Genomic DNA, 40,808 nt, shown 5'->3' on the forward strand with positions numbered 1-40,808 from the left:
GCTGTGGCTGTGGCTGTGGCTGTGGCTGTGGCTGTGGCTGTGGCTGTGGCTGTGGCTGTGGCTGTGGCTGTGGCTGTAAAGCATTCTTTAGGGCTTTGATGTCATTTTTTATCTCAGAAGAAATATGATGGCTAGTAGTTGATGAGTGATGGCTACTAGTTAAGTTTTTTTTTTGGAAGGCTATTAGTCTAAGTATGGCCATTGTTACACCAGTCTCAAAGCTAGGAGCTAGAGATATATCTTTTTTAGCAGTAATTGTAAGTTGGTATAAAAAATGTGCTTGTTCAACAGAAATTTTATCAAGAATCTTATTAACAATATCTATATCAATATCATTAATCGCATCTAGAGACTGTGTGAAACTATAAATACAACAAGCAAACCATATCTCAGCGATTCTATCTAGCACAGCATCAGCATTACTTTCTGTAAGAGTTAAATTTTTTACAGCAGGTAACACCGCACTTGGGTTATTTTCGATAATAGCTTCGATAATATTATAGACTTCCTCACTATCTATAATCCCAAGCATTTGTTTGATTTGAGTTTGCTTAAGTTCACCACTACAAAAGCTTATGGCTTGATCAAGTAAACTTAGAGCATCTCTAAGGCTACCTTTTGCATGGTATGCGATATAGTCTAGTGATTGTTCATCAGAGCTTATATTTTCTTTATTAAGAACTACTTTTAGCTGATCCTTGATATCTGATTGTGAGATATGCTTTAGATGTAGTTGAATACAACGTGAAAGTATTGTGACGGGTATTTTATGATAATCTGTGGTTGCCAATATAAACTTGACATATTCAGGAGGCTCTTCTAATGTTTTCAGTAAAGCGTTAAAGCTCTGTTTGGATAACATGTGAACTTCATCTATCAGATATACTTTATAGCGACCTTGAGAGGGCATGTATTGGATATTATCTAGAATCTCTTTTGTCTCTTCGACTCCAGTACGTGATGCAGCATCAATCTCAATCAAATCTATAAAACTATTATTATTAATCGCCAGACAGTTTTCACACTTATTACATGGCTCTGCTGTAACACCAGTTTTACAATTTAGACATTTTGCTAGTAATCTACCAAGTGTTGTTTTGCCTACACCACGAGTGCCTGTAAATAAATAGGCATGATGGACTTTTTGTGTTTCCAGAGCATGTACTAGACTATTAAGCGCATGCCGTTGTCCTGCAACTTCTGAGAATGATTGTGGTCTATATTTACGAGCTAACGCTTGATATGACATCTGTAAATTTTTTATTAGAAATCTTATAATAAATGATAACAAACTTAAGCCAAAAGAATAAGAGAGTATTTAAATAACTTTCAATACTCTTTGTTTGTAAAATTCAGCACAAAAATATAAAATCTATACACAAAATTTAACCAATAAATATCAATAAAATGGAATCTATAAATTATAAGATTGTATTAAAAGATCTAACGGCCCGTATTGAATCTTTACGGGACTATCTTTGACTATGATGTTAAAAAAGAAAAGCTAACAGAAGTTTTGATGGAGCTAGAAGATGGCTCAATTTGGGATAATCCAGAGTATGCACAAAACTTGGGCAGACAAAAAGTAGAGCTTGAGAATGTTGTACATAATTGTGAGTATATTTCAGAAACTCTAGAAACTTTGACAGAGCTACTAGAGCTTGCTGAAGAAGATGAATCTTTGATGCAAGAAATTGCTAAAGATACTCAAGATGTCACAGCTGAAATTGAGAAACTAGAGTTTCGTAGAATGTTTTCAGGTCAGATGGATCCTAATAACGCCTTTTTGGATATTCAATCAGGTTCAGGTGGTACAGAAGCACAGGATTGGGCAGAGATGCTAATGCGTATGTATATGCGTTGGGCAGATAGTCATGGCTTCAAGGTAACCGTTGATGATGTATCAGATGGTGATGTCGCAGGTATCAAAGGATGTACTCTAAAAATAGAAGGCGAATATGCTTATGGCTGGCTGAGAACTGAGACAGGGATTCATCGATTAGTGAGAAAATCGCCATTTGACTCAAATAGCAAGCGTCATACATCTTTTGCATCAGTTTTTATATCACCTGAAGTTGATGATGATATTGATATAGAAATTAACCCATCAGATCTGCGTGTTGACACATATAGAGCATCAGGAGCTGGTGGACAGCATGTCAACAAAACTGATTCTGCAGTGAGAATAACTCACATTCCTACAAACATAGTTGTACAAAGTCAAAGCGATAGATCACAGCATAAAAACCGTGATAGTGCAATGAAACAGCTTAAGTCAAAACTGTATGAGATGGAGCTACAAAAACGTAATGCTGAAAAGAATGCTCTTGAAGACTCAAAAGCTGATATAGGTTGGGGTAGTCAGATTCGCTCGTATGTGCTGGATCAATCTCGAATCAAAGATTTAAGAACGGGTGTTGAGAATACAAATACTCAAGCAGTTTTAGATGGTGATTTAGATAAGTTTATTGAGGCTAGCTTGAAAAGTGGGTTATAATAATTAGTTCTTATGAATAAGAATTAGCTACTTACTGCGTAAGTTTTAGCGATATGCTTTTTTATGGCAGAAAAGTATGCACAACTACCTAGCACTTGCTACTGCTTATTTGCATTATCATTAGCAAAAGCTAACCATAAAAGTGTAAAAAATATAGGGTGAAAAAATGAGTAGTAAATTAAAAGATTTAATAAAAAATTCGATTAAAGAATATTTAGATGCAAATGAGATAACAGTAAAAGATGCTGTTAGAGGTAAGATTAGAGAGCAGATTAGCGAGTCTCTTGATCAAGTGGGTGAAATAAATGATGATGTTGTAGAGCAAATAAAAACTCTTGTTAAAAAGCATATAACAGATATGCAAGAAAACTCACAAATAACATTAAGAAAAGAAAAATTACAAACACTAGCTGAACAAAATAAAGGTATTAGTCATCCAAATAGCTTTAGGAGAAATGTTGTTGCTCATGCTTTACAAAATCAATATGCACAATATTCAAAACAAGAACTTGAGGAGCTTGAGGATAAAAAGCAATACAATATCACAGGTAGGGTAGTTCTTCGTCGTGTGATGGGTAAGGCTTCTTTTATTACGTTACAGGATTATTCAGGTAGAATACAGGTTTATCTAAAAAAGAGTGATTTACCAGAAGGGCAATATGAAACTTTTAAGAATCTATGTGATTTAGGTGATATTGTTGGTATCACTGGGACTATGTTTAAAACTAATACAGGTGAGCTTTCTGTAGAGGCTAGTCACTTTGAGATTTTGACAAAAGCTATCAGACCTTTACCTGATAAGTTCCACGGATTAGCAGATCAAGAGATGAGATATCGTCAAAGATATGTTGATTTAATCACAAATGAAAAAGCTCGTGAAGTTTTTAAAGTTCGTTCAAAAGTTGTCAGCTTTATCCGTAACTATTTTGATAAATTGGATTTTATGGAAGTAGAGACTCCTATGATGCATGTTTTACAAGGTGGTGCAGCGGCTAAGCCATTTAAAACACATCATAACGCTTTGGATATGCCATTATACTTGCGTATAGCTCCGGAGCTTTATCTAAAAAGACTAGTTGTTGGTGGCTTTGAGAGAGTGTATGAGATAAACCGTAACTTCAGAAATGAGGGCGTATCTTCACGTCATAATCCAGAATTTACAATGCTAGAGTTCTATATGGCGTATGCTGATTATAATGATCTTATGGATCTAACAGAGGATATGCTATCTAAGCTTGTACAAGAGGTTATAGGTAGTGAAATACTTGAGTATGGTGAATATAAGATTAACTTTGGTGGTAAGTATGAGCGTATTTCAATGGTTGATTCAATCGTCAAATATAATGATGATATTACCAAAGAAGATTTAGCAACATTTGAATCTGCAAAAGTTTTTGCTGAGAAGTTGAAGATAAAAGTAGAAGCTTATCACGAGCTTGGTCACCTAATAAATGAAATATTTGAAGAAACTGTTGAGCATCAACTGATTCAGCCAACATTTATAACAGATTATCCAGCTGTAGTTTCACCTCTAGCACGTAGACAAGATGGTAATCCTGAGTTTACTGATAGATTTGAATTCTTTGTTGGTGCACGTGAGATTGCTAATGGTTTCTCTGAGCTAAATGATGCTGAAGATCAGGCAGAACGTTTCAGAAAGCAGGTTGAAGCAGCGGCATCTGGTGATGATGAAGCTATGCCTTATGACAAAGACTATATCCGTGCTCTAGAGTATGGTATGCCTCCTACAGCAGGGCAGGGTATCGGTATTGATAGACTAGTAATGTATCTTACAAATTCGCAATCTATCAGAGATGTAATACTATTTCCTCACATGAAGCCAGAGTAAAAAGTGTCTAAAAAAGCTTATTAAAATCTTTATTTGAAAATATCTATAATCTAGATATTGATCCTGAAAAATTTATTCAAAAATTTGTACGCTTAGATCTATAAGCAAGTTGTCGATGGTGATGAGATTGATTACGAAGGCTTTATTAAACATTTCAAAAAACAACGTGGAGTTGTTGAAAGTGTTAGATTTGAGTTTATCTACTAGTTTGTCTATTTAGTAGAAGAGGGTGATATGGTAACCTCTTTGCATAGAATATATGCCAGTATGAAACTAGATAATCGTAAACTAATAGAGCTGTTGTTGCTGCTTTCTTTAAGTTTGATGAAGATATGTTAGTTTTTTATGATGAGCGTACTAGAATAATCCAAAGCAAGCCTAAGGATGAGGATTTAGGGCGTAGAAAGTAAAATATTTAGAATAGAAGATGTTAGCTAGTGATCATCATCATAGCTGGCTTTATGAGATTTACCTTCGATAAATGAAGTAAACGCAATTAGTAATGCTGATACCACAAATACTAAGTGGATAGCTGCTGACCATGCTAAGTCTCTGTCAGATGAATGAGATACTTCTAGGAACTTCTTTAAAAGAGAAATAGAGGATATACCTATGATAGAGCCAGCAATCTTTAATTTAACTGCATTTGGAGATAACTTTTTAATCCAAACAGGTTGACCACCACCTTTTTTATCAAGGTTCATTTTACTTACGAAGTTCTCATAACCACTTATAACTACGATGACTACAAGGTTTGCTACTAGTACGACATCACATAGTGTCAGAGCTAATATAATAAGCTGATCTTCATCAATACTGCTATAAGCAGTGAATAAATGGTGAAGTTCATGATATATCTCATAGATAAAGCCAAATAAAACTAGCGATAAAAGCAAATAGATTGGTGCTTGAAGCCAACGAATCCCAAATATAAACATTTCTATTACTGATAGTATTTTATTTATGAATCTATTCATGAGCTGAATCCTTATTTAGAGGTTTTAAATTAATTATTCCGTAAGTAAAGATATATTAGACAAAACTTAAAAGCAACTAGCAACTATCAAATAATATGATAAGTAATATAAGTAAATATGATATGAAAAATTAAGTATCTGATTATGAAGAGACTTTTTCTAATAACCTTACTATATGAGAATGGTTATTAGCTTTGGCATCCTCAAGAGGAGTTTTACCCCATCTATCTTTTGCATCAGGATCAGCACCTTTGCGTATAAGGTATTTGACTACTTCTTCATGGCCTTCTGCTGATGCTAAGTGTAGAGCGGTTCTTTTGTCGTAGTCTCCTTTACTAATATCTACACCCAACGCTACAGCTCTTTTGATTTCTGATAAGTCACCATTGCTCGCTGCCCAAATTAGTTCAAGAGTTAGATTTGAATCTATAGTTCCTCTACCTTCAACCGGATTGATTTTATCGCAATGAGCAATATGATCATAGTTGTGAAAACTAAATTTTTCTACTAATCTTTTACTAAACTCAACTCCTCTGACAGAGTTATGATTATTATCTAAACGTGGAGAAAAAATCGCGAATCCTCCAACATTAGGTATAGCTATAGCTAGTGCTCCTGAGACACCGGATTTAGCTGGTAATCCAACTGAGAATGCATATTCACCAGAAAAATCATACATTCCGCATGAATACATCATTGATAAGCAGTTACGAATCGTTGTTGGAGAGAATATTTTCTTGTGTGTGAAAGGACATATACCTCCATTGGCAATTGAGCTCATGATCTTTGACATTTTTTTCGCATTTACTTGTATAGAACATGTTTGGAAATAAAAATCCAGCGAAGTGTCAATATTTGTATTCTGTGGAAATGCTCCGACCTCTTTCATAAAGTATGCTAAGGCATAGTTTCTGTTAGCTGTTTCTTTTTCAGAATGATACACAGCGTTATCAAAACCTATAGTTTCACCACCAGCTAGATTCTCCCAAACATTAGTTATATATTCAAATCTATCAGCAAGGTTCCACTCTGGTTTAATCAATGAGCACATCATTATTGCACCAGAGTTTATCATCGGGTTGTGAGGGCGGTCATATTTGTTTAGTGCTATTGCATTAAACGTAATACCACTAGGTTCTCTACCAACATGCTTATGAACCTTATCTTCGCCATTCTCCTCTGTTGCGATACAATATGTGATAGGCTTAGCTGTTGATTGAACACAATATGGATGTTCAAAGTCACCAAGTGTAATCATCTGACCATCTACACTACAAAAAGCAACAGCAAAAAGTTCGGAGTCTACTCTTGCTAATTGAGGAATATATGTAGCATTTTTGCCAGTATTATTTTTTTTAGTTTCTTCAAATATTTGTTCAATCTCTTTACGGAAATCTTTAAAATTTGGAATTGTAAATCCTTTGTTGACAGATTTCTCAATTATACCACTACTATCAGAAGTTATTTCTTTGAATTTTTTAAAGTCAATTTTGTCTATAATAGTTAATTTATCTAACTCAGCTCTTAACTTCTTAGTGCGTGGATCATCATTAGTTATACCGGCATCATCTAGAATAGCTATGATGTCGAACTTGGTTAAAAAACCATCATTGTTACAGATAGCATTGAAAATATTTTTATAATACTCATCACCAGAAGATCTAGTTCTAATTGGTTTATTTTTCATTTAGAGGATTTAATCTAGAATTACGTAGATTGTATTTTACCGAAAAAAAGAAAGATTTGATATAAAGATAATATTAGTTAATAGCGGCATTTGCTAGAGCCATAGCAACTACATAAGGATCTGCATTTGCACCAGGTCTTCTATCTTCAAGGTAACCATAACCTTTAAGTGCAACAGGTCTAGGAATTCTAATAGAACATCCTCTATCAGCGTCGCCGACACTGAAAGTGTTCATGTCAGAAGTCTCTAACTTGCCTGTTAATCTTTCATGAAGATTGTAACCATAGTTCAAGATATCTTTTTTATGATTTTCCTCTAATGAAGCACATATTTTCTTAATAGCGTCTCTTCCTGTCTCAGGGTTTCTTGTTTTGCTTGTAGAGAAGTTAGTGTGAAGACCTGCACCATTCCAATCACCTTTAATAGGTTTGTTGTCGAAAGATATATCTATACCGTACTCTTCACCTAGTCTTTCTAGAAGCCATCTTGCTAAGTGAGTATGATCAGATATGTTTAGTATCCCAGCATCTTCACCTTCAACACCTCTGTAGCCGATTTGGAATTCCCACTGTCCAGGCATAACCTCTGCATTTATACCATAAAACAGTATTCCAGCATCTAAACAAGCTTGCATATGAGCTTCTACCAAATCACGACCGTAGGTTTTGCTATTTCCAGCACTACAATAATAAGGGCCCTGTGGACCTGGGAATCCTGTAGTAGGCCATCCAAGTGGTCTACCATCTTTGAACATTGTATACTCCTGTTCAAATCCCGCCCACATATCTTGGCAGTCAGCGCTCGCTAAGAGAGCTCTTAATTTAGCTCTATTGTTTGTTGCATGTGGAGTCTCTCCGTCTGGGTTATAAACTTCACACATAACAAGATATCCACATTCTCTTAATGGATCGATTACAAAATTGATAGGCTTTAGAATACAGTCTGAATTATCACCTGTAGCTTGATTCGTAGAAGAACCATCAAAGCTCCATTCAGGAAAGTCATCAGCAGTCTCAAAATCTTTAAATGGTAAAACTCTTCCTTTAGACCTAAGTCCAGGTACAGGATCTGAACCATCAATCCATATATATTCAGCGGTCACTACTTTCATATCTTTACTTATATTCCTTAACATTGATTGATTAATCCTGATTAATGATATCAATTGTCTAAAAAAAGTAAATAATACTTATAGCTTCGCAATAAAAAATCTCAAAACTGAGTTAGAAAACTTCAAAGACTATTTCATTAAGCAAGAGCTTAATATTGCCTTTTTCTGCGCCTTTAATATATAAATCAGTCTGTAGGCATTTCTCAAGACCTATTGATATTTTTTCAGCACTAATCTTATTTGCTAAACTGATATAGAATTTCTGTTTTGAAGGCCAGATATTATTGTCTTTAAATATCTTTTGGTGATATGTTTGTTGTGTATTTTTGAGCTGTGAGATTATTCTTAATTCTCTTTTGATAGCCCATAGCACTAGAGGAGGTTTGTCATTTTCAATTAGAATACTATTGAGAATTTTTAGCGCTTTAGTTTTTTGTTGAGAGAGAAGGGCTTCAGAAAGATCAAATACATCAAAGTTCGCATGTTCATGTATAAATGGACGAATTGTGTTTTCATCATAAGTTTGAGTACTTTGGCGTGATAATAGCTTGATAATTTGTTTAGAAGCAATGAGATTTCCCTCTGTTTTTTGGACTAGTAGCTGAATTGCTGGTTTAGTCAGAGTTAGTCCAAGTTGTTTAGCTTCATAGTCTATTATGTTTATAGCGTTATCAGTATTAGGGTCGAATATTCTGATATGTATAGCTCGATGCTCTAAACTTTGGAACCATTTAGCTGAGAGGTTTTGTTTTTTCATACCACTGAAAACTAGCAAGTAAATATTATCATCTTCATTTGTTAATTTATCAGCTAATGCTTGCTGGAGTTTTTTCTGAGGAGGTTTATCGAAGTTGAATTGAATAAGTTTATCCATAGCAAATAGGCTTAAGCTATCAACCTCACCATACAACACGTCTAAGTTTTGCTCATTTAAATCGTGGTATGAAATCTCATAGTTTTTTGCTTTAAACTGATCTATGATTTTTTCTATAATATTATGCTTCTGTAACGGTTCATCACCTGTGATTATGAAAAGCTTATATTCTGTTAAATCATTTTTTTTGAGTAGATCAAAATAACTTAGTTGCATAATATTAAAAAAGTTTAATTATAGTTGGATATCATATTTAGTTTACTATACTGATTAATAGATAAAAAACTAAAAGGGCACAATATGAAAAAAATATTATCAATAACTTTTGTTTTGCTTACAGTGCTACTAATAGGCTGTGTAACAAAGCCGGATAATATTAAGCCAGTTGAGAATTTTCAAGCACAAAAGTATCTAGGTAAATGGTATGAGATAGCTAGATTTGATAATAGTTTTGAGAAGGATATGATAGAAGTATATGCTGAGTATAGCCTAAATCCAGATGGTTCGATAAAAGTTGTAAATAGTGGTGTTACTCCAGCGACTGGTGATAGAAGTTATGCAACGGGTATCGCTAAATTTGTAGATGGAGATGACCAAGGATATCTTAAAGTATCATTCTTTAGACCATTTTATGGCGCTTATGTAGTATTTAAACTTGATGATTATAAGTATGCGTATGTCGCAGGAGCAAATGAAAATTACTTATGGCTACTATCTAGAACCAAAACTGTACCACCAAGCGTTAAAGATGATTTTATCAAAAAAGCTAAATCACTAGGTTTTGATACTAATAATCTAGTATGGGTTAAGCAATAGTTATTCTCAAAACAAGTAGTCTTTATAAAATTTTTACTCCCTCATTTTAAATGTTGGGTCTTGAGAAATGTTGAGCTAAAAGTATCCATTTTGTTATTTTTGTTGAAGTGATATTGCCATTGTCTTGGATCTAATGATTTTTGACAAGCTAAAGTTATCTAGACCATTGATTTATATGAATTAGCGATAGATTAATCCCTATCTGGATGGTAGTATTCTGACTACTAATTATTAAACGGTTATAAAATATAATGAGAATAAAGATTTTTTGTCTAATATTTCTGTCTATCCTGTTTGGTCAGAGCTATGCGTCATGTATAACTGCAAGTCAAGAAGCTAACTTTTCTTATGGTGTAGTCATTGCTAAAGTTGATGAGGGGTATGAGCCTAATTTAACTAATATGAGTATTACTCCTAAAAGTATAGGAAATGATACTCCTTTTGGGAATGCTCAACAGATACAATATGATGATAGTTTTGGTTTCATGAGCGGGCATTGGGAAACGACAAAATGGGGTAGGGGAGAGAACCTAATAGATAAGGATGGTAATAAAATAGCTGGATTATTGCTTTGGCGTGATTGGGGAAGTAACAACGCTAATGTAATTATTAATAACGGTCAGAGATTGAATTTGCAGTTAGCTTGTATAAATATGGATTTTTCATATTACGATTATGGTGAGAGTAGCCTTTTCAAGATTAAAGATGTTGAGTTGATATCATCTACAGGTAATGGTGAAGTAGCTCAACCAGGTGCGAGTTGGCAGGTTGCATTAGAGTATATAGATAATGATGCTATAGCGATTAATAATAATGCAAAATATGTGCTACTAGCAACAGGAGTGTATGCATATAACAGCTCTGATAACTCATATACTCCTATCACAGCAATAGCTGATCCGACGCCAATTAATAATATTACAAATTATTTTATGGCACAGAAGCCTATGACAGCTACCGTTGGGCATGTTGGAAGTAATAATGTTTTTATTCCTGATGGTGAGCCACAAGCATATCTTAATTTGGCAGATGCAATGAAGGTTATGCCTGTATTAAAAGTTCAGGATATTGGTATAGAACTTCCAAGTGGTTATAGTCTACAGAAAGCAGAGGGTTTATCTGATGTACAAGATGTTACAAATTATGATGTTCCTGTGGATTCTTCTAAAAAATGGGCGATAGGTGGTGAGATTATATCTCCAAATAATATGGTTGCGGGGACTGTAATCATCACAAATGAATCAGCAGATAGTTTGGATCATCAAGAAACAATATCAAATAGTAATATTACTCTAAATTGGAATGTTAATTCAGGATTTAAATTTTCTCCAATACTCATAAAAAAAGAGAATAGCTCTTTACAAAATCCTGGCTATGATGTTCATATTGATATAGATAACATAGCTAATACTAATGATAAAGTTAAGACAGTTAAGCTTAATTTTTTAAGTGAGGAAGGGGTTAAACTACCTATTGTTGTAGATCCGATATTTGGGATGGATATATCAGCATATACTTCCGAAGGCTATACAATTCCAGAATCTGAATATGGGTGGGGCGTAGGTGGAGATTTTGCCATATTAGGTGATGATATTGGGACGATTGTTCTTGCATCATCTAATTGGCAAAATGGAATTATTGAAGCGCAACAAAATAATAAAGTGCCAGTGGGAGGAGAGTGGCTTGATAATTTGATTGTGTCTTACACTCTAGCAGATAACTTTGACTATAATTTTACTGCTGTAAATGATGAAGATGGAGTATTGTTAATAAATGTTCAAATGACTTCGCAAGAGTCATTTGGTTTAGATACTGTGAAAAATCTCACTTTGAACTTTACCGAGAATGGTCCAATATGTATACAAAGCATAAATTTAAAGAATGCTTCGATAGTTGGTACTCCTACATACGTTACATCTACTGATGGTAACCATACTAAGTGTATTCAAAGTGTTAGCTTGAATGTTACTAATGTCGGCCAGCCATGGAGTGTTAGTGGGAATGTTGATATTAATACTAATGTCATTTTGTATGTGCCTAATAGTAGTATGGTAGACTATGGGAACTTGGTAAGTTTTGATTATTCTCCTTTTGGTAGTGATATGACAAAATCTTTTGAAATATCAAGTACCGATTTAGCAGCATCAAATAAGACTAGCCAACGACTACAATTTGATCAAATTGAATTATATTATAATCCTATTGAATTAATCTATGGAGAAGAGGTACATTCTTTTTTGAGAGATATGAATCTGTATTATCAATATAATGCTAAATTTAATTGGGTTATTGATGAGTTGCTAGAAAATGGGGCATTAAGTATATCTCTTAAGGAGATTTCAAAATCTCCAGTATCATAATTGTGATAACAAATTAATGTTTTAATTATTATTTTTTAAAGGTATGAAATGAAAAAATTTTTAATTACGTGTTTTATTTTTGGTATTTTTTGTTCGGCATTTTCAGAACCGCGAGACAGATACACAGAGTTGACATATAATGGTCAAAAAACAGGAACTAATACCAATGCAATTAGTTTAGCACAAGAGAAGTTGTTTTCTGATGCAGAGATGCAGATTATAGATGATGTGTTCACTGTTAAGGATGCGTACAGCGGGATAAGTCCTATTATAAAAGATGGGATATCTGGAATTTCATTTACATCATCAGCGAATATTGCGGCTTTGGCAACAGGTTTAACTAAAATAATATTACAAAATACAGGTGGTTGGAATAATACATCTGCAACTATAACGGATGATGTTGGTGATAGTCTTATGTTAGTGACAACCTTCAGTAACCCATTTTTTTTCAGTGTAGCTTCTTTATATGATTTAAGTACTTTGATACCAACTATAGATTCTCTGACTATCAGCTATATGATAATACCACCGAATGATACCGTTATTAGTGTTTCTGGGTATTCTGGGGTATCTATGACAGATTCACAGCAAATAAAACTAACAAAGGATACAGCTGCTGGAGTAAGTAATCCATCGCCAGATAAATGGGCTATGGGGAATAAAATAAATGATGCAAAAGGCAATAATATTGGAGGATTTATATTATGGAGCAACTTTGCCTTTGATGATGATACATTAGAATTCGTGAATGCTAAAACAACGGCTAGAGCAGCGTTAAACATACCTTCAGCATTTACGGTTGATCTGTCTTATGCAAATGCAGATAACAGTGACACTGACTATAGAATTCAAAATATTTCAATCTTGCAATATAATAAAAATGAAATCAAATATATAATTAGTTTAGGTTATAAGAGTAATGATCAGGTTGCAGCTCTAGCTGGTGGTGAGTGGGTCGTGACGCCAACTGGTTTATATTTACTAAATCTAAAAACAGATTCTCTTGCTTCAGCGTTAGATGTACCTGGGTTTAATCCAGTAGGTGAGTTTGTTGTTCATGCTTATGATCCGGAAACAAAAACTATAGCGACAGAAGAAGATGTATATTCAAGCTATGAGCAAGTAATGCAGAATCTTCCTGTTATAAAAACTACAGATTATGATATAAATAAAATAGGTTTTAATGTTATTGGTATAGATGGGGATTCTGTCAAGTTTCGTGTTGCCCCTTCAAGGATTACAAATTTACCTGCAGTTAGTGAATATTCTATCTCTAAGGGTAATAGTCAAGCTTTTGGGGGAGATCTTTTTTCTGCAGATAATAGCAAAATTGGAACTGTGGTGGTTTATGCTTCAGGAGAGAATAGTCAGTCGATACTCCCAACAAATATTAATGATGAAGGTGTCAAGAATCTTATTATAACGCAGAAAAATTTTTATAGTCAAACTATTAATAATGGGGATAATGCGGTAGCAATAAATGTAGCATATACGCCAGCAGAGGGTTATGATTTTAATATTGCTAAAAGTCCTGAAGGTGTTAAAGATCAGGAAGCAACTCTGGACTTACAATTAACCAAAACACCAGCATCTACTGTAGATAAAATAATTAAAAATGTAAAAGTCAATTTTTATGATCGCCACACAGGTACGTTATTGAGTCCACAGATTGAGCCAATAGCATTACCGAATCCTCAAGCAAGATTAGGTAGTGGATTTATTACCTCTGTAGAAAACTGTTATAACCCAATACCTTCTACAGTTGATGCTACAAATATAGAACCAACATTAGTATATACAACACCTCCAAAATCTCCATATCGTTGGGCTTTTGGAGGACAGGTTTATATGGATAATAACTATATAGGGACTATGTTGGTTACAAATGGAGGTGTTGGAAATAAATTTAGCCAATTAGATAATATTTATGAGGTAATGGTTGGAGATAGCAAAATTATAATTTACTGGAATAATGCGTCAGTAAGTAGTAAAAAAATAAGTAGAATTATGTATGCAGGCTTTGATGGTGGTACTTTAATTCTTAATGCAGTTGTTACTACAGCACAGCCATCAGTTGAAAATAACAGTAATACCTCTAAAACTGTAAATATAGCAGTAAATAATAAATATACTATTGATAGTGTTATTAATTCTATAAAGACATCTGCCGGGAAGTCTTTGAAGGATGTTGAGGTTGTAAATATAAAAGAAGATGCTAATAAACTATACGCTACTTTAAAATTATATTTTGATGATATTGATGACAGTGAAGTTATGCAAGAATTTACAACAATTAAAAATACGTTAGAGAATGATTTTGATTCTTTTGGATGCCAGCTTATAAGTGATGTAGGAAATGGTGTCTCTTATCTAGAAAATTGGATATAAAAACAATGATTATCTAGTCTATTGCTAAATAGTTATTAAGACTATTTATTGAAAAGGCAGTTGAGTTGATCTAAGGACTTTCTCATGTCTTTTAATCTTGAGTATTTTTAGAAAAATCTGACTTTAATATTCTTATTTTATGTTTCATATTAATCTATGAATAGATATATCTTAGTTAAGCCATTTGACAGCTTTTAAAGCATTAAAACATATAGCTTTTAATAGGGCTTGAGCATTTACTTTTACTGTATAAAAGTAACTAGCTCTAGCAAAGTTAAATTTTCTAACATTGTTTCTAATCTATGAGTCTCATAGACATCTGCTAACTTTATATGTATTGTTTGTATGAACTTAATTTACTTTTTCTTATCAAAACTGTCCTAACATAACTTAGTTATCTAGGACAGTCCTTGGATTTCTATTATGATATATTTTGTAACAAATTAACTATATATGGTTTTATTAGTGTCTAAAATGTCTCATACCTGTGAAGGCCATAGTTATGCCAGCTTTGTTAGCAGCGTCAATAACTTCTTGGTCATTCTTTGAGCCACCTGGTTGGATTACAGCAGTTGCTCCAGCCTTGATACACTCTTCTAAACCATCAGCAAATGGGAAGAAAGCATCTGAAGCTACAGCAGAACCTTTAGCACTCTCATGAGCTTGTGCTTTTTCTGCTCCGATTCGAGCAGAGTCAACACGTGACATTTGCCCAGCACCGATACCAACTGTTTGAGTATCTCTAGCATAGACGATAGCATTAGATTTGACATATTTAACAGCTTTCCAAGCAAACATCATATCAGCCCATTCTTTGTCCGTTGGGGCTCTGTCAGTTACAACTTTACAATCATTTATTTCAACACCACCGTTGTCATAAGATTGTGATAGTATTCCACCATGAATATTTTTGCTAATCATGCGTGATGATTTTGTATCAAATGCTTTGCCTGTCTCTAATACTCTAAGGTTCTTTTTAGCAGCTAAGATTTCAAGAGCTTCTTGAGTATAGCTTGGTGCAATTATTACTTCTAGGAACATCTTGCCTAGAGATTCTGCAAATTCTTTGTCAACCTCGCAGTTAAATGCAACAATACCACCAAATGCTGAAATTGGATCACAAGCTAGAGCCTTTGTCCAAGCTTCAAAAGCATTTTTACCAGATGCGATACCACAAGGGTTTGCATGTTTGATAATCGCACATGAGGGCTCTGAGTACTCACAAACCATTTCAAATGCACCATCAGCATCGTTTAGGTTGTTGTATGATAGTTCTTTACCTTGTAGTTGCTTAGCATTTGTAATGCTTATACAAACAGTGTCAGTAGAGTATAAGGCTGCTTTTTGATGAGGGTTTTCACCGTACCTTAGCACTTGCTTTAGAGTACCTACTGAGAATAATTTTTCTGGATATTCTTCATCTAATTCTTTGCTGAACCAATTTGCGATGTGGCTATCATACTCAGCAGTATGAGCAAACGCTTCTTTAGCAAATTTACGGCGAGTAGCTAGAGTTGTTTGACCATCATTGTCTGCCATTTCCTTTGCAACTATTTCATACTGGTTAGGATTTGTTACAATAGTTGTATGTTTGTGGTTTTTTGCACATGAACGCACCATTGATGGCCCACCTATATCGATATTTTCGATACAAGTGTCAAAGTCAGCCCCTGATTTAACAGTATTAACAAAAGGGTATAGATTAACTACAACCATATCAATTTGACCAATATTGTTGTCTGTCATTGCTTGTAGATGCTCAGAGTTATCTCTATCTGCTAAGATGCCACCATGAATTAGAGGATGAAGAGTCTTTACGCGACCATTCATAATTTCTGGGAATTGGGTATGATCAGATACATCTTTTACATTTATACCAGCTTCTTTAAGGGTTTTTGATGTTCCACCTGTTGAAAGTATTTCGACATTATATTTGCTTAATGCTTTGGCAAATTCAACAATACCTGTTTTATCAGATATGGATATTAGAACCCTTTTTATTTTTGACATGATTTTTCCTTGTTAATAGTGTGTTAAAACTTAAAATTAAAATCTTATTATAACAATTTTAATCACAAAATCTTAGTCAAAACGCTTTTGTTTATAGGATATTTTACTAGTAAAATACTCACTAATATATTAGTATATTTAGTATCAGAACTTTAATCTTTAGATATTCAATTTAATATGTCAAATATTGTAATCGTTGGTGCACAGTGGGGTGATGAAGGCAAAGGAAAAATAGCCGATACATTAGCTGAAAAGTCAGATTTAGTTGTTCGCTATCAGGGCGGTAATAATGCTGGTCATACTTTAGTAGTAAATGGTCAAAAAACATTTCTTCATTTGATTCCTTCAGGTGTTTTGCATAAGCATACAAAGTGTGTAATAGGTCATGGTGTAGTTGTTGATCCTATAGCTCTAGATACAGAAATTACACGTCTGCAAGATACAGGTATTGAGATATCTGCAGATAATCTGTTTGTCTCAGAATCTTGTACAGTTATTACTTCATATCACAAACTTTTGGACGCTGTTAGAGAAAATAGTACTACTGAAAAGATTGGTACAACTGGTAAAGGTATCGGGCCTGCTTATGAAGACAAAGTGTCACGTAAAGGTATCAAATTTAAGCATTTATTTGATAAGGATGTTCTAAGATCAAGATTAGTACTTTCATTATCAGAAAAAGAGACTCTATTTAGAGATCTATACAAAGTAGAATATCCATCTTTGGAAGAAGAGTTTGAGAGATTGTATACTCTAGGACAAAAGCTTCAGCAGTATTCGGCTGATACTTTCTCTATCATCGATCAAGCAGTTTCTGCAGGTAAAAATGTTGTATATGAAGGGGCGCAAGGTGTGCTTTTAGATATTGATTATGGTACATATCCATTTGTAACATCTTCAAATACATCCGTAGCTGGAGTGTACTCAGGTGCAACAACAGCAGGGTACAATCTTGATCATGTGATAGGTATCACAAAAGCTTACACTACTAGAGTAGGTGAAGGTCCTTTCCCTACTGAACTATTTGATGATACGGGATTATTTATACAGAAAAAAGGTGGTGAAATTGGTGTAACAACAGGTCGTATTCGTAGATGTGGTTGGCTAGATTTACCATTGCTTAAGTATTCTGCTAAGTGTTCAAATCTAACGTCTATAGCATTGACAAAAGTTGATGTTCTTTCTGATTTAGATACCCTAAAGATATGTATAGGCTATAAGTATGAAGGCAAAGAAATATTCTGTGCTTATCCAGGCATAGATCTATACAAGGTTGAGCCTATATTGGTAGATATGGAGCCATTCTCTCTTGATGAGGTTGTAACAAAAGAAAATATGCCAACAGCTCTTAAAACATATTTAAGAACTATAGAAAATCATATTGGTATTCCAATATCTTCATTGGCTTATGGCCCATCAAGAGAACAGATTTTATTCTTTGAAGATTATTTCAAAAAGGGTTAATTATGAGTTTTGCTAAAGATAATACAGAAGTATATATAAATGCCCAACAGCTAGAAACTGAGATCACAAAGCTAGCTGATAAAATAAATAAAGATTATGCAGGTCAAGAAATTGTATTGATTTGTGTATTGAAAGGTTCTTTTATGTTTTTTGCAGACCTAACTAGGAAGTTAGATGTTGATCTTAGGACTCACTTTGTGACGGCTTCATCTTATGGTTCTGGTACTGTTAGCTCAGGTAAAGTAATTTCTACAATAGGTTCTTTGAAAAAGGAGTATATTCAGGGTAAAAACGTAATTATAGTCGAAGATATTGTCGATACTGGTCATACTTACCATAAGCTTATGGATGGTATAAATGAGCTAGAGCCAAAGAGCTTAAAATTTGCGACTTTGCTATTTAAACCAGCTAGGCTAGAAAGAGAAGTAAACCTCGACTATATATGTTTTGAAATCGAGGATAAGTTTATAGTCGGCTATGGTTTAGACTATAATGATAGATATCGTCAGTTACCTTATATTGGTATCATGAAGGATAATAAGTAAATTTTCTTAAAAGATATATTCACGAAATGTCATTATTAGTTATTTTATAACTTTGAAGTATTTAATAGACAGTCTTTAATACTGTGAAACTGCTACATGTCAACTACAATTTATGATAATTAATTGTTGGTTATTATACAATTTTTTATCTTAAGGAAGAGTATTTTAAATCTCAACTAAGTTTTGAGTTGCTACATTTGAGAAAAATATTATTAAATCTGATATTTGCATTTTAGAAATAACTACTAACAAAAGTCTCTCTTAGAAAATCTTCCGCTAATTTCCATGCCCTTTTATTAGACTCTTTGCTAAATACAGTACCAAATTCAGGATCATTTGCATTAGGGTTAGTAAAAGCGTGATATGTATTACCAAAAGTATGTAGTTGCCAGTCAGCTTTACGCATATTCATTTCTTGTTGAAACCTATTAACTTGCTCTGGTGGTACCATAGGGTCATTATAACCATGTAGCACAAGTATTTTTGTGTCTATTTTTTGTTCTTTTATAATATTAGATTCTAGTAAGCCGTGGAAGCTAATAGCTGCTTTTAATTCAAAGTTTGACCTAGCCATATCTAGAACACATTTACCACCGAAGCAAAAGCCTATCGCAGAAACACTTGACTTATCTACGCGAGGCATCTTTCTAACAATATTGTATGCAGACCTAAGTCTAGTCATAAGAGCATGTTTGTCTTCAAGTAGACTATTCATAAGATTTGCATTCTCTTCTTTAGAACTACCTACTTTAGCTTCACCATAGATATCTATGGCAAAACCTAAATAGCCTTTTTTTGCCATAGCGATTGCTTTTTCACAAGCAAAATTATCTCTACCTGCCCATGTTGGGGCTACTAAAACTGCTGGTAAATGTGCCCCTCTATCAGGGTATGCACAAAAGCCTTTTAATAAAATGCCATCACCACGGTATTCAATTTCTTTAGTTATTATCATTTTTTTAAATTAAGTATACTAAAATTAGCATAATTATAATCGTAAATAATGTTTCGGTATAGTGACAACTTGCTAGATTAGCAAAAATTAATAGAATTTATTTTTTATGATACTTATTAGATATAAGATACAGATAATAGTAGTGATAAAAAAGCTAATAGGAACATCGATATAATAGGCAGCTACAATCCCAGACCAGACAGTCAAGATGGATATAACTGTACTTAGGAATATAGGTTTATAAAAGCCATCTACCCATTGCGTAGCAATCGCGGCCGGACCTATAAGTAGTGAGAACACTAATAATATACCAACAACCTGACAAGCCATAGATACAGTAATCGCAATACAGATGAAAAGTAAGATAGACAAAAGTTTATTGGGAATCTTTTTTGATTCAGCAAATATTGGGTCAATCGAGGATATAAATAATGGCCTAGCAATCATAGCTAAAAGAGCTATGGTAAATATAGCAAGAACAAGTAGTATATATATCTGCTCTAATGTCACAGTGAGGATATCACCAACAAGGATGGACATCACGGAGCCAGAATAGCCACTTTGATATAAAAATAGGAAGTAAGTACCAAGACCCAAAAAGAAAGTCAAAACAATACCTATTGCGATATCATTTTTTTTGATTTTATCACCAAAGGCGCCCATAAGAAGGCCTGCGACTAGGTTTATAACAAGTTGTCCAGTCATGGCAGATAAATTTAGTAGCACTGCTCCGGATGCACCTGTAAGACTAATATGTCCTAGAGCATGAGATGCAAATGATAGTCTTCTGATAATTACAAAAAAACTAATAATACCACATATAAGAGCAATTATGGTTCCAGCTATAAAAGCATAGATCATGAAAGTATAGTTAAACACAGATATCCTCCTGTAGGCATGGCATCTCATTACAATAGTGGCATTGACCATCCTTAAAGTGAATAAAAGCATCAAGTTGAGAGCTGATCTCTTTCATATCATGAGAGATTAGTAGTAATGTAATACTTTCTTTTTTATGAATTGCTTTTAAACATGCCAAGAATCTTTGCTTTGCATCTGGATCAAGATCAGATAATGGTTCATCTAAAAGTAGCACTTTAGGATTATTTATGAGAGCTTGAACTAGATATATACGTTTTTTTTGACCCCCTGAGAGATTTTTAAAAGGTTTGTGTATATACTCTTGTGTTTGAGTTAGTGTTATAAGATATTCTAATTTATTTTTGAAGCTTTTATCAAATAAGGGTAATCCCCATGAATTTGGCTTATAGCTGTATTTTACTAGAGTATAGCCAGAGGTTTTTTCCTCAAAGTTGATTTCGCGCTCTTGAGGTATATAGCTAATATTATTAATATCAACTTTTGCATTGTTAATAGTGATAGAGCCAGATATGCTCGGTATCTTGCCTAAGAGTGTTTTGAAAAAAGTTGATTTACCAACACCATTTTTACCTACTATACCTACCCAAGCATTAGTTGGAATTTCAAGGTTAAGAGGTTGTGTAATTGGCTTATTATAACCAATTGTTAGGTTAGAACATTTGATCATTTTATTGGTTCGTTTTATCTAGTGCTTCAGCCGTTTTTTGTAATGATTTTACCATCCATGTAATAGCATCTTCATTTGTAGGCATTGTTTCTGTAATACCGACTACAGGTATATCGTTTTCTTCTGCTAGTTCTAACATTTTATTAGTGACATTATCAGTAACTTGCTTATTATAGAAAAGAACTTTGACTTCTTTATCCTTGAATAATTTTTGGTAATCAATCATCATTTTAGGGCTAGGTTCAGACTCATTCATGATGACCCATTGGAATGCTAGACCTTTCATATCTAAACCTAAAGCACTTGCCATATAACCAAATAATGGCTCAGTAGCAGTGACTGGAGTGGCTGTATTAGCCTGCTTAATCTGTTTGACGAGGTCGTAGACTTGTTGATATTTATGCTCGAAATTAACATAGTTTTTTTCAAATAAATTGCTATCAATCGAATCTTCTGTAGAGAATACTTCTTTTAGTTTTTTAGCTAAGGCAGGGAATGTATCTGGATCATACCAAAGATGTGGGTTAATACCAAATTTTGGAGTCTCTGGATAGTCTATAAGATCTTGTACCTTAATGATTGTAGCGTGTTTGTTGCTCTTAAGAATAGGTATAATCCATGAGTCATAATCGGCACCGTTGTAAATAATTACGTCAGCTTCAGCTAGAAGCTTGGCATTTTTAACAGATGATATAAAAGTATGCGGGTCTCCATCAGCATTATTTATGATATTTGTTACTTTAACATTACTACCACCTATAAGCTGAGCTATACTTCCATACTGGTTTTCAGCAGCAACGACAGTTATATCATGAGATCCCTTCGTTGTTTGTGGTTTAGAGGTATCTTTTGTTAGAAAGTTGACAGCTACAAAAGCTATAATGACTATCGCTGCAGCTACGGCAATTATTAATTTTTTCATATCTTAATATAGGTTCAAAATTTTATAACAAATAATAGATTAAAAAAAAGTTAGAGTAAAGCAGTATATATTTTAGTTATTTGAATCTTTAATGAATAAAGCTATTACAAAAGAAAGAATCATTAATATAGGAATAATTACTAATGTACTTTGGAAAGCATACAGCGTCTCATGTGACTGTTTAAGATGAGTTATTAATGCTCCAGTAGTAGGCTGTAGTATTCCACCACTTAGCGGTAAGAACATATTTACTACTGCTAATCCAGTCGCTATCTGTGTTGCAGAGACAGTATTTCTCAAAGCAGAGTAATTAAGAACATGGACAGCTTGCACAGCACCAAAGAGGATACATAAGATTACAGCTACAGGGAAACTTGTATTGAAAAATAATAAGTATGTAACAATAAAGAATCCAAAAATAGGTGTAATCAATAAGAATTTTTTCTCTCCATCAAATACTGAGGCAATAACTCCCCATATTGGACTAGATATGGCTACACCAATAAAAATTAGTGAAGTACAATAACCTGCATTGGCTTGAGAGAAGCCGGTCAGCTGTAGGTATTTTATTCCCCATAAGTCAGCAAAAAGAACAGTCGTTCCATAGATGGTAAAGCAATACAAACCATTAAACCAAATTTGTTTGTTTTTGAATACAGTAACAATATCTTTTAGATTACTTGTCTTTTGCTCATTTTGCTTGTTTTGTTTAGAATAGTCAGGGTGTACACGTATTATAAATATACTGACAAGTAACAAAACTACAGAAATTATGAATATTAAAGCCATAATTTGTGAAATGCTTAAATGTCTAGCCAAGAACACTAAAGGTGCAGCTGAAAGAGTAGCTCCAACGTATAGTACAAATTGAGTTAAGCCTGTAAATGCAGGGAATAATCTGTTTGGTAACCAGATAGCAATCGCTTTTATAGCACACAAAATAGCAAATCCACCACCGAAACCTGCTAGTATTCTATAAGTTAAAAGCATTGATTCGTTATGAGCTACAGTGGCAATTAGCATCGCTACTGAAAATATTGCAGAACTCACTATCATGACTCGTTTAATCCCAAATTTATCTACAAGAATACCTGCTGGGATCTGTGAAATTATATAACTCCAGTAGAAAGATGAGCTAAACATTGCAGTTGCTGCAAGCGTAAGATTATATGGCTCCTCTGTAAAGCCATCAAGTAGAGCTCCTGTCGATGATCTTACGAAATATTCAAGGGCATAAAAAAATGCACACGCGAACCATATGCTTAATCCTAAAGCGGTAACTTTTTTCTTATACATTTTATTAGATTCCTCTTTATCAAAAAATTGCTTAGTGATTACGGACTGGAACTAAGCATTATAAGAATGACAAAATATATAGTAAACGATAACTATTGTGAAAGCAAATTTTACTTATTTTTAATATTGATTTTTAGTTTTTTGCAGGAACAATTCGAGTATTATTTCCTGACATATATATAGTTACTTGATCACCAATATTTAAACCATGTTTATCTTCTTGGAGTATTGCAAGAGTATCTCCGTTATTTAGTTGTATTGTAAATTGATAACCTTTTGAAGATGTTATTGCATCCTCTGTCGCTCCTCCTGCAATACCACCAACCACAGCTCCACCGATAGAACCAGCAATACTAGTTAACATATTGCCACTACCTGCTAGAGCACCACCAAGTCCACCAGCTAAACCTCCAACACGAGCACCAACATTGTCAGAACCCTTGATATGAACTTGCTGAATATCTATGATTTTACCTTGTTTGACTTGAGATACTTGGCCTACAGAATTAGCAGAATAGCTTGGTTCTGATGTACTACAACTACTTAATATTAATAGTGATAAAAATATTAAGGCATAAGAAAAAATTTTCATTTATATACTCCTAACTACAAAGTTTATTAGCAATATTAGCTATTCTTTTACCGAGTGTTTTGCATATTTTGATTTCATCATCAGACATGGTTTTATTTGGTGAAAATGTATTTAGATGAGATGCTCCATATGGAGTGCCACCTGTCCGAGTATGCTCTAGAGCTTGTTCACTATATGGTACACCTACAATTAGACAACCATGATGTATGAACGGGATCATCATTGATAATAAAGTGCTTTCATGCCCAGAGTGCATTCCCGAAGCTGCGGTAAAAAAACCAACTGGTTTGCCAATTAGGCTACCCTTAAACCATATATCACTATTGATTTCTAAGAAATACTTCAAGGGTGATGCCATATTGCCAAAATATGCTGGACTTCCAACTATTAAACCATCACAGTTTGCGAGATCTTCTTTTATTGCATAAAGGTCGCCACTATCTGGAATTTTAGAATCAATTTGCTCAGTTTTTGCTGAAATATTTGGTACCGTACGGACTATGGCAGTAGCACCTGTAGCTTCTACACCTAGGGCTATGGTATGAGCCATTTTCTTTGTACTTCCACCTTGGCTGTAGTATAGTATTAGTATGTTTTTCATTATTATTTTTCTATGTTTGATATCAAATTATACAAAAAATATTTGTCAATATTTAAAAACTATTGGATCTGGGTCTTCAAAGAATATCTTCGTAAAGATTGTCCAACAGTTGCGGCTGCTATAACTCTGACGAGTTTGTTTGCTATCGTACCAGCTTTTTTCATTATAATAAATATTTTGAATGCTTTTAACGCATTTAGTTCTCTCTCTGAAAATTTACAGAATTTTCTTTTTCAGAACATGCTTCCCGAGACAGCAGCGACAGTTCAGCAGTACATCACAAGTATTTCTGATAAAATGACTTCTTTGCCAATTACATCAGTTATAGTTCTATTGGTCGTTATTTTTCTGATGATTAAAAAATTAGAGATTACTTTAAATAAAGTTTTTTATGTTAATAAACAACGACCGCTAGTTCAGAGTTTATTGGTTTATTGGGCTTTGATGACAATGGGGCCTATACTTATGGGTTTTGTATTTATTTCTAGTACATATCTTATCTCTATGGCTTGGTTTGTAAAAGATATTGGTATTGAGCAATATCTTTTAAACGGATTATCTTTAATTTTTTTAATAGCAGGATTTTTTGTTTTTTATAAAATATTACCTAATACAAGGATTAACTCAAAAACGGCATTAATTGTAGCATTTTTGGTTGCGATAGTTTTTTCTATTGCAAAGAAGACTTTTGCACTATATATGTTTTATGTACCTACTTATTCAGTAATTTATGGATCGTTATCTTTGATACCTATTTTTATACTTTGGGTCTTCGTTGCTTGGCAAATTACTCTTCTGGGGGCTGTAATGATCAAAGCTATACAATATATGGAGGTAACGCTAGATTTCAAAAAAGAAGTAAAAAGAGATGATTTAAGTATTAGTGTGTGCATGCTTAAAGAATTGCATATAGCTCAAAGAGAGCTAAGAAATGGGATTAGTATTGATCAGATGTATCAAAAAATGGCAGTTGCTGATTATGATAAGGTTAAGAAAATTTTATATGATTTAGAAACGGCAAATATTATTAGGATAACAGCCCAAGATGTTTGTTATTTAAACTGTGATGTTTTTAGTATCAACTTGTATGAGATATATTTGGCATGTAATCCAACAATTAATTTCAAAACAAGCTCTATAAGAAAAATTAATGTAATAAAGTCTGACTTATACAAAGATCTTGATATAAAATTATACGAGTGTTTTTAGGCGTATAAGGATTTATGTAATGATATTTGAGACTCTTGATTATTCTGCATTGATTATAAATGTATTGTATACGATATATTTGGCAAGGCTTAAAGTGTGGTCTTGGTCTTTAGGTATAGTAGGTGCGATACTTTTGTTATTTTTGTTTACAATGAAAGGTACATATTCACTGGTATTACTCCAATTTGTTTATGTAATATTCTTCAGCTATGGTTGGTATAAGTGGTATACACAAGGTATAGATGGTGATCATAAGACTGTTAAATGGATGAAGAGAGCTGACTATTTTCGTTATATCGTTTATCTAATAATATTATGTATTTTTAGTATTGTATTTAACTATATCACTGGTTCTGCAGACATTATATCTACTGGGATGCTTACTGGTATTACATTTACAGCAATTATCATGACTATAGAGAAGTTTATGGAAAATTGGATTGTATGGATTATTTCCGATTTATACTTTGTTGTAGTTATGTATCAACAAGAATTATATGGTCAAGTGCTACAAAACTTCATATTCTTCATTACAGCTGTGTATGGTTTTTATTACTGGTATAAAAATACAAAAACTGTAGAAGTTATATAATGATTGTTAAGGTTGCTTTAGCTGTACCTCCTACTTATTTACTTGATTATATTATTGAAAATACTAATGTCGAGCTATTTAGTAGAGTTTCTGTACAGGTGGGTAAGCGTCAAGTTATAGGCTTTGTTGTAGCTAAAGATGTAAAGATTGATTATGACCTTACAAAGGTAAAGCCTATAATAAAAGTTATAGATCAACCTATTAGTGATGCAGTACAAAGACTTATTTTGTGGTTATCGCAGTATTATTGTTGTGATTTATATAATGCCATACGTTTGGCTTTACCAAATGATTTTTTGAAAACTGAGCAAGTTTATCCTCAGAAAGACACCTATTTATATTTAGATCAAATAGAACTACAGCAACATAAACTGACTCCAAAACAGCAAGAGGTTCTAAAAATTTTTGCTAATAATGAAGCGCTTCGTTTTGAGGATTTAAAAGAATTAACTTCTAGCTATGTTATTAATAAATTGCTTGATAAAAACATCCTCAAAAAAACTTATAAGTTAAGACAGTATAATAATACTATAGAATCAGATTCACCTAAGTTACTTAATTCAGAGCAGCAATACGCTTTTGAGCAAATTACATCACGATCGGGTTTTAAGGTATCTCTACTTTACGGAGTAACTGGAAGTGGCAAAACAGAAGTTTACTTACATACCATTCAGAGCTTTTTAGCAAAGTCTCAACAAGTTCTTGTCTTAGTGCCAGAAATAAATCTTACACCACAGACAATTAAAAGATTTGAGAAAAGATTTGTAGATAAAAGTGTTGTTGCTTTGCATTCTAAGTTAAGTGATAAAGCTAGACTGACTAACTGGTTAAAGATAAAAAAAGGCGAAGCTGATATTGTAATAGCTACTCGAAGTGGGGTTTTGGCTGATTTTAAGAATCTTGGAATTATCATCGTTGATGAAGAGCATGATAGTTCATATAAACAACAAACAACAACTATTCGCTATAATGCTCGTGATGTTGCTATATTTCGAACTAGTCAACTTGATATCCCTGTGGTTTTAGGGAGTGCTACACCATCTATTCAAAGTTATTATAACCATGTGATTGGTAAGTATAGCTTACTCAAGCTTAATAAAAGAGCACTAAACTCACACCAGAACACGATTGAATTATTAGATCTAAAATCAAGTATTGTTGATAATGGCATTAGTAGAACTCTTTTTTCATTGATTGAGCAGAATATTAATGATCATCAACAATCACTAATATTTATTAATAAACTAGGATTTGCTAAGGCTTTGGTCTGTAAAAGCTGTGGCGAGGCGGTAGAGTGTAAGAGATGTGATAAGCCATATACATTACATACACATCCATATCAGTATTTAGAATGCCATTTTTGTGGTTCTCGTAAGCAGATAGTTACAGCTTGTCCAAGTTGTAATGCTGAAGAACTGTTTGCTTATGGTAGTGGTACTGAGAAAGTTCAATCAAGAATAGAAGCCAGATTTCCATATAATAAGATAGTGCGCTTTGATAGATCAAATATCAAAACTATGAATGACCTACATAGCATCAATCAAATGATAAATGATAAGCAAGTTGATGTTATAGTTGGTACTCAGATGATAGCAAAAGGGCATCATTTCGAGAATATTACCTTAGCAGGGTTAATTAATATTGATGCAGGTTTATATAGTACTGATTTCCATGCAATAGAGCGAACAGCGCAAATGATAGTTCAAGTCTCTGGAAGAGCTGGGAGGGCAGATAAACCTGGAAGGATAATACTGCAGACATATCAGCCTGATAATAAACTTTTACAGTTATTAGTAAATAGTGATTACCTTGACTTTTTAGCCTATCTTCTTGAGCAAAGAAAGTACGCGAGCTATCCACCATATACCTATCAAGCACAAATCATAGCTGAATCAAAAAATGAGAATAAAGTCTTAAATATTTTAGAGCAAATATATTTGAGCTTGAAAGATAGTTCTTCTGTACAGGTATCTAAACCTTTACCAGCGCTTCATCTGAAAAAAAATAATGTATATCGCTATAGTATACTTTTAACTTCAAACTCTCGTAGTCAGATAAATTCAATAATTAAATGGGTTGTTAATACTCAGATAATGTCTAATTTAAAGAACTCAGTTAAGACGTATTTTGATATTGATCCAATAGAGTTAGGTTGATTTAGCAGACTATTATTTTTCTGAATTTAAATATTGGTGAAGAATTTTAGGGTTATCTTTTATCCAGTCATTAAATTTATTCGCGAGGCTTTTCTCTGCTGAAGTGTTATTAAACATAAAAGCCTTATATGAAATATTATCATCAACTTTAATTTGTATCTGGCAAATACTTGGATTTATAGAGTGCTGATATGCAATTTCAGGAGAATCGGTAAACATTATATCTGGATATATGCCATCTATACCATCGGTGATAGATTTAACCGCAAGCTTATTATCAGCGATAATTAATAATTGAGCATTTTTGATTTTCTGCAAGGCAAAATTTTCATTGGTACCACCTCTATTTTCGATGATTAGAGTGTTTGGATTATCTATATCTGCAAAGCTCTTGAACTTAGGTAGGTTTTTACAGTTAGTCATTGCAGCCTTACTAAAAGAGCCTAGTGGAGTAGAGAATATGAATTTTGCTTGGCGAGCAGGAGTTATTGTCATACCTCCTACAAAGACCTCAAACTTATTATCTTTTAGATCACCTTCTGCAGTTGCCCAAGTGGTTTTAACAAATTTAATATCTTCATTATTTGCTTTAGCAAAAGCTTTTATGAGATCAATATCTTTCCCAGAGAATTTATTATCGTTTTTATCATAAATTGAAAAAGGCGCATAATCTCCAGTTGTTCCGACAATAATATCCGCATAACAATTAGATGTTATAACAAAAAATAAAGCGATAGTTAGATATGTTATTTTTTTCATTTTCTTAAACAAATAAAATTTGAATGAAAAAATTTTATATCAAAGAGAAGAAATAAAATAGAAGAAAATAGCAGATAGAAAATTAGTCTTCTTTTTTGTCGATTCTGCTAGCTACGAAACAACCAGCACCAACAGCTACAAATGCAGATGTAATCCATAATAAATAAAACATACTAGTCTCCTCTTAGTATAACTCGTGAGAGTTTGCTTTAACTTCTTCAGCAGATACTCTACGACCATTTGCCCACATTTTCTTATACACAAAGAATGTATAAGAGAAGATGATTGGAAGTATAATAACAGCTGCACATAATATACCTATTAGAGAAGTTTGGCTACTACTTGCGTTAAATACTGTTAAGCTATATTGGAAGTTACCTACATTAGACACCATAATGAATGGGAATAATGCGAAACCAACTGTTAATACAGCACCCAGTAGAGAAGCCATACTAGCTATAAACGCTAAGCCATCTTTATCTTTGTTGTTGAACTTGATAACAAGTAATGCGCCAACAAAAGCTAGAATAGGAGCAAACCACATCCAAATAGTTTTAGCTTGCGTGAAGTTATAATACCAAGAATGGTCATTAGTAATAACTCCAGCGCTAAACGGATGTTGTAATGCTTCTGATGCGTATGTACAGCTTGCACCAGTAGAGTACTGATATCCTGGTATTAGAGCAATCCAAATAGCTGCAACTACAAATAAAACTAAGTAGATAGTCGCTGTAACATTTGTGATTTTTCTAAATCTATCTCTTAAAACACCGTCTGTTCTAAGCTTAGCATAAGCTGAACCATGCATTAGCGACATATTTAGAGCAAATATACCAAACAATAACGCAAATGGAGTTAGTAGGTGTATCAAAGTAACCCACATAGATTGATATTGACCGTTAGTAACAGTACCGTATATTAATCTTGAAGTGTCATCGTAAGAGATAGGGAAACCTAAATATAAGTTACCAACCGCTACGCCCATGACAACTATAGGAATAACACTTCCTAATAAAAGCATCCAGTCCCAGAAGTTTTTCCACGTAGGGTTATCTATTTTCTTTCTGTACTCAAAAGCAGGTGGTCTTAAGAAAAGTCCCCATAGCACTAGTAAGATTGCAATATATAAACCTGAGAAGCTTGTAGCATAAACTTGTGGCCAAATAGCAAATATAGCACCACCAGCTGTAATAAACCAAACTTGGCTACCATCCCAAGTAGGACCAACTGTATTTATGATAGCTCTTTTTTCGTAGTCATTTTTACCAACAAATTTAGCAAGAATACCTACACCAAAGTCAAAACCAACAGTAGCAGCTACTAAGAATATTAGAACTCCTACAACTAGCCAAGAGATAATTTGTAAAACATCTAATAACATTTATCTCTCCTTATTTATCATTTTTGTTTTGTTCAAAATGGTATTTACCAGATCCTAGTGAGCTAGGGCCTAGTCTTGCATACTTGAACATTAAGAAAATTAATACAGCAAATAAGCTTAAGTCTATTAGGCAGAAGATTGCCATAGACGTACCAACATCAAAAGCAGTTAATGCTGATGAACTAATATTGGTTGGAAGCTCATTATAAACTGTCCATGGTTGACGACCATGTTCAGTTACATACCAACCTGATAAGCAAGCAATAAATGGTAAAGGAATTGTAAATGTCATTACTCTTAGAATGAACTTACCAAACTTATTACTAGTTAGAGCATTTCTTGTTACTAGTATTAAACCTACAATTATTAATGCAAACATGAAGAAGCCAATGCCAACCATGATTCTAAATGTCCAGAATATGCTTGCAACATCAGGAACCATGTTAGTAGCAACAGCATTAACTAATTCAGGATCATTTGCAGCTTTAGCAATGCTCGCAGAATCAGCTGAACCATATTTGTTTTGAGCTGCTTGTATTAACATTTTACCAAAGCCCATGTATTGCTGATAAGTAGGGTTGTTATAGTTAGTGTAGCTACCATCTGGAGTATCGCCTTCGTGACCAGTTTCTCTCCATTTCAGAAGATCTGCATAAGCAAGACCACCTTCTTTAATCATAACTACGGCAGAAGGTACTTTCTCATAAACGCTAGGATTTGATTCTGCCACTTCTGGAGATACTTCGGCTGTTTCTCCTGTTGCTATATCTCTATAGTATGCAAGGTTTGGATCTCTAGTGCCATCAGCAGTCATTTTTCCATAAAGAATTGCTTTAACACCAGGAATCTCAACATCTGTAGAGTGAGTAGCAATTAAACCTAATACAGCAGGTATTTCTATTGCTAAATGGTTTTCTTGACTCTCTTGACTAGGGAATGCAATAGCATTAAATGCTGCTGGAGCTTTGGAAGTATCCCACTCAGCCTCTATAGAAGCCATTTTTAAAGGCTGTACTTTAAATGCGTCCACACCATTTGCATCACCGAAGAAAATAGCCATAGTACAAGCAACTAAGCCAAAACCTAAACCTACACTCATAGATCTTTTAGCAAATGCAATATCACGACCTTTTGTTAGATAAAATGCACTTATACCTATAACAAATATAGCGCCAGTTGTATATCCTGCTGTTACTACATGACCAAAGTTTGTCTGTGCAGTATGATTTAAGAATACATCTAGTAAGCTTACAGTTTCCATTCTCATTGTAGCAGCAACAAATTCAGAACCTGTAGGATGTTGCATATACCCGTTAGCAACTAAGATTAGTAGCGCAGAGAAGCTCGAACCTATGGCCAAACAGAATGTGGATAGTAAGTGTTGTTTCTTCGATAGTTTATCCCAACCAAAGAAGAATAAACCAGCAAAAGTAGATTCAAGCATAAATGCAGCTAAACCTTCAATAGCTAGCGGAGTACCAAATATATCACCTACTGACTGAGAGTAGTATGACCAGTTAGTACCAAATTCAAACTCCATAGTTAGACCAGTAATAATTCCTAGGGCAAAGTTTATACCGAGTAATTTACCCCAAAATTTAACCATGTCTTTATATACTTGCTTACCTGTTCTTACATACATAACTTCCATTGTGAATAAAATCCACGTTAGACCTAATGTTAGAGGAACAAATAAGAAGTGAAATAACGCTGTTAGACCAAACTGCCATCTTGCTAAGTCAACAGACAAAAGCGTTGGTAACATATTGCTTCTCCTTATAGTTCTAGTATTTTAGTGTTGTTTCCTTTTGTAAAAGAAGTGGAAAGAAAAAATCTTATAACTTAACGATTCAGAGGTCTTTTCTTACCTTTAATTATACAGTTCAAATTGTAACATATTAATAGTCTAAATCAAAAAATAAATTCGTGTCAAAATATTGAAAATAAAGGCTTTGAGTATACTGAAATGGTATAGTATTTATTTAGAGTTTAAGATGTGAAATGATCAAAATTAATGTGGACATTAGCTTTCAGAGTAGTTTTTATGAGAAATAAACAGTCCGAGTTGTAATGTGATTAAGTCTGATATTAAAAAATCTTATTTGCAATATTAGAAATTTAAATAAGCAAAAAAGTTAATGTAGAGCTCTATAGATCAATTTTTAGACTTTTTGCTAGCGCTTTGAGTTTTTTCATGGTTTCTGGAAGTTTTCTGATAGCAATCCATTGCTTAGCTAATTCAGTATCCTTGTATGCTGGGTATCCCATATGACTCTCACCAGCAGGTACATCCCACATCACGCCAGCCTTACCTCCAATTCGAGCTCCGCTACCTATTTTGGTATGATCTTTGATACCCGCATTGCCTGCTATTACCACACCATCACCTATTGTCACAGAGCCGCTGATACCTGCTTGTCCACATATCATACAGCCTTTACCTATAATGACATTGTGACCTATCTGAACTAGGTTGTCGATTTTCGTATAATCACCAATTATTGTTGAGCCGTATTTAGCATTGTCAATACATGTGTTTGAACCAATATCTACAAAACTACCAATTACAACATTACCTATATGAGGGATTCTAACTATGCTTCTACCATCTTCTGAGGGTCTGTAACCAAAGCCATCTGTACCTATAGAGCAGTTAGAATATAGTCTACAGTAATGTCCTATAATGGTTCTATCTCGAATCGTAACACTTGGCCATATAATACAGTTAGTGCCAATCTTTGTATCATCATAAATACATACATTAGCGTAGATTATGGTGTTATCTCCAATCTCGACATTCTTACCAATATATGCTCCCGGACCGATTGAGACGTTTCTGCCGATTTTTGCTGTTGGGTCTATGACAGCCCTTTCGTGAATGCCATTCTGTTCTGAAGATGGTAAAGAAAAAAGCTCTAATATTTTAGCCATAGCTAAATCAGCATTATTTACCACTAACAACGGTTTATCGCTAGTTTGAGCCAGTTCAGAGCTAATCTTATCACTGACTATAGCAGCAGCAGCTTTTGAGTTTTTCCAGAGTTTTATATGCTCATTTTGATCGATAAGAGTTAGGTCACTTTCTTTTGCAGATTCTGCATAGTTAAGGCCTGAAATAGTAATTTCATCAGACGGTTCATTAATTATTCTTGCTTTTAAAATATCTGAAATTTGTTTTAGCGAGTGTTGCAACATCTTCACCTAATTATATTTATGTGTTGCAAAGATAGCATATTTAAGTGTATTTTGATATTGAGTAAGTTGTATCAATCACCAACACCGAAATCAGTGTTGCTAGCAAGTATTTCAAATTGAGGGTCATTAAACAGATGACTGTATTCTTCTAAAAACCATTTTTTAAGCTCTTCATCTGCTTTTATTGATGTTGTATTATTTACGTATAGATTCAAAGTTGTATGATCGAAGTATTTTTTAGCTATTTCAATGTCTTTTTTTATCATTTCCTTTGTCTGTCCTATGACTCCAATTAAAAGACAAACAGAGTCAAACATTTCACTTAATTGTTTTGAAGAGCTATGAAAAAACCCTTTGTTTAAAACTTTTTCTCTAAATTCATTATCAAAACTTTCTAAACCTGTTTTGATAAAAATATCAGTTTCAAAAAAATCTTTGATTTTATGTAAGTGATCTTTGTACATCCAGTGCGCTTCAACAAATAACAATTTGATATCTTTCTCTTTGATTATCTCTTTGATACGATTTTTGGTTGCTTGAGGAAGCTCAAAGATATTACCCGAGTTTATTATTTCCAGAATACCAAATTCTCCAGTGATATTATTTAAAACATCAAAGTTAGTAGTGTTGATTTCATCAATATTTTTTGAGTTATCTAGTATATAGTCGCAAAATGTACACTTTCCATAAGCACAAGGACGACTTTTTAGTAAAACAATTTCTCTTTTGTAGCGATGAACATCTGTAATTTTACTGTAACGATTCATTACTTAATGTACTCCTGTGCTTGGATCAGAGCTAACTCATCAGTATTCAGTTCATGTGTAACTCTGAAAATGCCGTCTAAGCATTTAGTAACCGAATTTAGTGCTTCATCTAGTGTTTTACCTTTCAAAATATAACTCAAAAACATTGCTGCGGTAATGTCTCCGGAGCCGCTAACCTTAGGCTGAACTTTATATTTGGCAGATTCGATATACGAGAAGTTATTATTTTGATATATCGCTATCCCAGTTTTAGTTTTATCAAATGAGACGCTAGTAACAATTATTATCTGTTTATTATTTTTTGTTTTTGTGATTAGCTCTTGGCATGCTTTAGCTATATCACTATAGCTGCTTATTTTTGTATCACTAAGTGTACTTAGTTCAAATAGGTTTGGCGTGATTATATCAGCCAGTGGTAATAGGTATTTTAAGAAGATTTTAGGGTGATCACTTGATGCAAAAATATGTCCGGTTTCATCTTCATCGTATTTGTCGCCAAATACGGGATCGCAACAGTATATGCTAAATTTATTTTTTTCTTTAAGTAAAGTAACTGTGTTTGCAATAACTTTAGCAATATCAACATTACCAATATAGCCAGATAATATAGCATCTTGTTTTTCTAAGAAACCATTGGTAATCATTCCATCAATAACATTCTGGATATCTTCAGCACTAAAAAAAGATCCTTTAAAAAAATCATACTGAGTGTGATTCGAAAGTTGGACTGTATATATTGGAGAAACTTCTATACCAAGTCGCTGCATCGGGAATACAGCAGCTTTATTGCCTGCATAGCCATATGCGACATGAGACTGTATAGATAATACTTTAGGGATACTTGCATTCATATTATAATCCTAAATTACTTCTGATATCTGCCAATAAGTTGACTGATGCTTCCTGATCTCCAAATTTTCCCATTTTGATAAATAGGTTTACAGAACTGTCCTTACCTTTGAGTAGTCTAATATCAAAATTATCTATTCCTGTTTTATTGAAGAAGCCTTTGTCTACGATATATGTACCTGTAATGCTAGCAGAATCATTGCTTATATTACTAGTCTTTACCTTATCACTGTTATTATTTAGAGCTAGAAGAGTTGCATTATAGACACTCTGTAGGCTTGTGTTATTGATTTCGGCACTAAGAGTACCATTGACAAGGCTCACAATAGAGTCTCCAGTTGCATTTAGATCGTTAGATAAATCAGTGTTGTTAGAGCAACTAGTAAGAGCTAGGCTTACTAGTATAAAAAGAGTCAATAATTTAAGAGTTTTCATGAGGATTATACTAATCTATAGGGTAATAGTTTAAATTTTATAGCAGTATTTAGTCTTTGTAAATTAGCTATATCGAGCCTAGGCTCTTGAAAAACTAATAACAACCCCTATACTCTACAAAAGAAGATAAGAGGTTTTGGAGACGCTGTGTCTGTATATAATCAGTTTGAAGAATTACTGGAGTTTTTAAACAATCGTGTTGTTGGCCAAGAAAATTTAAATAAACGTTTGTTGATAGCATTATTAGCTGGGGGGCATTTGCTTGTAGAAGGTGCGCCAGGACTTGCAAAGACAACGGCTATTAAAACGCTATCAGAAAGTATAGATTGCTCTTATCATAGAGTGCAATTTACACCGGATCTTTTACCGGCAGATTTGACAGGCACAGAGATATATATACCTCAACAGCAAAGCTTTGAGTTTCAGTCAGGGCCATTATTTCATAACTTATTACTTGCTGATGAGATAAATAGAGCCCCTGCAAAGGTTCAGTCAGCATTGCTTGAAGCTATGGGAGAGAAGCAGATTACGGTTGGTAAGAAGACTTATCCTTTGTCTAATCTTTTTATGGTGATGGCTACGCAAAACCCAATTGAGCAAGAAGGTACTTATCCACTTCCTGAAGCACAGTTAGACAGATTTATGCTTTTTGTGAAGATTGAGTATCCGGATCCAAAAACTGAAGCAAAGATTCTAGCTATAAGTAGAGGTGAAGCATTAGGGCATAAGTTGCGCTACCCAAATATTTCTCAAGAAGCAATTTTTGCAGCACAAAAGGAAGTATTGAACGTTCAGATGTCAGCAGCTCTTGAACAATATATTATTGAGTTAATTCTTGCTACTAGAGATCCATCAAAATATAGTCCAGCTGTCAAAAAATGGATTGCCTTTGGCGCTAGTCCAAGAGGAACGATAGCGTTAGATAGAGCAGCTCGAGCACATGCCTGGTTATCTGGCAATGATTATGTATCTCCTGGAGATGTCCATGCAGTTATATATGAAGTCCTACGTCACAGAATATTATTAACATTTGAAGCAGATGTTGATGGTATTAAAAGTGATGATGTGATTACTGAATTGTTAAAGGTTGTGCCAATCCCTTAGAGTATCTTCAATGAAAAGTTATAAAGGTGTTAAGGCAGATATTCAAGAGCTTTTGAATCATCGCTATCAGGCAAAGTCACTAAAATTATTTGCTAATCAGAAAGTTAATACGACTAATGCTGGTACAAATATCTCTAATGCTAAAGGCCGTGGTATGGACTTTGATGAGGTTAGACATTATCAAGCCGGCGATGATATTAGATTGATGCACTGGTCACTTACAGCAAGACTTGGTAAGCCATACACTAAAGTTTATCATGAAGAGCGTGAGCGTAGTCTGTATTTTATTGTTGATCAGAATAGTACAATGAATTTTGGTACAAGGGAATGCTTTAAGTGTGTTAAGGCTGCCAATACACTAGCATTGTTGGGGTTTGGAGCATTAGAGGCGCATGATAAGGTTGGTGGTATCATTTTTGATGATCAAGGCTATAATTTCTATCCTGCAAAACAAGATAAATCAGCGCTGATCAAAATGTTTAATTTTATAACGATGGATCACAAAGATTATCAGCTTAAATCTCAAAAGAAATTAGCAGATGTCATAAAGTTTCTGTATGCGAAAGTTCGTAGTAATAGTGTGATAATTATTATTAGTGACTTTAGTAGTTTCGATGAGCAAGCAAAACAGTATCTTAAATTATTGAGAGCTAAAAATGAGGTTATAAATATCTTTAGTTATGATCCTATAGAAAAGGAGTTACCTGCTTTAGATACATATTATTTTAGTGATGGTGAGCATCGTATTGTATTAGATGCTGCGAGTAAGAAACAAAGAAGTGTTTATAAAAACCTTTATCAAGAAAGATACACTACGATAAAGGATTTTTCACGTAAAAATAAAATAGGATTTATTGAGATAGCAACAAATGATGATCTGGTTAAAGCAATAAACTATGGGATAGCTAATTATGCAAACTAATGATCTTTTGGCTCAATTAAAAGATATTTATTTGCCAGCGAAGGTCTCTCAATGGTGGCCTTTGGCTTATGGCTGGTGGTTGCTTTTAGGTTTGATTGTACTAGTTTTTATTATTTTCTTGATTATTCTACACTTCAGAAAAAAGAGAAATAGTTACAAGGATTCTATTGTTAATGATTTTAGAAGGACAATAGAAGAAACTCAACAGAATAAGCCTAAAGAAGCTTTGCAAAATATATCTGTATATCTAAAAAGAGTAGCATTACAAAAATTTCCAAATCAAGAAATCAAAACTCTACATGGTGAGCAATGGCTTGAGTTTCTTGATTCTAAAATGAAAAATCAAAATTTCAAAAATACCAAAGCTAATATGTTGGCAAACAGTTATAGAGCTGTTGAATTAGATAAGCAAACGCTAAATGAAATTTTGACTGTGTCAGAGCAGTGGCTAAGGAGAGTATTGTGATTAATATAGAATATCCTTGGTTTTTGGTTTTGATTATTTTACCTGTTATTAGCTATTGGATATTTCCAAGAGTAAAACATGATAAACAGCTGGCACTAAAAACACCATTTTTTGATCAGTTAAAATCTCAGTTGAGAGGTAATAAAAATGGAGACTTTACCAAAGCAAATTATCTTAAATATATTCTAAGCACTATTTGGATATTACTGATTATTTCAGGTTCAGGTATTCAGTGGTTAGGCAAACCAGTTAGCTTACCGCAAAGTGGTAGGGATCTAATGATGGCTATTGATCTATCTGGTAGTATGGCTATCCAAGATATGCAGAAGTCAAATGGTAAGATGGAGTCAAGATTTGATCTTGTAATGCGTGTTGCTAATGAGTTTTTAGATACTCGTCAAGGAGATAGAGTAGGTTTGATACTTTTTGGTACTTGGGCATATTTACAAACGCCGTTGACTTTTGATATTCCAACTGTCAAAAAAATGCTTGATGATGCTAGTATTGCTTTACCAGGTCCACAAACTGCCATAGGAGATGCTATAGGTTTGGCAGTTAAGAAGCTTAAAAGATATCCAGGTGATTCTAAAGCTCTTGTTTTGCTAACAGATGGTGAAAATAACTCTGGAGCGCTACAACCTTTGCAGGCAGCGGAACTTGCTAAACAATATCATATAAAAATATACACCATAGGATTAGGTGGCGGACAAATGATGGTTAAGACCACTTTTGGTGAAAGATTAGTTAATACATCAGAAGATCTAGATACAGAAGTATTACAAAAAATTGCCACAATGACGGGAGGGAAGTTTTTTAGAGCTCAAAATAGTACTGATTTGAAACAAGTATACGAGTCGATAGATCAGCTAGAGCCGATAGAGTCAGACAAAACAGTAGTTAGACCAGTTACATATCTATATCCATGGAGTCTTGGTCTTGCGCTGTTGTTAAGCTTTGTGATGACTATGGTATGGTTAAAGCGTAGGAGAGGATATTAGTATGGATTTTCATTTTCTGCGTCCGTGGTGGCTGTTAGCATTAGTGCCTATTGCAGTTTTTGTTATTTTACTTTTTAGAAGTTCTTCACAAGCAAATAGTTGGGCTAAGTATTGTGATAGTCATTTGTTAGAACATGTAGTTGTAGGTAAGCAGTCAAAAACTAAAAAGTCATTAGTACCATTTTTATTTTTGTGCTTGTGGATTATATCTGTGCTAGCATTAGCAGGTCCTACATGGAAATATAAAGATGTGCCTGTATATCAAGAAAATGTTTCGAGAGTTATTGCTTTAGATGTTTCACAATCTATGGATACTACAGATGTTTCTCCAACTAGGCTTGAGAGAGCAAAATATAAGACTTTGGATATTTTGCGTAGAATAAAAGAAGGTCAGGTTGGGATGATAGTATTCTCAAGTGAGCCATTTGTTGTCTCGCCATTAACATCTGATGCAAATACTGTTGAGAACCTTGTCCCTGTTATTAATTCAGATATTGTGCCTGTGCAGGGTAATAATATCTATAAGGCTATAGAAAAATCTGCTCAGTTAATCACTCAGGCTGGTGCAAAAAAAGGTCAGATAATTTTGATAACAGATTCAACACCATCAGCTGATGCTATCGCTAAAGCGAAACAGTTAGCAGAGCAAGGTATAGATACTGATGTATATGCAATAGGAACTCCAAAAGGAGGTATTGCCAAAGATGATAAGGGTAATTATATAAAAGATGATGGGGGCAATATCCAGTATTTTGGTATAGATATGAGTCAACTTGAAGCATTAGCAAAAGCTGGATCTGGAAAATTAGTGACTTTAACAGCTAATAATACTGATGTTAAAAAGTTATTATCAGATACACAAGGCAATGGTAAAAAGAAATCAGATAAAAAGTCGGCAAATATCTTTTGGCAAGATGAGGGGATTTATTTTATTTGGTTGCTGGTAGCTATGAGTTTACTATTTTTTAGAAGAGGTATTTTGGAGAGAATATGTCGCTAAGAAAATTAATATTTGCCTTGTTATTATTACCATGTTTTTGTTTCGCGAATAAGTGGAATGATTTATGGCAAACAAGAGATCAACAAGGCATGAGCTATTATGATAGTGGTAATGCAAAAAAGGCGGCAGAAGCTTTTGAAAATAGTAATTGGAAAGGTTCTTCATACTATAAGGCTGGAGATTATCAGAACGCATATCAAGAGTTTAAAAAAGATGATTCAGCTAAAGGGTTGTATAACCAGGGTAATGCCTTAACGCATATGGGCGAATACAAAAAAGCTATAGACGCATATACAAAAGCTATACAAAAAAGACCAGATTTTGCAGATGCAAAAGATAACTTAGAAGTAGCTAAAGAGCTAGATAAACAAAAAGATAATCAGCAGAATTCTCAAGACAACAAAGACAACAAAGACAACAAAGACAACAAAGACAACAAAGACAACAAAGACAACAAAGACAACAAAGACAACAAAGAC

General features: G+C 33.8%; 37 protein-coding genes. 16 read left to right on the forward strand and 21 right to left on the reverse strand.

Annotation, left to right across the window (positions count from 1 at the left end):
* Window positions 1–1,249: DNA polymerase III subunit gamma/tau (gene dnaX, locus ACKTR7_RS09465; protein WP_407878066.1), on the reverse strand; the 1,249-nt coding region annotated here is incomplete at its 3' end.
* A gap of 158 nt (window positions 1,250–1,407) precedes the next feature.
* Between dnaX and prfB the strand changes: the two genes are divergently transcribed.
* Both prfB and lysS read left to right on the forward strand, forming a co-directional pair.
* A protein-coding gene (gene prfB, locus ACKTR7_RS09470; RefSeq protein WP_407878067.1) for a peptide chain release factor 2 occupies window positions 1,408–2,497 on the forward strand; the annotation gives its coding sequence in 2 pieces (ribosomal slippage) (window positions 1,408–1,479 and window positions 1,481–2,497; 1,089 coding nt in all).
* 166 nt (window positions 2,498–2,663) lie between these two features.
* Window positions 2,664–4,346 (forward strand): lysine--tRNA ligase, encoded by a 1,683-nt coding sequence (gene lysS / locus ACKTR7_RS09475; protein ID WP_407878068.1) that lies wholly within the window; start codon window positions 2,664–2,666, stop codon window positions 4,344–4,346.
* A 434-nt stretch (window positions 4,347–4,780) separates the two neighbouring features.
* Here the strand turns inward: lysS and ACKTR7_RS09480 are convergent, their stop codons facing one another.
* The 4 genes from ACKTR7_RS09480 to holA all read right to left on the reverse strand — a co-directional run bounded on the left by ACKTR7_RS09480 (window position 4,781) and on the right by holA (window position 9,211).
* The gene (locus tag ACKTR7_RS09480; RefSeq protein ID WP_407878069.1) at window positions 4,781–5,323 is read right to left on the reverse strand and encodes a TIGR00645 family protein; all 543 of its coding nucleotides are present in this window, start codon (window positions 5,321–5,323) and stop codon (window positions 4,781–4,783) included.
* Window positions 5,324–5,465: 142 nt separating this feature from the next.
* Window positions 5,466–7,010 carry a glutaminase A gene (glsA, locus tag ACKTR7_RS09485; protein WP_407878070.1) on the reverse strand — a complete coding sequence of 515 codons (1,545 nt, stop codon included), beginning with the start codon at window positions 7,008–7,010 and terminating at the stop codon, window positions 5,466–5,468.
* A 73-nt stretch (window positions 7,011–7,083) separates the two neighbouring features.
* Entirely contained in the window at window positions 7,084–8,121 is a 1,038-nt protein-coding gene (locus tag ACKTR7_RS09490) for a glutamine synthetase beta-grasp domain-containing protein (RefSeq protein ID WP_407878096.1), read from the reverse strand.
* A 112-nt stretch (window positions 8,122–8,233) separates the two neighbouring features.
* Window positions 8,234–9,211, reverse strand: a complete 978-nt coding sequence (gene holA, locus ACKTR7_RS09495) for a DNA polymerase III subunit delta (protein ID WP_407878071.1) — start codon at window positions 9,209–9,211, stop codon at window positions 8,234–8,236.
* An 84-nt stretch (window positions 9,212–9,295) separates the two neighbouring features.
* Between holA and ACKTR7_RS09500 the strand changes: the two genes are divergently transcribed.
* The 3 genes from ACKTR7_RS09500 (at window position 9,296) to ACKTR7_RS09510 (ending at window position 14,562) form a co-directional block, all read left to right on the forward strand.
* Window positions 9,296–9,811 (forward strand): lipocalin family protein, encoded by a 516-nt coding sequence (locus tag ACKTR7_RS09500; RefSeq protein ID WP_407878072.1) that lies wholly within the window; start codon window positions 9,296–9,298, stop codon window positions 9,809–9,811.
* Window positions 9,812–10,062: 251 nt separating this feature from the next.
* The gene (locus ACKTR7_RS09505; RefSeq protein ID WP_407878073.1) at window positions 10,063–12,171 is read left to right on the forward strand and encodes a hypothetical protein; all 2,109 of its coding nucleotides are present in this window, start codon (window positions 10,063–10,065) and stop codon (window positions 12,169–12,171) included.
* A 48-nt stretch (window positions 12,172–12,219) separates the two neighbouring features.
* Window positions 12,220–14,562 carry a hypothetical protein gene (locus ACKTR7_RS09510; protein ID WP_407878074.1) on the forward strand — a complete coding sequence of 781 codons (2,343 nt, stop codon included), beginning with the start codon at window positions 12,220–12,222 and terminating at the stop codon, window positions 14,560–14,562.
* A 462-nt stretch (window positions 14,563–15,024) separates the two neighbouring features.
* On the opposite strand, the gene purH is transcribed toward ACKTR7_RS09510, so the two are convergent.
* Window positions 15,025–16,572: a bifunctional phosphoribosylaminoimidazolecarboxamide formyltransferase/IMP cyclohydrolase gene (gene purH, locus ACKTR7_RS09515; protein WP_407878075.1), complete on the reverse strand. Its 1,548-nt coding sequence runs from the start codon at window positions 16,570–16,572 to the stop codon at window positions 15,025–15,027.
* A 177-nt stretch (window positions 16,573–16,749) separates the two neighbouring features.
* On the opposite strand from purH, the gene ACKTR7_RS09520 reads away from it, so the two are divergent.
* Window positions 16,750–18,036, forward strand: coding sequence for an adenylosuccinate synthase (locus ACKTR7_RS09520; protein ID WP_407878076.1), 1,287 nt, complete (start codon window positions 16,750–16,752; stop codon window positions 18,034–18,036).
* 2 nt (window positions 18,037–18,038) lie between these two features.
* On the forward strand, window positions 18,039–18,581 hold the full coding sequence (gene hpt, locus ACKTR7_RS09525) for a hypoxanthine phosphoribosyltransferase (RefSeq protein WP_407878077.1): 543 nt from the start codon (window positions 18,039–18,041) through the stop codon (window positions 18,579–18,581).
* Window positions 18,582–18,813: 232 nt separating this feature from the next.
* Here hpt and ACKTR7_RS09530 read toward each other — a convergent pair whose 3' ends face one another.
* The 7 genes from ACKTR7_RS09530 to wrbA form a co-directional block, all read right to left on the reverse strand.
* The gene (locus tag ACKTR7_RS09530; protein ID WP_407878078.1) at window positions 18,814–19,536 is read right to left on the reverse strand and encodes a dienelactone hydrolase family protein; all 723 of its coding nucleotides are present in this window, start codon (window positions 19,534–19,536) and stop codon (window positions 18,814–18,816) included.
* Window positions 19,537–19,623: 87 nt separating this feature from the next.
* On the reverse strand, window positions 19,624–20,466 hold the full coding sequence (locus ACKTR7_RS09535; RefSeq protein WP_222830345.1) for a metal ABC transporter permease: 843 nt from the start codon (window positions 20,464–20,466) through the stop codon (window positions 19,624–19,626).
* On the reverse strand, window positions 20,408–21,085 hold the full coding sequence (locus tag ACKTR7_RS09540; protein ID WP_407878079.1) for a metal ABC transporter ATP-binding protein: 678 nt from the start codon (window positions 21,083–21,085) through the stop codon (window positions 20,408–20,410). Before ACKTR7_RS09540 ends, ACKTR7_RS09535 begins: the two co-directional genes overlap by 59 nt.
* 1 nt (window position 21,086) lies before the next feature.
* Window positions 21,087–22,007, reverse strand: a complete 921-nt coding sequence (locus ACKTR7_RS09545; protein WP_407878080.1) for a metal ABC transporter solute-binding protein, Zn/Mn family — start codon at window positions 22,005–22,007, stop codon at window positions 21,087–21,089.
* Between the two features lie 72 nt (window positions 22,008–22,079).
* Window positions 22,080–23,303: an MFS transporter gene (locus ACKTR7_RS09550; protein WP_407878081.1), complete on the reverse strand. Its 1,224-nt coding sequence runs from the start codon at window positions 23,301–23,303 to the stop codon at window positions 22,080–22,082.
* Between the two features lie 133 nt (window positions 23,304–23,436).
* Entirely contained in the window at window positions 23,437–23,895 is a 459-nt protein-coding gene (locus ACKTR7_RS09555) for an outer membrane lipoprotein (protein ID WP_407878082.1), read from the reverse strand.
* Between the two features lie 10 nt (window positions 23,896–23,905).
* Window positions 23,906–24,502 (reverse strand): NAD(P)H:quinone oxidoreductase, encoded by a 597-nt coding sequence (gene wrbA / locus ACKTR7_RS09560; RefSeq protein WP_407878097.1) that lies wholly within the window; start codon window positions 24,500–24,502, stop codon window positions 23,906–23,908.
* Window positions 24,503–24,508: 6 nt separating this feature from the next.
* Here wrbA and ACKTR7_RS09565 point away from each other — a divergent pair, with 6 nt between their 5' ends.
* Genes ACKTR7_RS09565 through priA form a run of 3 tightly spaced genes read left to right on the forward strand, consistent with a single transcriptional unit; the run spans window position 24,509 to window position 28,453 of the window.
* Window positions 24,509–25,705: a YhjD/YihY/BrkB family envelope integrity protein gene (locus ACKTR7_RS09565; protein ID WP_407878083.1), complete on the forward strand. Its 1,197-nt coding sequence runs from the start codon at window positions 24,509–24,511 to the stop codon at window positions 25,703–25,705.
* Between the two features lie 19 nt (window positions 25,706–25,724).
* A complete protein-coding gene (gene pnuC, locus ACKTR7_RS09570) occupies window positions 25,725–26,297 on the forward strand; it encodes a nicotinamide riboside transporter PnuC (protein WP_407878084.1) in 573 nt (190 codons plus the stop codon).
* A complete protein-coding gene (gene priA, locus ACKTR7_RS09575; RefSeq protein WP_407878085.1) occupies window positions 26,297–28,453 on the forward strand; it encodes a replication restart helicase PriA in 2,157 nt (718 codons plus the stop codon). Before pnuC ends, priA begins: the two co-directional genes overlap by 1 nt.
* Before the next feature lie 12 nt (window positions 28,454–28,465).
* On the opposite strand, the gene ACKTR7_RS09580 is transcribed toward priA, so the two are convergent.
* The 8 genes from ACKTR7_RS09580 to ACKTR7_RS09615 form a co-directional block, all read right to left on the reverse strand.
* Window positions 28,466–29,212, reverse strand: a complete 747-nt coding sequence (locus ACKTR7_RS09580) for a transporter substrate-binding domain-containing protein (RefSeq protein ID WP_407878086.1) — start codon at window positions 29,210–29,212, stop codon at window positions 28,466–28,468.
* Between the two features lie 82 nt (window positions 29,213–29,294).
* Window positions 29,295–29,384, reverse strand: coding sequence for a hypothetical protein (locus ACKTR7_RS09585; RefSeq protein WP_030003323.1), 90 nt, complete (start codon window positions 29,382–29,384; stop codon window positions 29,295–29,297).
* A gap of 12 nt (window positions 29,385–29,396) precedes the next feature.
* The gene (cydB, locus tag ACKTR7_RS09590) at window positions 29,397–30,593 is read right to left on the reverse strand and encodes a cytochrome d ubiquinol oxidase subunit II (protein ID WP_407878087.1); all 1,197 of its coding nucleotides are present in this window, start codon (window positions 30,591–30,593) and stop codon (window positions 29,397–29,399) included.
* Window positions 30,594–30,603: 10 nt separating this feature from the next.
* A complete protein-coding gene (locus ACKTR7_RS09595; RefSeq protein WP_407878088.1) occupies window positions 30,604–32,358 on the reverse strand; it encodes a cytochrome ubiquinol oxidase subunit I in 1,755 nt (584 codons plus the stop codon).
* A gap of 383 nt (window positions 32,359–32,741) precedes the next feature.
* On the reverse strand, window positions 32,742–33,785 hold the full coding sequence (gene lpxD, locus ACKTR7_RS09600; protein ID WP_407878098.1) for a UDP-3-O-(3-hydroxymyristoyl)glucosamine N-acyltransferase: 1,044 nt from the start codon (window positions 33,783–33,785) through the stop codon (window positions 32,742–32,744).
* 74 nt (window positions 33,786–33,859) lie between these two features.
* The gene (locus ACKTR7_RS09605; protein ID WP_407878089.1) at window positions 33,860–34,555 is read right to left on the reverse strand and encodes a radical SAM protein; all 696 of its coding nucleotides are present in this window, start codon (window positions 34,553–34,555) and stop codon (window positions 33,860–33,862) included.
* Window positions 34,555–35,406 (reverse strand): pyridoxal kinase, encoded by an 852-nt coding sequence (gene pdxY / locus ACKTR7_RS09610; RefSeq protein ID WP_407878090.1) that lies wholly within the window; start codon window positions 35,404–35,406, stop codon window positions 34,555–34,557. Before pdxY ends, ACKTR7_RS09605 begins: the two co-directional genes overlap by 1 nt.
* Before the next feature lies 1 nt (window position 35,407).
* On the reverse strand, window positions 35,408–35,839 hold the full coding sequence (locus tag ACKTR7_RS09615; protein ID WP_407878091.1) for a DUF3568 family protein: 432 nt from the start codon (window positions 35,837–35,839) through the stop codon (window positions 35,408–35,410).
* 147 nt (window positions 35,840–35,986) lie between these two features.
* On the opposite strand from ACKTR7_RS09615, the gene ACKTR7_RS09620 reads away from it, so the two are divergent.
* The 6 genes from ACKTR7_RS09620 to ACKTR7_RS09645 form a co-directional block, all read left to right on the forward strand.
* The gene (locus tag ACKTR7_RS09620) at window positions 35,987–36,943 is read left to right on the forward strand and encodes an AAA family ATPase (protein WP_407878092.1); all 957 of its coding nucleotides are present in this window, start codon (window positions 35,987–35,989) and stop codon (window positions 36,941–36,943) included.
* Between the two features lie 10 nt (window positions 36,944–36,953).
* Window positions 36,954–37,865 (forward strand): DUF58 domain-containing protein, encoded by a 912-nt coding sequence (locus ACKTR7_RS09625; RefSeq protein ID WP_407878093.1) that lies wholly within the window; start codon window positions 36,954–36,956, stop codon window positions 37,863–37,865.
* The gene (locus ACKTR7_RS09630; RefSeq protein ID WP_407878094.1) at window positions 37,855–38,331 is read left to right on the forward strand and encodes a DUF4381 domain-containing protein; all 477 of its coding nucleotides are present in this window, start codon (window positions 37,855–37,857) and stop codon (window positions 38,329–38,331) included. The genes ACKTR7_RS09625 and ACKTR7_RS09630 overlap by 11 nt, the downstream gene beginning before the upstream one ends.
* Window positions 38,328–39,329: a vWA domain-containing protein gene (locus ACKTR7_RS09635; RefSeq protein WP_222830153.1), complete on the forward strand. Its 1,002-nt coding sequence runs from the start codon at window positions 38,328–38,330 to the stop codon at window positions 39,327–39,329. The genes ACKTR7_RS09630 and ACKTR7_RS09635 overlap by 4 nt, the downstream gene beginning before the upstream one ends.
* Before the next feature lies 1 nt (window position 39,330).
* Window positions 39,331–40,329, forward strand: a complete 999-nt coding sequence (locus ACKTR7_RS09640; protein ID WP_222830152.1) for a vWA domain-containing protein — start codon at window positions 39,331–39,333, stop codon at window positions 40,327–40,329.
* The coding region (locus tag ACKTR7_RS09645) for a tetratricopeptide repeat protein (RefSeq protein WP_407878095.1) at window positions 40,320–40,808 on the forward strand (489 nt) is incomplete at its 3' end. The genes ACKTR7_RS09640 and ACKTR7_RS09645, both read left to right, overlap by 10 nt.

It is taken from the genome of Francisella sciaenopsi (assembly GCF_045862875.1).
Taxonomy (GTDB): domain Bacteria; phylum Pseudomonadota; class Gammaproteobacteria; order Francisellales; family Francisellaceae; genus Francisella; species Francisella sciaenopsi.

What these genes read in the sequence shown, in the direction of transcription:
- ACKTR7_RS09630 (WP_407878094.1), top strand. Translation starts at nt 37,855, where the DNA reads ATGCAAACTAATGATCTTTTGGCTCAATTAAAAGATATTTATTTGCCA.
- ACKTR7_RS09585 (WP_030003323.1), bottom strand. Translation starts at nt 29,384, where the DNA reads ATGTTTTATTTATTATGGATTACATCTGCATTTGTAGCTGTTGGTGCT.
- pdxY (WP_407878090.1), bottom strand. Translation starts at nt 35,406, where the DNA reads ATGAATGCAAGTATCCCTAAAGTATTATCTATACAGTCTCATGTCGCA.
- purH (WP_407878075.1), bottom strand. Translation starts at nt 16,572, where the DNA reads ATGTCAAAAATAAAAAGGGTTCTAATATCCATATCTGATAAAACAGGT.
- ACKTR7_RS09625 (WP_407878093.1), top strand. Translation starts at nt 36,954, where the DNA reads ATGAAAAGTTATAAAGGTGTTAAGGCAGATATTCAAGAGCTTTTGAAT.
- cydB (WP_407878087.1), bottom strand. Translation starts at nt 30,593, where the DNA reads ATGTTATTAGATGTTTTACAAATTATCTCTTGGCTAGTTGTAGGAGTT.
- ACKTR7_RS09535 (WP_222830345.1), bottom strand. Translation starts at nt 20,466, where the DNA reads ATGGTCAATGCCACTATTGTAATGAGATGCCATGCCTACAGGAGGATA.
- ACKTR7_RS09530 (WP_407878078.1), bottom strand. Translation starts at nt 19,536, where the DNA reads ATGATAATAACTAAAGAAATTGAATACCGTGGTGATGGCATTTTATTA.
- ACKTR7_RS09520 (WP_407878076.1), top strand. Translation starts at nt 16,750, where the DNA reads ATGTCAAATATTGTAATCGTTGGTGCACAGTGGGGTGATGAAGGCAAA.
- holA (WP_407878071.1), bottom strand. Translation starts at nt 9,211, where the DNA reads ATGCAACTAAGTTATTTTGATCTACTCAAAAAAAATGATTTAACAGAA.
- ACKTR7_RS09580 (WP_407878086.1), bottom strand. Translation starts at nt 29,212, where the DNA reads ATGAAAAAAATAACATATCTAACTATCGCTTTATTTTTTGTTATAACA.
- ACKTR7_RS09505 (WP_407878073.1), top strand. Translation starts at nt 10,063, where the DNA reads ATGAGAATAAAGATTTTTTGTCTAATATTTCTGTCTATCCTGTTTGGT.
- ACKTR7_RS09540 (WP_407878079.1), bottom strand. Translation starts at nt 21,085, where the DNA reads ATGATCAAATGTTCTAACCTAACAATTGGTTATAATAAGCCAATTACA.
- ACKTR7_RS09615 (WP_407878091.1), bottom strand. Translation starts at nt 35,839, where the DNA reads ATGAAAACTCTTAAATTATTGACTCTTTTTATACTAGTAAGCCTAGCT.
- hpt (WP_407878077.1), top strand. Translation starts at nt 18,039, where the DNA reads ATGAGTTTTGCTAAAGATAATACAGAAGTATATATAAATGCCCAACAG.
- ACKTR7_RS09480 (WP_407878069.1), bottom strand. Translation starts at nt 5,323, where the DNA reads ATGAATAGATTCATAAATAAAATACTATCAGTAATAGAAATGTTTATA.
- priA (WP_407878085.1), top strand. Translation starts at nt 26,297, where the DNA reads ATGATTGTTAAGGTTGCTTTAGCTGTACCTCCTACTTATTTACTTGAT.
- ACKTR7_RS09595 (WP_407878088.1), bottom strand. Translation starts at nt 32,358, where the DNA reads ATGTTACCAACGCTTTTGTCTGTTGACTTAGCAAGATGGCAGTTTGGT.
- ACKTR7_RS09545 (WP_407878080.1), bottom strand. Translation starts at nt 22,007, where the DNA reads ATGAAAAAATTAATAATTGCCGTAGCTGCAGCGATAGTCATTATAGCT.
- ACKTR7_RS09500 (WP_407878072.1), top strand. Translation starts at nt 9,296, where the DNA reads ATGAAAAAAATATTATCAATAACTTTTGTTTTGCTTACAGTGCTACTA.
- ACKTR7_RS09550 (WP_407878081.1), bottom strand. Translation starts at nt 23,303, where the DNA reads ATGTATAAGAAAAAAGTTACCGCTTTAGGATTAAGCATATGGTTCGCG.
- pnuC (WP_407878084.1), top strand. Translation starts at nt 25,725, where the DNA reads ATGATATTTGAGACTCTTGATTATTCTGCATTGATTATAAATGTATTG.
- lysS (WP_407878068.1), top strand. Translation starts at nt 2,664, where the DNA reads ATGAGTAGTAAATTAAAAGATTTAATAAAAAATTCGATTAAAGAATAT.
- ACKTR7_RS09605 (WP_407878089.1), bottom strand. Translation starts at nt 34,555, where the DNA reads ATGAATCGTTACAGTAAAATTACAGATGTTCATCGCTACAAAAGAGAA.
- ACKTR7_RS09490 (WP_407878096.1), bottom strand. Translation starts at nt 8,121, where the DNA reads ATGAAAGTAGTGACCGCTGAATATATATGGATTGATGGTTCAGATCCT.
- ACKTR7_RS09640 (WP_222830152.1), top strand. Translation starts at nt 39,331, where the DNA reads ATGGATTTTCATTTTCTGCGTCCGTGGTGGCTGTTAGCATTAGTGCCT.
- ACKTR7_RS09555 (WP_407878082.1), bottom strand. Translation starts at nt 23,895, where the DNA reads ATGAAAATTTTTTCTTATGCCTTAATATTTTTATCACTATTAATATTA.
- glsA (WP_407878070.1), bottom strand. Translation starts at nt 7,010, where the DNA reads ATGAAAAATAAACCAATTAGAACTAGATCTTCTGGTGATGAGTATTAT.
- ACKTR7_RS09565 (WP_407878083.1), top strand. Translation starts at nt 24,509, where the DNA reads ATGTTTGATATCAAATTATACAAAAAATATTTGTCAATATTTAAAAAC.
- ACKTR7_RS09510 (WP_407878074.1), top strand. Translation starts at nt 12,220, where the DNA reads ATGAAAAAATTTTTAATTACGTGTTTTATTTTTGGTATTTTTTGTTCG.